This window comes from Dinoroseobacter shibae DFL 12 = DSM 16493 (genome assembly GCF_000018145.1).
Taxonomy (GTDB): Bacteria; Pseudomonadota; Alphaproteobacteria; order Rhodobacterales; family Rhodobacteraceae; genus Dinoroseobacter; species Dinoroseobacter shibae.
In genome coordinates this window covers 54777-110595 of sequence record NC_009952.1, presented here as the reverse complement: position 1 = coordinate 110595, position 55819 = coordinate 54777, and the positions used below count along the sequence as shown (strand labels likewise).

At 66.3% G+C, this 55819-nt stretch carries 55 protein-coding genes, 1 tRNA gene and 2 pseudogenes (2 of these 58 only partly in view); 34 read left to right on the top strand and 24 right to left on the bottom strand.

The window, feature by feature from the left end; all coding sequences use genetic code 11:
- A protein-coding gene (locus DSHI_RS00550; protein ID WP_012176793.1) for an MFS transporter crosses the window boundary here: on the top strand, positions 1-1018 show its 3' portion. The gene continues 218 nt to the left of window position 1, outside the view; only the last 1018 of its 1236 coding nucleotides appear in the window; its start codon lies beyond the left edge, outside the window; its stop codon occupies positions 1016-1018.
- Between the two features lie 90 nt (positions 1019-1108).
- On the opposite strand, the gene DSHI_RS00545 is transcribed toward DSHI_RS00550, so the two are convergent.
- Positions 1109-1561 (bottom strand): YaiI/YqxD family protein, encoded by a 453-nt coding sequence (locus DSHI_RS00545; protein ID WP_012176792.1) that lies wholly within the window; start codon positions 1559-1561, stop codon positions 1109-1111.
- On the bottom strand, positions 1561-2496 hold the full coding sequence (locus DSHI_RS00540) for an AEC family transporter (protein WP_012176791.1): 936 nt from the start codon (positions 2494-2496) through the stop codon (positions 1561-1563). The genes DSHI_RS00545 and DSHI_RS00540 overlap by 1 nt, the downstream gene beginning before the upstream one ends.
- A 190-nt stretch (positions 2497-2686) precedes the next feature.
- On the opposite strand from DSHI_RS00540, the gene DSHI_RS00535 reads away from it, so the two are divergent.
- Positions 2687-3628 carry a GT-D fold domain-containing protein gene (locus DSHI_RS00535; protein ID WP_012176790.1) on the top strand — a complete coding sequence of 314 codons (942 nt, stop codon included), beginning with the start codon at positions 2687-2689 and terminating at the stop codon, positions 3626-3628.
- Positions 3629-3635: 7 nt separating this feature from the next.
- Here the strand turns inward: DSHI_RS00535 and mbfA are convergent, their stop codons facing one another.
- Positions 3636-4607, bottom strand: coding sequence for an iron exporter MbfA (gene mbfA, locus DSHI_RS00530; RefSeq protein WP_012176789.1), 972 nt, complete (start codon positions 4605-4607; stop codon positions 3636-3638).
- Positions 4608-4726: 119 nt separating this feature from the next.
- Between mbfA and DSHI_RS00525 the strand changes: the two genes are divergently transcribed.
- Entirely contained in the window at positions 4727-5350 is a 624-nt protein-coding gene (locus DSHI_RS00525; RefSeq protein ID WP_012176788.1) for a TetR/AcrR family transcriptional regulator, read from the top strand.
- Here the strand turns inward: DSHI_RS00525 and DSHI_RS00520 are convergent.
- From DSHI_RS00520 to DSHI_RS00500, 5 genes are all read right to left on the bottom strand, one after another.
- Positions 5347-6057: an NYN domain-containing protein gene (locus tag DSHI_RS00520; protein WP_012176787.1), complete on the bottom strand. Its 711-nt coding sequence runs from the start codon at positions 6055-6057 to the stop codon at positions 5347-5349. The genes DSHI_RS00525 and DSHI_RS00520 overlap by 4 nt on opposite strands.
- Positions 6058-6068: 11 nt before the next feature.
- Entirely contained in the window at positions 6069-6557 is a 489-nt protein-coding gene (locus DSHI_RS00515; protein ID WP_012176786.1) for a GNAT family N-acetyltransferase, read from the bottom strand.
- A complete protein-coding gene (locus DSHI_RS00510; RefSeq protein WP_012176785.1) occupies positions 6554-7666 on the bottom strand; it encodes an S-(hydroxymethyl)glutathione dehydrogenase/class III alcohol dehydrogenase in 1113 nt (370 codons plus the stop codon). The genes DSHI_RS00515 and DSHI_RS00510 overlap by 4 nt, the downstream gene beginning before the upstream one ends.
- Positions 7667-7771: 105 nt before the next feature.
- Entirely contained in the window at positions 7772-10756 is a 2985-nt protein-coding gene (locus tag DSHI_RS00505; RefSeq protein WP_012176784.1) for an error-prone DNA polymerase, read from the bottom strand.
- A gap of 301 nt (positions 10757-11057) precedes the next feature.
- Positions 11058-11534, bottom strand: a complete 477-nt coding sequence (locus DSHI_RS00500) for a helix-turn-helix domain-containing protein (RefSeq protein WP_044027566.1) — start codon at positions 11532-11534, stop codon at positions 11058-11060.
- A gap of 170 nt (positions 11535-11704) precedes the next feature.
- Here DSHI_RS00500 and DSHI_RS00495 point away from each other — a divergent pair, with 170 nt between their 5' ends.
- From DSHI_RS00495 to DSHI_RS00455, 9 genes are all read left to right on the top strand, one after another.
- Complete coding sequence (locus tag DSHI_RS00495; RefSeq protein WP_157865174.1) at positions 11705-13597, top strand: transposase domain-containing protein; 1893 nt, start codon at positions 11705-11707, stop codon at positions 13595-13597.
- A 67-nt stretch (positions 13598-13664) separates the two neighbouring features.
- The gene (locus tag DSHI_RS00490; protein WP_012176781.1) at positions 13665-14435 is read left to right on the top strand and encodes an AAA family ATPase; all 771 of its coding nucleotides are present in this window, start codon (positions 13665-13667) and stop codon (positions 14433-14435) included.
- A gap of 20 nt (positions 14436-14455) precedes the next feature.
- A complete protein-coding gene (locus tag DSHI_RS00485) occupies positions 14456-14755 on the top strand; it encodes a hypothetical protein (RefSeq protein WP_157865172.1) in 300 nt (99 codons plus the stop codon).
- Positions 14748-15032 (top strand): hypothetical protein, encoded by a 285-nt coding sequence (locus DSHI_RS00480; RefSeq protein WP_044027563.1) that lies wholly within the window; start codon positions 14748-14750, stop codon positions 15030-15032. Before DSHI_RS00485 ends, DSHI_RS00480 begins: the two co-directional genes overlap by 8 nt.
- Positions 15032-15442 (top strand): regulatory protein GemA, encoded by a 411-nt coding sequence (locus DSHI_RS00475; RefSeq protein ID WP_157865170.1) that lies wholly within the window; start codon positions 15032-15034, stop codon positions 15440-15442. Before DSHI_RS00480 ends, DSHI_RS00475 begins: the two co-directional genes overlap by 1 nt.
- Before the next feature lie 469 nt (positions 15443-15911).
- On the top strand, positions 15912-16352 hold the full coding sequence (locus DSHI_RS00470) for a helix-turn-helix domain-containing protein (protein WP_044027562.1): 441 nt from the start codon (positions 15912-15914) through the stop codon (positions 16350-16352).
- Complete coding sequence (locus DSHI_RS00465; RefSeq protein WP_012176777.1) at positions 16349-17248, top strand: Mu-like prophage major head subunit gpT family protein; 900 nt, start codon at positions 16349-16351, stop codon at positions 17246-17248. Before DSHI_RS00470 ends, DSHI_RS00465 begins: the two co-directional genes overlap by 4 nt.
- 4 nt (positions 17249-17252) lie before the next feature.
- Entirely contained in the window at positions 17253-18185 is a 933-nt protein-coding gene (locus tag DSHI_RS21205; RefSeq protein WP_012176776.1) for a phage protease, read from the top strand.
- 146 nt (positions 18186-18331) lie between these two features.
- The gene (locus DSHI_RS00455) at positions 18332-18700 is read left to right on the top strand and encodes a hypothetical protein (RefSeq protein ID WP_012176775.1); all 369 of its coding nucleotides are present in this window, start codon (positions 18332-18334) and stop codon (positions 18698-18700) included.
- 291 nt (positions 18701-18991) lie between these two features.
- Here the strand turns inward: DSHI_RS00455 and DSHI_RS00450 are convergent, their stop codons facing one another.
- From DSHI_RS00450 to DSHI_RS00420, 7 genes are all read right to left on the bottom strand, one after another.
- Entirely contained in the window at positions 18992-19474 is a 483-nt protein-coding gene (locus DSHI_RS00450; protein ID WP_012176774.1) for an RNA pyrophosphohydrolase, read from the bottom strand.
- Position 19475: 1 nt separating this feature from the next.
- The gene (locus DSHI_RS00445; RefSeq protein ID WP_012176773.1) at positions 19476-20813 is read right to left on the bottom strand and encodes a S41 family peptidase; all 1338 of its coding nucleotides are present in this window, start codon (positions 20811-20813) and stop codon (positions 19476-19478) included.
- Positions 20814-20820: 7 nt separating this feature from the next.
- Complete coding sequence (locus DSHI_RS00440; protein ID WP_012176772.1) at positions 20821-21924, bottom strand: murein hydrolase activator EnvC family protein; 1104 nt, start codon at positions 21922-21924, stop codon at positions 20821-20823.
- The gene (gene gpmI / locus DSHI_RS00435) at positions 21921-23438 is read right to left on the bottom strand and encodes a 2,3-bisphosphoglycerate-independent phosphoglycerate mutase (RefSeq protein ID WP_012176771.1); all 1518 of its coding nucleotides are present in this window, start codon (positions 23436-23438) and stop codon (positions 21921-21923) included. Before gpmI ends, DSHI_RS00440 begins: the two co-directional genes overlap by 4 nt.
- A gap of 123 nt (positions 23439-23561) precedes the next feature.
- Positions 23562-24032 carry a 23S rRNA (pseudouridine(1915)-N(3))-methyltransferase RlmH gene (gene rlmH, locus DSHI_RS00430; RefSeq protein WP_012176770.1) on the bottom strand — a complete coding sequence of 157 codons (471 nt, stop codon included), beginning with the start codon at positions 24030-24032 and terminating at the stop codon, positions 23562-23564.
- A gap of 18 nt (positions 24033-24050) precedes the next feature.
- A complete protein-coding gene (gene rsfS / locus DSHI_RS00425) occupies positions 24051-24434 on the bottom strand; it encodes a ribosome silencing factor (protein WP_425358964.1) in 384 nt (127 codons plus the stop codon).
- A 147-nt stretch (positions 24435-24581) separates the two neighbouring features.
- Complete coding sequence (locus DSHI_RS00420) at positions 24582-25148, bottom strand: SOUL family heme-binding protein (RefSeq protein ID WP_162017697.1); 567 nt, start codon at positions 25146-25148, stop codon at positions 24582-24584.
- A gap of 347 nt (positions 25149-25495) precedes the next feature.
- Between DSHI_RS00420 and leuC the strand changes: the two genes are divergently transcribed.
- The 6 genes from leuC (at position 25496) to DSHI_RS00390 (ending at position 31627) form a co-directional block, all read left to right on the top strand.
- The gene (gene leuC / locus DSHI_RS00415; RefSeq protein ID WP_012176767.1) at positions 25496-26899 is read left to right on the top strand and encodes a 3-isopropylmalate dehydratase large subunit; all 1404 of its coding nucleotides are present in this window, start codon (positions 25496-25498) and stop codon (positions 26897-26899) included.
- Between the two features lie 22 nt (positions 26900-26921).
- Positions 26922-27461, top strand: coding sequence for an HdeD family acid-resistance protein (locus tag DSHI_RS00410; RefSeq protein ID WP_157865168.1), 540 nt, complete (start codon positions 26922-26924; stop codon positions 27459-27461).
- 37 nt (positions 27462-27498) lie between these two features.
- A complete protein-coding gene (gene leuD, locus DSHI_RS00405; RefSeq protein ID WP_012176765.1) occupies positions 27499-28104 on the top strand; it encodes a 3-isopropylmalate dehydratase small subunit in 606 nt (201 codons plus the stop codon).
- A gap of 105 nt (positions 28105-28209) precedes the next feature.
- Positions 28210-29334: an endonuclease/exonuclease/phosphatase family protein gene (locus tag DSHI_RS00400; RefSeq protein ID WP_012176764.1), complete on the top strand. Its 1125-nt coding sequence runs from the start codon at positions 28210-28212 to the stop codon at positions 29332-29334.
- A 75-nt stretch (positions 29335-29409) separates the two neighbouring features.
- On the top strand, positions 29410-30516 hold the full coding sequence (gene leuB, locus DSHI_RS00395) for a 3-isopropylmalate dehydrogenase (RefSeq protein WP_012176763.1): 1107 nt from the start codon (positions 29410-29412) through the stop codon (positions 30514-30516).
- Positions 30517-30646: 130 nt separating this feature from the next.
- Positions 30647-31627 carry a DMT family transporter gene (locus DSHI_RS00390; protein ID WP_044028161.1) on the top strand — a complete coding sequence of 327 codons (981 nt, stop codon included), beginning with the start codon at positions 30647-30649 and terminating at the stop codon, positions 31625-31627.
- Here DSHI_RS00390 and DSHI_RS00385 read toward each other — a convergent pair.
- A complete protein-coding gene (locus DSHI_RS00385; RefSeq protein ID WP_012176761.1) occupies positions 31624-32505 on the bottom strand; it encodes a lysophospholipid acyltransferase family protein in 882 nt (293 codons plus the stop codon). The two genes, DSHI_RS00390 and DSHI_RS00385, sit on opposite strands and share 4 nt — an antisense overlap.
- 147 nt (positions 32506-32652) lie before the next feature.
- Here DSHI_RS00385 and DSHI_RS00380 point away from each other — a divergent pair.
- Positions 32653-32729, top strand: a tRNA-Pro gene (locus DSHI_RS00380).
- 329 nt (positions 32730-33058) lie between these two features.
- On the opposite strand, the gene DSHI_RS00375 is transcribed toward DSHI_RS00380, so the two are convergent.
- The 3 genes and pseudogenes from DSHI_RS00375 to DSHI_RS22675 form a co-directional block, all read right to left on the bottom strand.
- Complete coding sequence (locus tag DSHI_RS00375) at positions 33059-33643, bottom strand: hypothetical protein (protein ID WP_012176760.1); 585 nt, start codon at positions 33641-33643, stop codon at positions 33059-33061.
- Positions 33644-33685: 42 nt separating this feature from the next.
- The gene (locus DSHI_RS00370; RefSeq protein WP_044027560.1) at positions 33686-34585 is read right to left on the bottom strand and encodes a hypothetical protein; all 900 of its coding nucleotides are present in this window, start codon (positions 34583-34585) and stop codon (positions 33686-33688) included.
- 90 nt (positions 34586-34675) lie between these two features.
- Positions 34676-34828, bottom strand: a pseudogene (locus tag DSHI_RS22675) (IS21 family transposase); the annotation flags it as partial.
- 389 nt (positions 34829-35217) lie between these two features.
- Between DSHI_RS22675 and DSHI_RS00360 the strand changes: the two are divergent.
- Both DSHI_RS00360 and DSHI_RS22170 read left to right on the top strand, forming a co-directional pair.
- Positions 35218-35460, top strand: coding sequence for an EF-hand domain-containing protein (locus DSHI_RS00360; RefSeq protein ID WP_012176757.1), 243 nt, complete (start codon positions 35218-35220; stop codon positions 35458-35460).
- Positions 35461-35507: 47 nt separating this feature from the next.
- Positions 35508-35666: a hypothetical protein gene (locus DSHI_RS22170; protein WP_157865166.1), complete on the top strand. Its 159-nt coding sequence runs from the start codon at positions 35508-35510 to the stop codon at positions 35664-35666.
- 57 nt (positions 35667-35723) lie between these two features.
- Here the strand turns inward: DSHI_RS22170 and DSHI_RS00355 are convergent, their stop codons facing one another.
- Entirely contained in the window at positions 35724-36902 is a 1179-nt protein-coding gene (locus DSHI_RS00355) for an acetyl-CoA C-acyltransferase (RefSeq protein ID WP_012176756.1), read from the bottom strand.
- Positions 36903-37001: 99 nt separating this feature from the next.
- Here DSHI_RS00355 and DSHI_RS00350 point away from each other — a divergent pair, with 99 nt between their 5' ends.
- The 3 genes from DSHI_RS00350 to DSHI_RS00340 all read left to right on the top strand — a co-directional run bounded on the left by DSHI_RS00350 (position 37002) and on the right by DSHI_RS00340 (position 39503).
- The gene (locus DSHI_RS00350; protein WP_012176755.1) at positions 37002-37334 is read left to right on the top strand and encodes an STAS domain-containing protein; all 333 of its coding nucleotides are present in this window, start codon (positions 37002-37004) and stop codon (positions 37332-37334) included.
- A gap of 86 nt (positions 37335-37420) precedes the next feature.
- Positions 37421-37858, top strand: coding sequence for an ATP-binding protein (locus DSHI_RS00345; protein WP_050757764.1), 438 nt, complete (start codon positions 37421-37423; stop codon positions 37856-37858).
- Between the two features lie 61 nt (positions 37859-37919).
- Positions 37920-39503: a gamma-glutamyltransferase family protein gene (locus DSHI_RS00340; RefSeq protein WP_012176753.1), complete on the top strand. Its 1584-nt coding sequence runs from the start codon at positions 37920-37922 to the stop codon at positions 39501-39503.
- A 47-nt stretch (positions 39504-39550) separates the two neighbouring features.
- Here the strand turns inward: DSHI_RS00340 and hspQ are convergent, their stop codons facing one another.
- The gene (gene hspQ, locus DSHI_RS00335) at positions 39551-39877 is read right to left on the bottom strand and encodes a heat shock protein HspQ (protein WP_012176752.1); all 327 of its coding nucleotides are present in this window, start codon (positions 39875-39877) and stop codon (positions 39551-39553) included.
- An 86-nt stretch (positions 39878-39963) separates the two neighbouring features.
- On the opposite strand from hspQ, the gene DSHI_RS00330 reads away from it, so the two are divergent.
- Both DSHI_RS00330 and DSHI_RS00325 read left to right on the top strand, forming a co-directional pair.
- Positions 39964-40845 carry an AEC family transporter gene (locus tag DSHI_RS00330; protein WP_012176751.1) on the top strand — a complete coding sequence of 294 codons (882 nt, stop codon included), beginning with the start codon at positions 39964-39966 and terminating at the stop codon, positions 40843-40845.
- 76 nt (positions 40846-40921) lie between these two features.
- Positions 40922-41506: a transglycosylase SLT domain-containing protein gene (locus tag DSHI_RS00325; RefSeq protein ID WP_012176750.1), complete on the top strand. Its 585-nt coding sequence runs from the start codon at positions 40922-40924 to the stop codon at positions 41504-41506.
- 142 nt (positions 41507-41648) lie between these two features.
- Here DSHI_RS00325 and DSHI_RS00320 read toward each other — a convergent pair.
- Positions 41649-42257, bottom strand: a pseudogene (locus tag DSHI_RS00320) (enoyl-CoA hydratase/isomerase family protein); the annotation flags it as partial.
- A complete protein-coding gene (locus DSHI_RS00315; protein ID WP_012176748.1) occupies positions 42254-43012 on the bottom strand; it encodes an SDR family oxidoreductase in 759 nt (252 codons plus the stop codon). The pseudogene DSHI_RS00320 and the gene DSHI_RS00315, both read right to left, overlap by 4 nt.
- Positions 43013-43127: 115 nt before the next feature.
- Between DSHI_RS00315 and DSHI_RS00310 the strand changes: the two genes are divergently transcribed.
- From DSHI_RS00310 to DSHI_RS00300, 3 genes are all read left to right on the top strand, one after another.
- Positions 43128-44618 (top strand): hypothetical protein, encoded by a 1491-nt coding sequence (locus DSHI_RS00310; protein WP_012176747.1) that lies wholly within the window; start codon positions 43128-43130, stop codon positions 44616-44618.
- Between the two features lie 77 nt (positions 44619-44695).
- Positions 44696-46042: a TldD/PmbA family protein gene (locus DSHI_RS00305; protein WP_012176746.1), complete on the top strand. Its 1347-nt coding sequence runs from the start codon at positions 44696-44698 to the stop codon at positions 46040-46042.
- A complete protein-coding gene (locus tag DSHI_RS00300) occupies positions 46029-46823 on the top strand; it encodes an inositol monophosphatase family protein (RefSeq protein ID WP_012176745.1) in 795 nt (264 codons plus the stop codon). Before DSHI_RS00305 ends, DSHI_RS00300 begins: the two co-directional genes overlap by 14 nt.
- Before the next feature lie 122 nt (positions 46824-46945).
- Here DSHI_RS00300 and DSHI_RS00295 read toward each other — a convergent pair whose 3' ends face one another.
- Positions 46946-48211, bottom strand: coding sequence for an FAD-dependent monooxygenase (locus tag DSHI_RS00295; RefSeq protein ID WP_012176744.1), 1266 nt, complete (start codon positions 48209-48211; stop codon positions 46946-46948).
- A 61-nt stretch (positions 48212-48272) separates the two neighbouring features.
- Here DSHI_RS00295 and DSHI_RS00290 point away from each other — a divergent pair, with 61 nt between their 5' ends.
- From DSHI_RS00290 to leuS, 5 genes are all read left to right on the top strand, one after another.
- A complete protein-coding gene (locus tag DSHI_RS00290) occupies positions 48273-49604 on the top strand; it encodes an amidase (protein WP_012176743.1) in 1332 nt (443 codons plus the stop codon).
- A gap of 123 nt (positions 49605-49727) precedes the next feature.
- Entirely contained in the window at positions 49728-50909 is a 1182-nt protein-coding gene (locus tag DSHI_RS00285) for an aminotransferase class I/II-fold pyridoxal phosphate-dependent enzyme (RefSeq protein ID WP_012176742.1), read from the top strand.
- Between the two features lie 13 nt (positions 50910-50922).
- Positions 50923-53910, top strand: a complete 2988-nt coding sequence (locus DSHI_RS00280) for a DNA translocase FtsK (RefSeq protein ID WP_012176741.1) — start codon at positions 50923-50925, stop codon at positions 53908-53910.
- A gap of 139 nt (positions 53911-54049) precedes the next feature.
- Positions 54050-54655, top strand: a complete 606-nt coding sequence (locus DSHI_RS00275; RefSeq protein WP_044027558.1) for a LolA family protein — start codon at positions 54050-54052, stop codon at positions 54653-54655.
- Between the two features lie 81 nt (positions 54656-54736).
- Positions 54737-55819, top strand: partial view of a leucine--tRNA ligase gene (gene leuS, locus DSHI_RS00270; RefSeq protein WP_012176739.1) — the start only. The gene runs 1527 nt beyond the window's last position; only the first 1083 of its 2610 coding nucleotides appear in the window; it begins with the start codon at positions 54737-54739; the stop codon falls past the right edge of the window.

Below are 55819 nucleotides of genomic sequence, written 5' to 3'. Positions count from 1 at the left end.
CGACCGCAAGGCCATCATGCTGGGCATCGCGCTTTACACTGTCGGGCTCCTGCTGAGCGCGGTGGCGACCACACCGATGCAGCACAACCTGCTGGAGATGCTTGTAGGCTTCGGCATCGCGGGGACCGGGATGGGGCTGATCCTGGCTATCGTCGGGCGGGCAAGCTCGGACGAGAATCGGTCCATGGCGCTCGCCATCGCGACCGCGGCGGCCTCCGGCGGGCAGATCTTCGGCCCCCCCGTGGCCGAGGCGCTCCTAAGCATCGTATCGCTGCAAGCGGTGTTCGTGATCTTCGCGCTCGCGGTGCTCTCGACGCTGTTGGTCCTGCCGGCCTTGAAGGCGAGACCCGGCGCGACGCCGACCCTGTCCGAATCCATGGGCCCCGCCGTCGCCCGCGCCTTGAAGGACCCGAATTTCACCCTGATCTTTCTTGGATTCTTTTCATGCGGCTATCAGCTCGGCTTCATCACCGCGCATTTCCCGGCCTTCGTGACCGAGCTTTGCGGGCCGATCTCCCCCGGCGGCATGCTTGCCGGGCTTGGGATCACCACGAATTCGGCCCTTGGCGCCATCGCTATCTCGCTGATCGGTGTCGCCAATATCGCGGGCGTTCTCGCGGCGGGCTGGGCGGGCAAGCGGTACCGCAAGAAATCCCTCTTGGCGGGCATCTACCTTGCGCGCACCCTGGTGGCTGCGGCGTTCATCATGGTGCCCATCACGCCCGAAACCGTGATCCTGTTCTCCCTCGGCATGGGCGCGCTGTGGCTTGCCACGGTGCCGCTGACCTCCGGGCTGGTCGCCCATCTCTACGGGGTCAGATACATGGGCACGCTTTACGGGGTCGTGTTCCTGAGCCACCAGATCGGCAGCTTCACGGGCGTCTGGCTGGGCGGCAGGCTCCATGACCTTTACGGCGACTATACGCTGGTCTGGTGGGTTGGTGTCGGCGTCGGGCTGTTCTCGGCGCTCGTCCATTTGCCAATCAAGGAACGGCCCGCGAGCCCGCTGCCCGCCTGACGCCTTTTCCTCAAGGACCTTATAGCCTGGTGGTCAACGCGCGTAGCGCCCGAGGCGCGCACGCTCCGTGACGCAAGAGGTCCACTGCCCTCATCCAGCAGTCTTCGCTGCGCGGATCGCGCGCTCCAGCGCATCGAGAAACCGCGAGCGGTCGGCCTTGGAAAAGGCGCGTCCACCGCCCTGCCGAAACGGGTCAGCCGCCCGCAGATCGGACATCAGATCCCGGGTCGCCAGCACATTGCCGATATTGGCCCGGGTCAGGCGCTCGCCATTATGCTTGAGCACCTCTGCCCCGGCCTCCACGCATTTCGCGGCCAAGGGAATGTCGCCGGTCACCACCACATCGCCAGGCTCCGCACGCTCGGCGATCCACATATCCGCAAGGTCCGGCCCGTCCGGCACGAAGACCATCTCGACCAGCGGGTTCTGCGACGGGCGCAACCCCCCATTGGAGACCACGAACATCTTCACCCCGTGCCGGGTGGCAACCCTTTCCGCCTCGACCTTCACCGGGCAGGCATCCGCGTCGATATAGAGCGCCATCAGCCCATAGGCCCCACCCAGGCAATCACCGCCGACAGGGTCAGGATGCTCAGGGCCGTGGACACGAGGATCGTCGCCGACACCCGGGCTGGCGCGACCCCGTAATGCTGGGCCAGGATATAGACATTCCCGGCGGTGGGCAGGGCAGCAGCGGCAATCATCACCCCGGCGGCATAGGCATCCTCTACCGGGAAGATCACCAGCGCGGCCAGGGCAACCGCCGCCGGATGTAGCACCAGCTTGCAGAAAGACAGCCAACCCGCGACCTCCAGCCTCTCGGCGGATTTCGTGGCCAGCGATGCGCCGATCGCGAACAGCGCCCCGGGCGTGGCGGCCGACCCGATGATGTCGAGAAACGCGTTCATCGGCCCGGGGATCGGCAGGCGCAATGCCGACCAGGCCAGGCCAAGCGAGATCGACACGATCATCGGGTTCTTCAGCAGGCCGAGCCCCACCGATTGCAGCACACCGAGAGAGACCCGCCCGTCCCGCGATCCCGTGATCAGGATCACGATCAGGCTGCCGAACACGATCAGGTCCACGGTCAGCACCAACATCACCGGCCCCACCGCCGCCTCGCCCAGAAGCAGCACCAGCATCGGAATGCCGAGGAATCCCACATTGCCGATCACCGCGCATTGCGCCTCCACCGCGGCCTCCGAAACATTGAGCTTGCGGATCAGCGCCACCGCCGTGGCGAGCAGATAGATCACGCCCGTGGCCCAGAGATAGGCCCAGACGAACTGCCAATCGAGAATGTCCGACAACGTGAGGTTCGCCGCAAACCGGAACAGCATCGCCGAGAGCGCGAAATAGAACACGAACTTGGTCAGATAGGCCGTCGCCTCCGGCGAGAAGAAATTGGTCCGTCCCGCCCCATAGCCCAACGCGATGATGGCAAAGAACGGCAGGGTCTGAAGAAAAATCGCCACCATGGCGTCACCTTACAGAAGCCCGGGTCGGGGCCAAGGGGCAAGCGAACCGCCATGGGGAATGCGGCGCGTGCGTGGGCGGCAGGCCACGGCTCGGGGCTTGCAGTCAGGGGTGGGGTGACGCGCAATTGACCGCAACGTAACCGCGGCCTAGCGTCCGGGTTCGAGTAATCCGGTACAAGGAGAGGGCGCGATGGCCCTTCCGATCGAACTCTCGGACGCTCTGACCGGGCCCGAGGTGGAAAAGCGCCTTTCCCATGCCCTCGATGAAAGGTTGCCGTTCTCCTTTGTTCGGATCGGCGATGGCGAAGGCATGGCGTTGGCGCGGCAAGGAGGGCGGCACGATCCCCTGCGCCCCTCCATCCTCCAGGCTTTCGGAACCGCATACGATCAGCCAAGAGCCGATGCCTTGGGCGAACATCTCGACCGAGCTGTCGGCCATGCCAGCATCCTCGGCCTGCGCGCGGAGGTACTTTACCTGTCCCTGACCGCCGACGATTTCAAAGCGCCTAAGGACGCTTTTCTGTTGCGGTACAAGCGGTCCACCGAGGGTCACGAACCTGCCGAAAAGAAACACGATTATCAATCCGCCTTGCGACTGGCCCACATGGTGTTCGCCCTCGAAAGGCTCGGGGTGTCCAACGCGCGCCCCGTTTCCAGCGCGTGGGTCCATTACGACCTTCTCGCAAGCGGCTATCTTGCGCGCCTCGTTCTCAAGGCACCTCGGATCGGGCTTATTTCATGCCGCAGGTCCGTTGCGCGAAAGATCACGACGGCGCGGACCGGCCCCACCCTTTTCTTCCCGGTTCTCGAACATTTCGGCCGCGAGAAAACCCTGGGCGTCACGCCGGAACACTGGTGGCAAAGCATGGAGACAGTCTCCAGAAGTCTGACGGATGTCCGTCCCGGGGATGTTTTTCTTATCGGCGCCGGGATCTGGGGCAAAGCCTACTGCGAACAGGTGCGCGCACAGGGTGGGATCGCAATCGACATGGGCTCTGCGCTGGACATCTGGGCAGGGATCAACACCCGACCCAGTGTGATGCCCCTGTGGTTTGAAGCCTTCCCCGACACACCGCCCGGCGAAGTCCCCAGGGAACTCCGCCTCGAAAGCCAACTCGCCGCGCTGGCCTAGGCGGCACTCAACCCGACCCGATCAGAATACCGGCGGCCAACACGAGCGCACCGCCCACCACGACCTGGAGAGCCGCGCGGAAGAACGGCGTTTCCATATAGGTTTTCTGAATCCAGGCAATCGCCCAAAGCTCGAAGAACACCACGATCACGGCGATGGTCGTTGCGGTCCAGAAATCCGGGATGAGATAGGGCAGGGCGTGACCCAAGCCGCCCAGTGTGGTCATCACCCCGGAGGCCAACCCCCTTTTCCACGGCGCACCGCGTCCCGACAAGGCCCCGTCATCCGAAGCCGCCTCGGTGAATCCCATGGAGATCCCGGCGCCGACGCTGGCAGCAAGCCCGACGAGGAAAGTCGACCAGGTGTCTCCGGTTGCGAAGGCGGCGGCAAAGATCGGGGCAAGCGTAGAGACCGACCCGTCCATCAGCCCCGCGAGGCCGGGCTGTACCCAGGTCAGGACGAATTGGCGTTTCGCGACTGCCTCTTCCTGCTCCGCGGCCTCGGAACTGACCTTGCCGGTCAGGGTCTCCGCCTTGCGGGCATGGGCATCCTCCGCCGCGGCGAGCCAGCCGAGCAGTTTGCGCGTCCCTGCATCCTGTGAGCGCTGCGCGGCGGCGTGGTAAAACGCGCCTGCGTCGCGCTCCATGATCGCGGCTTCCTCGCGGATCCGCTCCAGACCGAGGTTTTCCGTCAGCCAGACAGGGCGGCGGGCATAGAATCCCGCCACATGCTCGCGCCGGATCAGCGGAATGGTCTCGCCGAAGCGCTGGCGAAAGAGCTCGATCAGGCGGGCGCGATGGGTGTCTTCCTCGTCCGCCATGCCGAGGAAGACGGCCGCGGTGTCGGGGAACTCCGTGCCCAGACGTTGCGCATAAGAGCGATAGATCCGCGCGTCATCCTCTTCCGAGGAAATGGCGAGGGCGAGGATTTCCTCTTCGGTCAGGTCGGAGAACCTTTTGCGGGACAAAAGCGGGAGCATGACGAGGCCTCAAATTTAGAACGATTCTAAGTTAGGCATGTCCCCGAGGAATGCAACCACCTGCTTGAGCCGAGGCGGGTCTCCGCGATAGGATCAGTGCAAAGCATGGGACGCGCCGGATGAACCTGACATCACCCGTCAAACGGGGCCGGAAATACGATGAAGTGCTCTCTGGCGCACGGCACGTGTTTCTGCGCGACGGGTTCGACGGGGCCAGCGTGGACGACATCGCCCGCGCCGCAGGGGTCTCGAAAGCCACGGTTTACAGCTATTTTTCGGACAAACGGCTACTTTTTCTCGAAATCGCGCGGGCCGAGATCGCGACTCTGACCGACCGGGCGATGACCGATATCGACCGGACCGCACCGCCCGCACAGGTGCTGACACAAGCCGGGCAAACCATCATCGGGTTCAGCCTGTCGGTGGTCGGGTTGGGGATATTCCGTCTCTGCATCGCCGAGGGCGAGCGATTTCCCGAACTGGCCCAAGCGTTCTTCGAGGCAGGTCCGATGGCGACCCAGGCCGCGCTTTGCGACTATTTCGCCGAAGCCCAGGCGCGCGGCGAGCTGCGCATCGAAGATCCGGAATTGGCCGCCGACCAGTTCGTCGAACTGTGCCGCGCGGACCTGCAGATGCGTCTCTTGATGCGCGTGCCGCCACCGCCGTCCCCCAGGGACGTTGAGCGTGTTCTGACCGGCGCGGTGGAAATGTTTCTGGCGCGTTACGCCACCGGCCCTGTCTAGTCGAGGCGCCGGACCATCAACTGGTTGCCCACCTTCTTGGTCTCGAAGCGCTTGAGCTCTCCGATCAGGCTGCTGAGTTTGCGGTGACCGTAACTGCGCGTGTCGAAATCGGGGTTCACCGCGACGATATACTGGCCGAGCTGACCCAGCGGATACCATTCGTCGTCCTGGTTGATCTCGTCCATGGCGTTCAGGATCAGCGGCACCGCGTCGGTGATCTGCTCCTGCGGGGCGGCCTTGCCAGACCCGGCCGCATCCGGCCCGGCCTGCACGATATTCTCTATGAATATGAACCGATTGCAGACATTGCGCAGGCTTTCGGGGGCTTTCTTCTCGCCGATGCCGATCACCTCCTTGCCATCTTCGCGCAGCCGGTTGGCGAGGCTGGTGAAATCGCTGTCGGAGCTGACCAGAACGAAGCCGTCGAACCGCCCGCCGTGCAGGATATCCATGGCGTCGATCACCAACCCGATGTCGGAGGCATTCTTGCCCGTGGTATTGGCAGTGTCCTGATGGGCCACCAGCCCCAGGCTCAGGACCTTGTCCGCCCAGTTGCGCAGACGCCCGCTGGACCAGTCGCCATAGACCCGGCGCAACGCAGGCTCGCCGATCGAGGCGACCTCTTTCAGGATCGCTTCGGCGAATTTGGCGGGCACGTTGTCGGCGTCGATCAGAACGGCAAGCAGGGGACGGTCGCGATTTGGCACGGGGCCTCCGGTCAAAGTTGTTTCCACATGACATAGGCATCCACGAGCCCGTCGGCAGGGTGACGGAACGCCTCGGGCAGGGTTGCGATAATCCGAAACCCGCCGGACTTCCACAGGGCAATCGCGCTCAGGTTGTTGGACACCACGCAATTATACTGCATCGCGCGGAAACCTGCCTCTCGCGCGGCCTCCAGCGAATGGGCGAGCATCCTGCGCGCCACGCCCCGACCCCGCGCTGCCGCGGCCGTGACATAGCCGCAATTGCAGATGTGGTCCGCATTCCCGTCGAAATTCGCGGCCAGGTAGTAGGTGCCGACAACCGCCCCCTCGTCCTCGGCCACGAAGGTTCTGCGCGACGGCGCCAGCCAGTAGTTCCGCGCATCGTGTTCCGAGATATCAGGGGCAACCGCATAGGTTTCCCCGGAGCGGAAGACCGGGCGCAGCATCTCCCAGACCGCGGGCCAGTCAGAGACCTCGGCCGTCCGAACCGTGACGTTCAATAGATGACAACGGACCGGATCGACTCGCCCGCATGCATCAGGTCGAAGCCGGTGTTGATGTCCGAAAGAGGCATGGTGTGGGTGATCATCGGGTCAATCTCGATCTTGCCCTCCATGTACCAGTCCACGATCTTCGGCACATCCGTCCGACCCCGCGCGCCGCCAAAAGCAGTGCCGCGCCAGACCCGGCCCGTGACCAGCTGGAAGGGCCGCGTCGCGATCTCGGCACCAGCCGGGGCCACGCCGATGATGATGCTCTCGCCCCAGCCCTTATGAGCGGATTCGAGGGCCGCGCGCATCACCTGCACATTGCCGGTGGCGTCGAAGGTATAGTCCGCGCCGCCCTTGGTCAGGTCCACGAGATAGGGTACGAGATCGCCTTCGACCTCCGCCGGGTTGACGAAATCGGTCATGCCGAACCGCTCCGCCATGGGGATCTTGTCGGGGTTCAGATCCACGCCGACGATCTGGTCGGCGCCGGCAAGCCGCAGCCCCTGGATCACGTTCAGCCCGATACCCCCCAGCCCGAAGACGATTGCACGGCTGCCGATCTCGACCTTGGCGGTGTTGATCACTGCACCGATGCCGGTGGTCACGCCGCAGCCGATATAGCAGATCTTGTCAAAGGGCGCGTCGGGCCGCACCTTGGCCAGCGCGATCTCGGGCAGGACCGTGTGGTTCGCGAAGGTCGAACAGCCCATGTAATGCAGGATCGGGTCGCCATCGAGGGTGGAGAACCGCGAGGTGCCGTCTGGCATCAGCCCCGCCCCTTGCGTGGTTCGGATCGACTGGCAAAGGTTGGTCTTGGGGTTCAGGCAGTATTCGCACTCCCGGCATTCCGGGGTGTAGAGCGGGATCACGTGATCCCCGGGCTTGAGGCTGGTCACGCCCGGCCCGACCTCCATCACGACCCCGGCACCCTCATGGCCCAGGATCGCAGGAAAGAGCCCCTCCGGATCCGCGCCCGACAGGGTGAACTCGTCGGTGTGACAAATCCCCGTTGCCTTGATCTCGACCAGAACCTCGCCCGCCTTGGGGCCTTCCAGGTTCACCTCCATCACTTCCAGCGGTTTGCCCGCGGCAATGGCGACGGCTGCTTTCGTGCGCATGACTGTCCCTTTCCCTTTTTCGTGCAAGATGAGGGATTTCACTGTCGACAGCAATGGCAGAAGGGGCTTGCGACCGGGCAGATCCGGAGCCTTCAACTCAAGTCGTCAAATATCCCGGGGAGCGCGAGGGGCTGGCCCCTCGCTCCGCCCTGCACCACGCGGCCCCTGCACTCGACCGGCAAGCTCCGGATCGCCCATGCCCGGGGTCAGAACATGCCGGAGCAGGGCCACGGGATGGGCCCGCAGGCTCAGGCGCATGGCCACGAAATCCTCCACCACCTCTTCGCCCAGGCTCATCGGCGGCAACACCACGGGCGGCTCGGCCCCGCCCTCTCCGTCCATGTCGCCGGAAAACAACGGCAGAGGTGCGTCCCCCCGGATCGCGCGTGCCTGCCAGAGCGCGTCGCGGCGGCCAAGCCCCAGTTCGGCGAAGGCATCCGCCTCGGCCAAGCGGGTCAGTACGGCCTGGCCCAACCCCGCCCGGCGCCACAGGTCCGCCACCGTGCCGTAGCCATTGCCGCGCGCGCTGACGAGCCACTCGGCATCCTCCTGCGCCAGCCCCTTTACCTGGCGAAAGCCGAGGCGCAGGGCCAGCCCGCCTTGCCCGTCCGGCTCCATCGTGTTGTCCCAGAAGCTTGCATTGACGCAGACCGGGCGCACGGTCACGCCATGCTCACGGGCGTCGCGCATGATCTGCGCGGGCGCATAGAACCCCATGGGCTGCGCGTTCAGCAGTGCACAGGCGAAGATGCCCGGGTGGTGGCACTTGATCCAGGCCGAGGCATAAACCAGCAGCGCGAAGCTCGCCGCATGGCTTTCGGGAAAACCATAGCTGCCGAAACCCTCGATCTGGGAAAAGCACCGCTCCGCAAACGCCGTGTCATAACCGTTTTGCGCCATGCCCTTGAGAAACCGGGTGCGAAATTCCGATACGTTTCCGTGTTTCTTGAAGGTGGCCAGCGCCCGGCGCAGGCGGTCGGCCTCGGACGGGTCGAACCCCGCACCGACGATGGCGATCTGCATTGCCTGCTCCTGGAAGAGCGGCACGCCGAGGGTCTTGCTCAGCACCTCGCCCAAGGCGTCGGAGGGAAATTCCACCTGCTCCTCGCCGTTGCGGCGGCGGATGAAGGGATGAACCATGTCCCCCTGGATCGGCCCCGGGCGAACAATGGCGACCTGGATCACCAGGTCGTAGAAGCAGCGCGGGCGCATCCGCGGCAGGAAGTTCATCTGGGCCCGGCTTTCCACCTGGAAAACACCGATGCTGTCCGCCCGGCAGAGCATGTCGTAGACCGCAGGATCCTCGACCGGCAGGGTGGCAAGGCTGAATTTGGCCCCGTGATGATGGGCGATCAGGTCGAATGCCTTGCGCACGCAAGACAGCATGCCGAGCGCGAGGATATCGATTTTCAGGATGCCAAGACTGTCGAGATCGTCCTTGTCCCAGCACACCACCGTGCGGTCCACCATGGTGGCGTTCTCCACCGGCACCAGCTCGTCGAGCCGGCCTTCGGTAATGATGAAACCACCCACATGCTGGCTGAGATGCCGCGGGAAGCCCTGGATTCGGTAAATCAGGTCGATGGTCTGGCGCAGACGGCGATCCGTGGGGTCGAGCCCGATCTCGCGCAAGCGCGTCTCTTCGATGCCGCGCACGGACCCGAAGCCCCAGATCTGCGAGCTGAGCGCCGAGAGCGTGTCGCTGCTCAGCCCCATGGCGCGACCCACCTCGCGCACCGCTCGCTTGCCCCGGTAATGGATCACCGTGGCACAAAGCCCGGCGCGGTGACGACCGTAGCGTTCATAGATATGCTGGATCACCTCCTCGCGGCGCTCATGCTCGAAATCCACGTCGATATCCGGTGGCTCGTCGCGGGCCTCGGAGACGAAGCGCTCGAACACCATGGTGCCGACCTCGGGCGAGACCGACGTGATGCCGAGGCAGTAGCAGACCACCGAATTGGCCGCCGAGCCGCGCCCCTGGCAAAGGATATCGCGCGAGCGGGCGAAGGCGACGATGTCGTTGACCGTCAGGAAATAGGGCGCATAGCCGAGCTTGCCGATCAGGCGCAGCTCATGGTCGAGCATCTTCCGGACCTTGGGCGGCGCGCCGTTGCGGTAGCGCCAGCGCAAGCCTTCATGGGCCAATCGGGAAAGGCGGTCCTGGGCGGTCTCGCCGCCGCGGGTTTCGGAAGGATATTCATAGCGCAACTGGCTGAGGCAGAAGCTGCAGCGCGCGGCGATCTCGGCGGTCCGGTGCACCGCGTCCTCGTGCCCGCGAAACAGGCGCAGCATCTCGGCCTCGGAACGCAGACGCTGTTCTGCATGGGCCTGCGCGGTGCGACCAAGGTCCTCGACACGGCAGCCATTGCGAATGGCGGTCAACACATCCGCAAGGCGTCGATGGGTCGCGCAATGAAAGAGCGGCGCCGCGGAAGCGACCGTGGGCAGGCCCAAGGTGTCGGCCAGCGCCGCCCACCGATCGAAACGCACGCGGTCCTGGCCGTCATAAGCCGGGGTCATCAGCAGGCTGACCTTGCCGGGAAAGCGGCGCGTCAACGCCTCCGCCTGTGGCCATGTTCGGCCCGCGCCGAGCTGCACCGGCGGTGCCTCTGGCAGCCCGTGGAGGAGCAATTGCATCCCATCCGCCTCATCCAGCACATCCGCCAGGTCGAGATGGCAGCGCCCCTTGGGCGCGCGACGTTGGCCGAGGGTCAAGAGCCGGCTGAGCCGACCCCAGGCTGCGCGATCCTCGGGCAGGGCGGTGATCTCGGTCCCCTCGCGCAAGCGCAATCGAGCCGCAGGCAGAAGCCGCGGCAGGTTGCGAACCGCGGCGCTATCCTCGGATCGCGGGCCGGGCCAGGGCGGCCCGATGGGACCATCCCGCGCCTCGGCCGTCGCGCACAAGTCGATTTGCCGGGCGATTTCCTTCAGTTCCGTATGGGCCCGCACAATTCCGGCCACGGAATTCACATCGGCGATGGCAAAGGCGGGTAGGCCCAGAAGGGCGGCCTTCTGCGCATAGTCTTCGGGATGGGAGGCGCCGGTCAGAAAGGTGAAATTGGACAAGGCGCAGAGTTCGACGAACATGGGCGACTCGCTTGTTCACTTTTTGTTCCTGCCCGAAGATGCCGGGCATGAAGACTTGGGTCAAGGTTCGGAATGTCGGGGGCGCTGCCCTGACGGCTTTCAACAGGTTTGAACCCTCTGAAAAATCGGGCGCAATGATTTCAAGGGGTTAGGAGGGGGCGTTTTCACTGGGTTTGAGCCGTTTCGGCGAATTCAGCCGGGTTTGCGCACGGGCTCGAAGAAATTGTTCAATGATTTCAAACGTTTTTGTTCGGGGTTGTAGGCTGATTTGCCCTTGATCGTTACCAGATCTGGTAACGGTTCACGGTTCCCGAGACTGCGAAACGTCTATCGGCTCGCCCACGACAACACCGGCCTTTGCGCGCGCATCCACATAGTCCTTATAGGCGCGCTTTGCGACCCGGTAAGCGAAGTCGTTGTTTAACTCTCTACGCCAAATTTCGGAGCCTGGCTCCTCTTCAGTGAGTATGCGGAGAAGAGCATGATCAGCACTCAGTCGCGGCAAGTGTTGCGCAAGCGTGTCGCGAACGGAGATTGTGAACTGAATAGCTTCAGCCACCTCGTCGTGCTCCTGAACTCCGAACAGAAGCCAAGAGGGGCTTAGCTCGTAAGCCGCGCACAAGTTGGCAATTGCCGTTGCTCTTGGTGAACTCGGCCCTGCCAAGTACTTCTCCATCGAACTCTTTGACACTCCAGCGGCGTTTGCGAGATCGCTGACTGTCAAGTTTCGATCAAGCATCACTTCTTTGAGCCGCTTCGAGAGGTCGATGGATTTCATTTGCTCAACAGACAAAAAGCTGGCTTTCTGTATTCAGATGTTGATAACCGTATTTATTTACGGTATCCCTCAAATGAAACGATACTAGAAGGCTTGCTCGGTTGCAATCAAAGATGCGCATACGCGACTTGCTCGGCATAGGGCCTGTACCCTCTAGCAAGAAGGGGGCTTTGCAATGGTTGCGTCGGGAAGACATTCCGTTGGAGCCCTATAAAAATTCGTATCTGGTAGCGGTTCAGGACCTTCCCGACTGTCTCCGTTTTAGCCTTTTGAATGCTGAGCTGGAGCACTTGCATCTTTCCCCTGGCACTTACGACGCGGCGGCGCATGAGGCGTTTTTTGAGGCGTCGCCGTCGCGGCGGGACCGGGCGGAGCGGCGGGCGGCGGTGGCGCGGGTGCTGGTGGCGTTGGGGCCGGGCGTGCGCTGGTCGGACCGGCTGCGGATCGTGCATGAGAAGTTCGGCGCGAAAGGGCTCTCAAAGCCCTGTTTGAGGGAGATTTTACGCCGCGTCGAAGGGATCGATCCGATCAACTTCGCGCCCGCGCTGCTGGACGAGTACAAGGGGACGACCAAACGGGCCGAGTTCACTGATGAAGCCTGGCGGTTCTTCCTGACACAGATCCGGGACGCGGCTCCGGAATGGCCGCTTGCAGAAGCCTGGCGGCGCACGCGCGACGCGGGCCGCGAGCTGGGCTGGAAAGTGCCTCCCTACATCACCGTCTACAGGCGGTGGATGGAGCTGAGCGAGGTGCAGAAACTGCACGCCCGCCAAGGGACCGCAGAGACCGCGAAAAACCTGTCCATCCCGGTTCAGCGAGACAAGACAAGCCTGTTGGCGCTGGACGTGGTGTCGCTCGACGGTCGCGAAATCGATGTGTTCGTGGACTGGGGCGACGGAAAAGCCGTGCGCCCGGTCATGCTGGTGCTGGTCGATGTCAGCTCAAACGCGGTTCTCGACTTCGAGCTTGCCCCGTCGGAGAACGCAACAGCCACCGTGCGGCTGATCAAGCGAGCCTGCGCAAACCATGGAATATTCGACAAGCTCTATACCGATAACGGTTCGGCCTTTGCCGGGCACAAGGTGGCGGGCGGGACGCCGCATCGCTTTCGCAATGGCGTCGCGAAGGGCGTCCAGCCGATGGGAATTTGCGAGGTCCTGGGGATCGATGTGCAGTTTGCCCTGCCGGGTAATGCGCAGGCGAAGATCGCCGAGCGTCTCTACGCGATCATGTCGCGCTCGGACGACGACGGGCCAGACTTCAAGGGTGCGCATACCGGTCACAAACCGGGTGCCCGACCCAATTCGGAGACCAATCCTATCCCGGTCGATGAATGCAAGGCACTGCTGGCCCGTGGCGTCAGACGTCTCAATCGCGAGGAAGGACGTCGGAACCAGGGCGCGCAAGGCCGCTCATACGATCAGGTGCTGCGCGACGGGCTCACGAAGCGCGCGGAGCTTGGGCGTCCGGTACGGTATCCGACTAAGGACCAGCTCTATCGCGCCGGTTTGATCTGGACGCCTGCGACGGTCGATAGAAACACGCAGATCAAGGTCGATCACTGGACCTATGGCGGGCCGGAAACGCAAGAGGCCTTGGCACCCTACCGGCGCGGCGGCGCGAAGAACCTCAAGGGCGGAACGAAGATCCTCCTGGCCCGTGACCCAGACGATCTGAGCGCACCGGCAATCGCTTATGATGCGGAGCGAAATTTCATCTGCGACCAGATCGAGCCGGTCAGGCGTGGGGATTACAACAGCTCCGATGGCATTCGGGAGGCAGCGCGCAACCGGAAGGCCGCAAGGGATGCGGCGCGCAAGGCCGAGGAGGCAAACGCCTACCTGGAGGATGCGGAATATCTCCGAGCCAAGGCCGCCCTGGACGCCGCCTCACGGGAGGACGACATGCCGCCGCCCGCGCCGGGGAAGGTGGTGGGCGCGCGTTTCGGCGGGCCGCTCAAAGCCGCCAAGCCGAAGCCTGAAACCGATAACGAAGCTGAAGTTTTGAAGCAATTCGACCGCGTCACCGGGTTCGATCCGGTGCGGGTCCTAAGGGGCCAGTGAGGCGCTGGAACACCTCACTGGCCATTCACCAGCAGGCGAAAGCCCGCAAAGCTAAACGGAGAGCAAAATGGCAGAGCATCTGCAACTGATCAACCCCGGATCAGTCCCGCCACCGGCGGGCATGGTCATGACGGAGACGGCCAGCAATATCCTTCGATCCCTTCGGCTGGTCGCGGATGAGCCCGGCACCCTTACCATGGTGGCGGGCGTTCCCGGCGTCGGAAAGTCCGAGACGCTGCGCCGCTACACGCACGAAAGCAAGAACGCTCAGATGTTCACAATGGTCGCGGGAGAGGGCCGTATCTGGGACCTGGCCAATGTGATGATGGAACGGCTCGAACTTGGCGCGCCGAACAGTCGGAGACTGCGCGAAGACCGCTATCGGATCATGGACGCGATTGGCGCTGAACAAGTCGTCATCTTCGATGAAGCGCAGTACCTCGCGAACTACAACCCGCGCGGCGGCTTCAACTTCGACGCCTATGAATGGGTGCGCGCGATGGCGGAAGAAGCTTGCTTTTCGGTGGTCTTCTGCGGCGATCTTTCCTTGGCCGACACGATCAGCTCCGTGCCGCAGCTGCGGCGTCGGATGGTGCGGCCCGTCGTGATCCGCTCGGTGCCCAAGCCCGATGTTTTGGCTGTCGTCCGGTCGCGCGGCATTACCGATCCGGCAATCTGCGATGCTCTTTCGGTGATGGCGCGACGGTACGGAGGCCTTGCCGATGTGCAGCGCACTCTGGCCCAGGCGGCAAAACACGCCAGCTCTGACAAGATCGCCGCGTCGGACGTGAAGGCAGCAATGCTCTATCTGGGCCTTTCCGGCCAAGGAGGCTTTTGATGGGTGGGAGAGAAGTAAGCATGTCTGAGCAGGCACAAGAGTTCCCTTATCTCTTCTGCATTCCGATGCGCGCCTGGGAGAAAGATGGCCTCCAGCCGGTTCTCGAAATTCAGTGCGCCTACCCGTTGGGGGTGCTGGACCATGGCAAACGGATGCTGGAGGCCTTGCGCGCCGAACTGGCGAGCGACCACCCTGTCCTCAAGGACTTCGAGGCGCTTATCCGGGTTGCCGAGCAGGCCCATCTCCAGGCGGACGCGTTGCACCGTGTCATCGCGCGCGGCACCTTCGTGCGGCAACCGGAAGGGGGCGCAGATGACTGACATCGACCTGACCGAATGGGAGAGCTTTCATCTGAGGGCGCACCGGGCCAAGGCCGTGGCCGATGCTGCGGCGGAGGTCGAATACACGCTCGGCGAGTTCGCCGGAGCGTTGAAGTTGCTCAAGCTCATGGTGACGGACATGGACACCCACGATCCCGGAACGCTTATCTTCCTGCTGGACCTGCTGTCCAACTACGCCGAACGACGCGCCGCGACCGAAGGCGCGGTTCTGTCGGAAGTCGCCTCCTACATGCGCAGCACGATGAGGAACCCATGATGACCATCACGAAAAACCAGCTAAAGCTGATCTGGGTTGCGAAGTCCAAGCTCGGCATGAGCGACGAGGGGTTCCGCGCCGCCCTGGTCCAGATCGCGGGCGTGACCAGCACCAAGGAGCTGGACCAGGACGGCCTCAACGCGATGATGGGCTTCTTCGAGTTCTGCGGCTTCGCACCCCTGCGGACCAAGGGGCCGAGCTATGGCACCCGGCCCGGCATGGCGAGCTTCGCGCAGATCGAGCTGATCCGCGTGCTCTGGCAGGAGTATACCCTGGGCAAGGCCGGGGAGGCGGAGCTGAACCTCTGGCTTGAGCGGTACTGGAAGCTCTCCAGCCTGCGGTTCCTCTCGGCCGCGACTGCGCCGAAGATCATCACCGCGCTCAAGGCGATGAAGGCGCGCGCCGCCTGAACGCCCCCAAAACCGAACCAGAGGGGCCGTGCCGCCGGGCGCGGCCCTTTTGCATGGGAGCGGCTGAGCGGCCCGCTGACGGGCTTCTGCCTCGGTTGGCCCCATACCCACAAGAAAAACAGAGGCACCCCTTAAACACCCCTTAAATCGAAGTCTCAGACATGGTTCCGGCAGCACCCAAGCCCGGGATTGCGACGCGCGGGCGATTTGGGTACGGTTTGAGTGCCTGAGTCAAGTATCCCGTCTACCCAGCCGTCCGAGCTGCGGGGGAAGTGACGTCCCCCCAGGCACCCGCTCCACCGGCCCGCTTCCACCGGGCGGCGCGGTCTGGTATCACTGCCACGCAGCCAAGCCACACCCTTCGGAGAGCCGGTCGTATGTGCCGTGGTGGGGTTCCGACCACCTGGCTGCGCCTCCCGCCAAGTGTCGGGGGCGACAGGTTGCAGGTCGCGCTGGCATCACCGGGCGCATGATCGCATCACCTGCAGAGCTTCTTTATCCCACCGCCGCAGAGTGCCGCCGCATCGGCCTCTACATGCCGCCGATGATCGCCGACATGGAACGGGCGGTCGGTGCGCAAACGACGCGCGCCTTCCTTATCCAACATGGTGGCAAGGACCTTCTCATCCCGGTGAAGGTGAAGCCGGGGCACGCCCACAATGCCGCCCTGACCTGGCTTCTGAAGACCTACGGGGCCGGGCGGCTTAGCATCCCCTTCGGTCCTGCCTCCCGCACCGCGCGGATGCGCTGGACCGCCTATCGGCACTTCGAGGCCGGGCGCAGCGTGCGCGTCATCGCCCAGGCGCTCGACACCACCGAACGATCTGTCACACGCCACCGGCGAAGGCTTGTTGAAGCCGGTGCGCTCGCACCCCGACCCTTTCAAACCTCAGAGGAAACCGACCCATGATCCTGAACGACGCAAATGTCGATCTGGCCTTCCAGGGCTTCAAGACGATCTACACCGATGCCTACACCAACGCGCCCGCGCATTACTCCAAGGTCGCGATGACCGTGGCCAGCGGCAACCGGCAGGAGACCTATGGCTGGCTCGGGCAGTTCCCGCAGCTGCGCGAATGGCTGGATGGCGAGCGCGTCATCAAGGATCTGGAAGCCCACAGCTTCACGATCCTGAACCGAAAGTTCGAGAGCACCGTGGACATTCGCCGCGAGGACTTCGAGGACGACAGGCTCGGGCTCTTAAAGCCGATGTTTGCCGAGATGGGCCACCTGGCACGTCAACATCCCGACGAGCTGATCTTCGGGTTGCTGAAGGACGGCTTCACCACACCCTGCTTCGATGGGCAGAATTATTTCGACACCGAACACCAGACGCCCGATGCAGATGGCAACATGGTGCCGGTGAGCAATATGGCAGATGGGACCGACGCACCTTGGTTCCTTCTCGATACGTCGCGCGCGATCCGGCCTCTGATCTGGCAGGCGCGCGTCGATTACACCTTCGACATGGTAAACCGCCCGAACGACGAGCGCGTCTTCATGACCGACAAGTATCTTTACGGGGTGCGCGCGCGGGTGAATGCGGGGTTCGGGCTCTGGCAGATGGCCTATGCCAGCAAGCAGCCGCTGAACCTGGAAACCTACTCCTCCGCCCGCGCCGCGATGATGGAGCTGCGGGGCGACAAGGGGCGCATCCTCGGGATCACACCGACGACGCTGGTGGTTCCGCCTAGCCTGGAACACCAGGCGCGCCTGGTCCTGAACACCGAGACGAGCGATGGCGGCGGCTCGAACCCGTGGAAGAACACCGCCGAGCTGATCGTGACCCCCTATGTGACGGTCTGAGCCCATGGCGTTGGAAACCTCCCTCTGCGCGGCGGTGGACCTGCCCGAAGGCCGCGCGCCTGGCAAGGTCCACCTGCTGCCCCTGGGCCGCATCCGGGGCCGCGATGGCCGCGTGTTCGAGCTGAGCGACCCCGACGAGCTGGTCGCGCTCTTTCACCAGGGCGGGATCGACCTGCCCATCGACTACGAACACCAGGGCGACGACCCGGCCCGGCAGAAGAACGGCCCCGTGCCCGCCGCCGGTTGGATCAAGGGGCTCGAAGTGCGCCCCGATGGCATCTGGGGCGATGTGAGCTGGACCGCGAAGGCGCGCGAGATGTTGGAGGCGCGCGAGTACCGCTTCCTGAGCCCGGTCCTGATGCACACCAAGACGGGCGGCAGGATCACGCGGCTCAAGGGCGCGAGCCTGGTGCACCGCCCCAATCTCGACCTGACTGCCCTTGCCAGCGAAGGAGACGACATGACCGACCCCGAAGACACCTCCGCCCTGGCTGCGATTGCCGAGGCATTGGAGCTGGAACCCGCCGCCGACGCGGATGCGATCATGGCGGCAATTGCCGAGCTGCGCAGCAAGGCCGAAACGGCGGAACCGGATCCGGCGAAGTATGTCCCCATCGCCGCCCTGAAGGAGCTGATGCAGGACCGGGGGGCCACCAAGGCGACCCTCTCCGAGTACCTGGTCGAAGCGCGCGTCACCGAGGCTCTGCATGCGGGCTATATCACGCCCGCCATGCGGAGCTGGGCAACGGCGCTATGTGCGCAGGACCCCGACAGCTTCGAGGACTTCATTGCATCTACGACCCCGGCCTATGGCCATCTCTTCAAGCGGGCAGCAATCCCCGGCCTGCCAGCCGACGCGTCGGCCCCGCCTGAGACGGTCGTCCAGTCCCTCTGCGACCAGCTCGGTCTGAAGCCCTCGGACTTCGATATCCGCTGACGAGACACCCGCCGAACACACGTCCGGCGGGCCGAAACCTGCGGGGAGCGCACGCAATCTCCGCTTCGCGAGGGTCGGAAGGCGGCGCGAGCCGTCTGAGCGAAGTTCCCGCGCTGCCCGCAGGTGCCTCAAGACCAGGAGAAACCATGGCCAATACCAAAGACGCGCTTCTCGCAATCGCCCTTGCCGACCTACAGGCCGCCCAGGCGAAAACCGATGCCGCGCAGATCGCTCAAAAACGCGCCTTAAACAGCCTTTCAAAGGTGCTTCACTCGCACGAGTTGGACGCAGCCACACCGCGCGGCAACGCACATCTTGCGAACCATCGAACCGGCGTGCCTGCGAAGATAGACAGCGACCCGGAACTGGAAGCCTTCCTTATGGACCGCATCCACAACACAGGCTTTGTCCAACTTGCCGCAGAGGTGGCCGAGCACTTTCCCCCCGAACGCCGCGTCGGAAAGAGCGCGATCAACACCTGGTGGAACCGAAAACTCCGCCCCGATCTGGTCTGACCCACCCCCATCCCCATCCGGGAACTCCCGATGTCTTGGGGTTTCTTCCGGGTACAAACCCAGTGAAAAGGGGGGTACAAACCAGATGAAAGCATACATGCCCCCGGCGCTGCGCGCCTCCCCCGGAGTATTTTCGCACAGATGAAGACGCGGACGAGGCCTGCCGACTGAAGTCTCCAAATATCCCGAGAAGCGCGCGAGAGGGGCTGGCCCCTCTCGCCCCCCGGCGGCGCGCGCAGCGCGGCGCAACACCTTGCGTCACAACCCCGGAAACAGAGCGGGGCACGTACCTCAAAGCCAGTCTGAGAAGGCGTCGAAGACCTGCTCATAGACGTCGCGTTTGAACGGCACGATGCTGTCGAGGACCGAGGCAGGCTCCAGCCAACGCCATTCGGAGAACTCGGGATGCTTGGTTTCGATGTTGATATCCGCGTCGGAGCCGAGAAATTTCATCAGCACCCAGCGCTGGGCCTGGCCCTTGTAGCGCCCTTTCCAGATGCGCGGCACGATCTCCGGCGGCAGGTCGTATTTGATCCAGTCGGGGGTTTCCGCCAGCACCTCGACCTTCTCCACCGCCACGCCGGTTTCCTCGACCAACTCCCGGAGGGCCGCCGTGCGCGCATCCTCGCCGTCTTCGATGCCGCCCTGGGGCATTTGCCAGGCGGGCAGTTCGCTGTCATAGCGCTGGCCGGTAAACACCCGGCCAGCGCCATCCCAGAGCACGACCCCCACGCATTTGCGATAGGGCAATGCCGCAATATCGTCCGGTGTCATGTCAGTCGGTCGGCCCCAGCGCGTTCAGCCCCTTGAGGATGTCGATGGCGTAGGCAAGCTGGTAATCCTCTTCGCGCAACTCGGCGGCATCTTCGGCCTTTTGCCGCTCCTTGAGAAGCTGCTCACGCTCGGCCTCCGAGATCGAATCGTTGTCCAGAGCGCCGCGCAGATCCGCTTCGGACCGGCGCGGGCGGTTGTTCGCCTCCTCGTCCTCCTCAGCCTCCACGCGCCGGGGCGGTTGCGCGACCACAATATCCGGTGACACGCCGAGCGACTGGATCGACCGGCCAGAGGGCGTGTAGTAGCGCGCCGTCGTCAGACGCATGGCACCATCCCCCCGCAGCGGCACGACCGACTGCACCGACCCCTTGCCGAAGCTCTTGGTGCCGACGACGATGGCGCGGCGATGATCCTGCAGCGCGCCTGCCACGATTTCCGAGGCCGAGGCCGAGCCGCCATTGATCAGCACGACGATCGGCTTGCCTTCGGCGAGGTCACCCGGGGTTGCATTGAACCGCTCCCCGTCCTGAGGATCGCGGCCGCGGGTGGAGACGATTTCCCCCTTGTCGAGAAACGCGTCGGAGACCTTGATCGCCTGGGTCAACAAGCCACCGGGGTTGTTGCGCAGATCGATCACGAAACCGCTGACAGCTTCCATCCCGCCCAATTCGGCCACCTCTTCGGCCATCTTCTCTTCGAGGTTCGGGAAGGTCTGGTCGTTGAAGGTGGTGATCCGCATGACCACCGTGTCGCGGACGACCCGGCTGCGCACGGCGGTGAGCTTGATGGTGTCGCGGGTGATGGTGACGTCGAAGGGCTCGTCGAAGCCCTCGCGCACCACGGTGATCACAATTTCGGAGCCCACCGGGCCCCGCATCATGGTGACCGCAGCGTCCAGGGTCAGGCCAAGTACGCTCTCGCCGTCCACATGGGTGATGAAATCGCCCGCCTCGATCCCTGCCTCGGCCGCCGGCGTGTCATCGATGGGCGAGACGACCTTCACGAACCCGTCTTCCTGGGTGACCTCGATCCCCAGTCCGCCGAACTCGCCTCTGGTCTGCACCTGCATGTCGCCGAAATCCTTCGGCGCGAGATAGCTGGAATGGGGGTCGAGCGAGGTGAGCATCCCGTTGATCGCAGCCTCGATCAACTCGCCTTCATCCACCTGTTCGACATATTGCGCGCGGATGCGCTCGAAGATGTCCCCGAACAGGTCAAGCTGCTCGTAGACCGAGGTGTTGCGCGCGTTGTCCTGTGCCAGCAGTGGCCCTGCGACTTGGGTTGTCAGCAGGGCGCCTGCCACTGTGCCGCCCAGTGCGGCCATCACGAATTTCTTCATCTGCGTCTCAATCCTTGTCTGTCACGAACCAGTCCTCCGGATCGACCGGGGCACCGCTCTCTCTCAGTTCCAAGTAAAGCGTCTCCTGCCGGGTTTGACCACTGGCAAAACCGGTCTGCTGCGCGGGGTCTCCCCCCATCAGGCCGAGCGGGGCGCCGGGGGCCAGCACATCTCCCCCATCAACGTAGAGCGCATCCAGCCCCGCGAGAATAAGCAAAACACCGGTTTGGGGCTCAAGCACGATCACGTTTCCGTAGTCCAGAAGCGTCCCGGTATAGCGCACCGTGGCCGCAAAGGGCGCCGTCACGAGCGCTTGGGCCGGCGCGGCCAGCACGAGACCGGGTCGCGCGATGCCTGCAAGATCCGCCTCGCCAAAGCGGCGCAACACGCGGGCCGCGACCGGCAGGGGCAGGGCCCCGCGGAGGCTGGCGAAGTCGGTCAGGGGCGCAGGAGGCGCGGGGATATCCGCAAGCCCCGCAGCGAAATCCTCCAGCGTCCGGCTGGAGGCCGACAGCACGCCCAGAAGCACCGGATCGGGCGCCGCCCCCTCGGGCAGCCGCACACGCTCGGCCATGGTTTCGGCCAAGGCCACCCTAGCCGCCTGGATATCGCGCAATGCGCCTTCGAGCTGCGCGCTCGCACTGGTCCGGATCATGCGGACGGTGGACAGCTCCTGCAGCGTGGCGCGCAGGGCCGCGGCCTCCGCGGCGACGGCGGGGGTCACGTCGGAAACCATCATCTCCGCCCTGGCAAGGCTGAGTGGGCCGTCCGGATGCAGCAGCAGCGCCGGGGGCGGGGTCTGGTCGAGGGTCTGCAGCACGCCCAGCAACGCGCCCAGCCGCGCCTGTTCCGCGGCCAGCCTTGCGGTGATCGCCTCTTCGCGGATCACGGCCTGCCGCGCGCTTTCACGCACCGCCTCCAACCCGGCCTCGAACCCGCGCACCGCATCGGTCAGCGCCGCGATCCGGTCCGGGGCGGAGCCGGCACCGGCCAGGGCCGTTTCGGCCTCGGCCAAGAGCGCCGCGGCCTGAGACGCCCGCGCCACGGGATCGGTCTGCGCCGCAACCGGCGCCGCCAGCAGCGCGCAGAGAAGGACCGCCGCCCGCCTCACCGGATCAGACTTCGGCCGGTCATTTCCACCGGCTGCGGCAAGTGCATCAGGTGCAGGATCGTCGGCGCAAGATCGGCTAGCCGCCCCGGTGCAAGCGTCGCCCCCTCCGGCCCGCCCACGAGGATCACCGGCACCGGGTTCAGGGTATGGGCGGTATGCGTACCGCCGGTCTCCGGGTCGATCATCGTTTCGCAATTGCCGTGATCGGCGGTGACGATCATCGCACCGCCCGCGACCTCCAGGGCCGCAAGCGCGCGCCCGAGCCCTGTATCCACTGCCGTACAAGCGGCCTTCGCCGCCTCCAGATCGCCGGTATGCCCGACCATATCCGGGTTGGCGTAGTTCACCACGATCAAGTCGTAGCCCGCCTCGATCGCCGCCACGAAACTGTCAGACACTTCCTCGGCGCTCATCTCGGGCTGCAGGTCATAGGTCGCCACCTTGGGCGAGTCGGGCATGAAACGGTCCTCCCCGGTCTCGGGCGTCTCCTGCCCGCCATTCAGAAAGAAAGTGACATGCGGGTATTTTTCGGTCTCGGCGAGGCGGAACTGCCGCAATCCCTGCTTGGCGACCCAGGCGCCGAGGGTATTGACGATTTCGCGCTTGGGAAAAACGATATCGAACCAGCCATCATGCTCGTCGGAATAGGACACCATGCCCAGCTTGGCGGCGAAGTCTGGCAGGCCCGCGGGATCGAAGGCGTCGAAATCCGGCTGGGCCATGGCGCGCAGGATCTCGCGCGCCCGATCGGCCCGGAAGTTCAGACAGAAGATCCCGTCGCCATCCCGCATGCCTGCATACCCCCCGATCACCGTGGGGGCGATGAATTCGTCCGTCTCGCCCCTCCCGTAAGCGGCGGCCACGGCTGCCTGGGCGCTCTCGGCGGTCTCACCCTGGGCGCGGACCATGGCGACGAAGGCGCGCGCGACCCGGTCCCAGCGGTTGTCCCGATCCATTGCGTAATAGCGCCCGATCACAGTGCCGATCCGCGCGCCCTCGGGCAACGCAGCCTCAAGTGCGGGCATGAAACGATCAGCGGATTTCGGCGCGACGTCGCGCCCATCGGTGATCGCATGGAGCACAACCGGAACCCCGGCCCCGGCCACCGCCTTGGCCGCTGCGATAATGTGATCCGTGTGGCCATGCACGCCACCGTCCGATGCCACACCCATCAGATGCGCGGTCCCCCCGCTGGATTTCAGCCGGTCGATGAAACCCGTGAGCGCCGGGTTGCGCGCAAAGCTGCCATCCTCGATCGCCAGATCGATCTGCCCGAGGTCCATCGCCACCACCCGGCCCGCCCCGATATTGGTATGCCCAACCTCGGAATTGCCCATCTGGCCGGAGGGCAGGCCCACATCCGGGCCGAAGGTCGTCAGCGTCGCATTCGGGCAGGTCGCCATGAGCCGATCCATGACAGGCGTGTCGGCCAGCAACGGCGCGTTCGCTGGCCCGTCCGGGTCCAGCCCCCAGCCATCGAGAATACACAACACCACTGGTTTCGGCGCAGTCATCGGATCGTCCTTCGTTGTCTCCCGCGCCTTCTAACGAAGCGGCTGGGGATCGGAAACCTCCTGTGCGCGGTGCTCGGCGTCATGGATCCACAAACACTCGAAAAACCGCCCATACCGCCCGCGTTACACGCGGTGATACGGCGTCCCTGCCAGGATCGCGGCCGCGCGATACAACTGTTCGGCAAGCATCACACGGGCGAGCATGTGCGGCCATACCATCGCCCCGAAGGACAAGCGCGCCTCCGCCTGCGCGCGCAAGGCCTTGTCGAGCCCGTCCGCCCCGCCGATCAGGAACGCCAGATCGCTGCGCCCCGCATCGCGCCAGCCTGCAAGACTGTCGGCGAATTGCGGCGAACTCATGGTCTTGCCGCGCTCGTCCAGCGCGCAGATCACGGCACCACGCGGCACCGCCTTGCGCAACAGGTCAGCCTCCGCCGCCTTCCCGCCGCCCTTGCGGTCCTCAACCTCGACGACGCTCGCCGGACCGAGGCCAAGACCCCGCCCGGTGCGGTCGAAGCGTTGCAGGTAGTCATTGATCAGGTCGCGTTCCGGTCCCGCCCGCAGGCGGCCGACCACGCACAGCGTCACTTTCATGAACCGTCCGGCCCGGACTCAGGCCTGGGCCGCCGGGGTCATCCACATCTTTTCGAGCTGGTAGAACTCGCGCACTTCGGGGCGGAACACATGCACCACCACGTCGCCGGTATCGATCAACACCCAGTCGCCCTGGCCCTTGCCCTCGACCTTGCAGGCCACGCCTAGCTCGGCCTTCAGCCGTTCGACCAGCTTTTCCGAAATCGCGGCCACCTGACGCGTGGAGCGCCCCGAACAGACGACCATATGGTCCGCCATGCTCGATTTGCCCCGCAAATTGATGGAGACGACATCCTCGGCCTTGTCCTGATCAAGAGAGGTGAGGGTGAGCGCCAGTATCCGGTCGCTCATGCTGCCGGATGTGGGCACGGCGGCCAGTCCAGCCTGAGGGGTTTCAGTCACAGCGGAGACCCCAACCGCATTGGAAATGTGAGACAGATTTCTGTCCTCCTGGGCAACACGTCAGATACGCCCCGACGCCGGGCTACTAGCAACATAGCATTGAACGACATTTCGCTCAACGGCCCGCACTTGGGGCGGCCATGCGCATCAATTCAAAACGAGCGCAACCTCGTTGCGGCGAGTCCACGGCAGGGTGAACGGCCCATCATAAAAATAGAACCGCGGCGCACCGGACGCGTCCAACCCGTGCGCTGCTGCAAAAGCCCGCAATTCCAGCTCTTTCTGGGTGAGCTGTGCTTCGCTCCAGCGGCCGGTGAACTGCACCACCAATTGGTCCTCCGCCGGTGTCTCGGTCAGACGGATCGCCGCCGATTGCGGCTTCGGCAGGTTTTCCAGTGTGTAACCCCGGGGCATCCCGAATCGCACGACCCAGAGACCGGCGTCATCATCGTCGGCGGCCTGCTGACTGACCGGTGTGGTCATCGCGACCTTGGCCTCATCCACGTTGCCGCCGAAGATGTAGTCGGCCAGCACGCGGAAGCCGCGCGAGACGGCCTCTTCCCGGTCGCCTTGCACATAGACCTCCGCGACGACCTGCGGCGCATAGCTGCGACGCTCGAAATCGCCTTTTTTCACGGTGACTTCATAGCTGGGGGTCTCATATCCACGATAAAGCTGCGCTTCTGCGCCCACCGACACCGCGGCGACCATCATACCGAGCATCAAGGCTATATGTGTGGTGCGTATCATGACGCCGTGTCCTTCGACTTTGGTGGTATTGTGCAGGGGGTACGGTGCCATATCGGGCCCGGATCATTTTTTTCCACACCCCACGGGTGCGACACATGGACAGCGGCCCCTGCCGGGCGGCGACAAGCATCTCTTGCGGCACAGGGTCGGGGGCTGTATCTGCTGCTCATGGACAGAGTTTTCGACATGTCAGACCGGTCGCGGTTGCCCTGGCGGTTCCACGGCGCCCTTCGAACGGTGCGCGTGGGGCTTTGACGCCCCTGCCCCTGCCAGACCCATTGCAATGACACCCTCCACCTGGGGAGAGATCCATGACTGCCCGCACGCTTTACGACAAGATCTGGGATGCGCACCTGGCCCATGAGGCCGAGGATGGCACCTGCCTGCTCTATATCGACCGCCATCTGGTCCACGAGGTAACCAGCCCGCAAGCCTTCGAAGGTCTGCGCATGGCGGGCCGCACCGTCCGCGCGCCGGACAAGACCATCGCCGTGCCGGACCACAACGTGCCCACGACGCTTGGCCGCGAGAACCCCGACCAGATGACCGAGGACAGCCGCATTCAGGTCGAAGCCCTCGACAAGAACGCCAAGGATTTCGGGATCCATTACTACCCGGTTTCCGACATCCGCCAGGGCATCGTCCATATCGTGGGGCCCGAGCAAGGTTGGACCCTGCCGGGCATGACCGTGGTCTGCGGTGACAGCCACACCGCCACCCACGGCGCGTTCGGCGCGCTGGCGCACGGTATCGGCACGTCGGAGGTCGAGCATGTGCTGGCCACCCAGACCCTGATCCAGAAGAAATCCAAGAACATGAAGGTGGAGATCACGGGCAAGCTGCGCCCCGGCGTGACCGCCAAGGATATCACCCTCTCGGTGATCGGCGCCACGGGCACCGCGGGCGGCACCGGCTACGTGATCGAGTATTGCGGCGAGGCCATTCGCGACCTGTCCATGGAAGGCCGCATGACCGTCTGCAACATGGCAATCGAAGGGGGTGCACGTGCGGGCCTGATCGCGCCGGACGAGAAGACCTATGAATACGTGCAGGGCCGCCCCCATGCGCCGAAGGGCGCACAGTGGGAGGCCGCGCTGGCCTGGTGGAAGACCCTCTATTCCGACGACGACGCCCATTGGGACAAGGTCGTCACCATCAAGGGCGAGGATATCGCCCCCGTGGTCACCTGGGGCACCTCCCCCGAAGACGTGCTACCGATCAGTGCCATGGTGCCCGCGCCGGAGGATTTCACCGGCGGCAAGGTCGACGCGGCCCGGCGCTCGCTCGACTACATGGGCCTGACCCCGGGCACGCCGCTGAGCGAGATCGAGATCGACACGGTCTTCATCGGCTCCTGCACCAATGGCCGGATCGAAGACCTGCGCGCCGCCGCGGAAATCCTGAAGGGCAAGAAGATCGCCGTGAAGCGGGCGATGGTGGTGCCAGGCTCCGGTCTTGTCCGCGCCCAGGCCGAGGAAGAAGGCCTTGCCGACATCTTCAAGCAGGCCGGGTTCGAATGGCGCATGGCGGGCTGTTCCATGTGCCTGGCCATGAACCCCGACCAGCTGAGCGAAGGCGAGCGCTGTGCCTCTACCTCGAACCGCAATTTCGAGGGGCGGCAGGGCTACAAGGGGCGGACGCATCTCGTCTCGCCCGCCATGGCCGCCGCCGCCGCGGTCACCGGCAAGCTCACGGACGTGCGGGACCTGATGTAACCCAGAAAGCAGGAGACTTGTCGTGAAACAATGGATGAAATGGGCCCTGCTTGGGCTGCTCTCGCTGGTCTGCGGCGTGATCGTACTGGGCAACACCGTGCTTGCCTCGATCGCGGTCACCGGCCTGACCGGGGCGCTTTTCCTGATCGCAGGGGGCGCGCAGATCGTCGGCGGTCTCGGCGAAGAGGGCTTCGGCAGCAAGGCGTTCTCGATCGGCATGGGGGTGCTCGCGGCGTTCCTGGGCCTCTCCTTCCTGTTCAACCCGCTTCAGGGCGCGATTTCCCTCGCCCTGCTGATCACCATCCTGCTGGCGGTCAGCGGCGGCGCGCGGATCGTCTTTGCCTGGACCATGAAGCAGACCCAGTTCTTCTGGCCGATGCTGATCTCCGGCGCTCTGTCGATCCTGCTGGCGGCTTACATCATGGCCAATTTCGCCACCGCCTCAGTGCAATTGCTGGGCGTGCTGCTGGGGGTCGAGTTGCTGTTCAATGGCATGGGCTTCGTGGTGCTGGGCTTCTTCCTGCGCAGCCATCCCGAGCTGGCCAAACCGAAAAAAGACTAACGGCGCCTGCCTCGGCACGACGCCTCGGAGACTTCTGATGGAAAAATTCACCAAGCTGACCGGGATCGCGGCGCCCATGCCGCTGGTCAATATCGACACCGACATGATCATCCCCAAGCAGTTCCTCAAAACGATCAAGCGCTCCGGCCTGGGCGTGAACCTGTTCGACGAGATGCGCTATGACCGGCAGGGCAACGAGAACCCGGATTTCGTGCTGAACAAGCCGCAATACCGCGACGCCCAGATCCTCGTGACCGGCGAGAATTTCGGCTGCGGCTCGTCGCGGGAACACGCCCCCTGGGCGCTGCTGGATTTCGGCATCCGCTGCGTGATCGCGCCGAGCTTTGCCGATATCTTCTACAACAACTGCTTCAAGAACGGCATCCTGCCCATCGCCCTGCCCCAGGAAGAGGTGGACAAGCTGATGGACGATGCGGCGCGGGGGGCAAACGCGACCGTCACCGTCGATCTGGAGAACCAGACGATCTCCGGCCCCGACGGCGGCACGATCTCCTTCGAGGTGGACGCCTTCAAGAAGCACTGCCTGCTCAATGGGCTCGACGATATCGGGCTGAGCCTTGAGAAGGTCGCGTCCATCGATGCGTTCGAGGCTCAGGCCAGCGCGGCACGGCCTTGGGTCTGACCCCATCGGCCGGACGCCGGTAAGGATACCTTAACCAATATTGACGAAACATGGCGGGGCTTTCGATCAACGGATCGGAGGCCCTTTTCACGTTCGGACCCGTCCATGCGCCTTGCCCGCCTGTTCCGATTTTGCCTTGTGCTGGCCCTGCTGGTCGGCCCGCTGCGTTTGACCGCCGAGACCGTGCGCGTGGCCTATTTCCATACCGAGCTCTCGGCGCGCGGGCCGGGGCTGCTTCTGCGCGACCTGCGGCGGGATGAGGCGCCGGACCAACTCGCCGCGGTGCTGGATATATTGGTGGAGACCGCACCGGACATCGTCCTGCTGGCCGATATCGATTACGACGCGGGGCAAGCCACTTTGGCCGCGCTGCAAACGGCCCTGGCCCAGCGCGGCCTGCCCCTTCCCCACGGATTTACCGCCGCACCGAACACCGGCGTGCCCACCGGCCTCGACCTCGACCGCGACGGGAAATGGGACGAACCCGAAGACACCCAGGCCTTTGGCGAGTTTCGCGGCGCGGGCGGGCTGGTGCTGCTGTCACGCTACCCGATTCTGCGCGACGAGATCACCGACCTGTCGGGCCTGCTCTGGGCCGAGTTTCCCGCCGCCAGCCTGCCCGAAACTTACGGTCCCGAAGAACAGGCCGTGATCCGGTTGTCGGCCACGGGGCATTGGGACGTGCCCGTGCGCCTGCCCTCGGGCGACGTGCTGCGGCTTCTGACCCTGCACGCCACGCCGCCCGTGTTCGACGGTCCGGAGGATCGCAACGGGCGGCGCAACGCGGACCAGATGCGGCTCTGGGCCGACTACCTCAACGGCTGGCGCCCGGAAGGCACCGCCCCCCCGCTCGGGAAGGCCGTGGTTCTGGGTACGCTCAACGCCGACCCGCAGGATGGGGAGGCCCGCCCCGGCGCCCTCGCCCGCCTGCGCGCCCACCCACGCCTTCAGGACCCTGCCCCACAAGCGACGGGGGCGGCTGCGGCCACTCGGGCGCAGGGCGGCGTGAACGCCCGGCACGGCGGCGATCCCGCGCACGATACGGTGGACTGGCCCGACACGCGCCCAACCGATCCCGGCAACCTGCGGGTTGATTACATCCTGCCCACGCGGGACCTGACCGTGACCGGCGCCGGTCTGCACTGGCCCGACCCGGAGGACGCCGCGGCGCTGGCACGAACCGAGACCGCATCCCGCCACCGGCTGATCTGGGTCGACCTGCGCCCTTGAGCGCACGCCCACGCCTTGACCCTCCGCGGTCAACGGGATACCGCACGCGGCAAAACGCAGCCGGAGAAACACGACATGAGCACCGCTTCCCTTCTGATCCTTGCCGGGGACGGCATCGGCCCCGAGGTCATGGCCGAGGTGCGCAAGATCATCGACTGGTACGGCGCCAAGCGCGACCTGGCGTTCGACGTGTCGGAAGATCTCGTGGGCGGGGCGGCCTACGACGTGCACGGTGTGCCGCTTGCGGACGAGACCATGGCCAAGGCCCAAGCGGTCGACGCCGTCCTGCTCGGCGCCGTGGGCGGGCCGAAATACGACACGCTCGACTTCTCGCTGAAGCCCGAGCGCGGCCTGCTGCGCCTGCGCAAGGAGATGGACCTCTTTGCCAACCTGCGCCCGGCCCAGTGCTTCGACGCGCTGGCGGATTTCTCGTCGCTCAAGAAGGATATCGTCGCCGGGCTGGACATCATGATCGTGCGCGAGCTGACCTCCGGCGTCTATTTCGGCGAGCCGCGCGGCATCCACAAGGAAGGCAACGAGCGGGTCGGCATCAATACACAGCGCTATACCGAGAGCGAGATCGCCCGCGTCGCGCGTTCGGCCTTCGAGCTGGCCAAGAAGCGCGGCAACAAGGTCTGCTCGATGGAGAAAGCCAATGTCATGGAGTCGGGCATCCTGTGGCGCGACGTGGTGACCGAGATCCATGCCGCCGAATACGCGGATGTGGAGCTGAGCCACATGTATGCCGATGCAGGCGCCATGCAGCTCGTGCGCGCGCCCAAGCAGTTCGACGTCATCGTCACCGACAACCTGTTCGGCGACCTGCTGTCCGATGCGGCGGCGATGCTCACCGGCTCGCTCGGCATGCTGCCCTCGGCCTCCCTCGGGCTGCCGATGGAAAACGGACGGCCCAAGGCGCTCTACGAGCCGGTCCACGGCTCCGCCCCGGACATCGCAGGCCAGGGCAAGGCCAACCCCTGCGCCTGCATCCTGAGCTTTGCTATGGCGCTGCGCTACTCCTTTGACCAGGGGGCAGAGGCCGACCGGCTGGAAGCCGCGGTCAACCAAGTGCTCGCCCAGGGCATCCGCACCGCGGACCTGATGCAGGCAGGCGACACCGCGCCGGCCAGCACATCGCAAATGGGCGATGCGGTGATCGCGGCCCTCGACGCCAGCCTCTGAGCCCCGCAACCTTCGCAGACCCGGACTGCATCCACCCGGATGCAGTCCTTTTTTCTTGGCAACATGGCGAAACCGACGCACAGTCGACCGCGTTTGCGGTAAAACCGCCCGGAAAGCCCGATCCATGACGCTGTCATCCAACCTCAAGGGAGCCCTGCTGGGCCTTGCGGCCTTCGCCGTCTTCGCGGTCCATGACGTGGTCGTGAAAACGCTCGGGGGCAGTTACACACCGTTCCAGATCGTGTTCTTCGGCGTGCTGTTCAGCTTCCCGCTGACCACCGTGATGATGATGCGCGAGAAAGCTCATGGCAATCTGCGGCCCCGGCATCCTTGGTGGATCGCCCTGCGCACCGGCGCGGCGGTGATCACCGGCCTGACCGCGTTCTACGCCTTCACGGTCCTGCCGCTGGCACAGGTCTACGCGATCCTCTTCGCCTCGCCATTGCTGATCACGGTGCTGTCGATCCCGATCCTGGGCGAAACCGTGCGCCTGCGTCGCTGGCTGGCGGTCATCGTGGGCCTGATCGGGGTGGTGGTGGTGCTGCGCCCCGGCGCGGTGGATCTGACCCTGGGCCATGTCGCCGCCCTGACCGCGGCGGTCGGTGGCGCGCTCGCCTCGGTGGTGGTGCGCAAGGTGGGGCGGGAGGAGCGCTCGGTCGTGCTGCTCCTCTATCCGATGGTGGCGAATTTTGTGCTGATGGCCTGCCTGATGCCGTTCTTCTATCGCCCGATGCCCGTGGGGGACCTGGCCGCGGTGGGGCTGATGGCCGCCCTCGGCTTCGGGGCGAGCCTGCTGCTCATCGCCGCCTACCGCGCCGGGGAGGCCGCGATCATCGCGCCGATGCAGTATTCCCAGATCCTCTGGGCGTCGCTCTTCGGCTTCGTGCTCTTCGGCGAGGGGATCGACCTGAACACCGCCCTCGGGGCCGCCATCGTGATCGCCTCCGGCCTCTATATCGTCGCGCGAGAAAGCCGCTCCAGCGTATCGGACAACATGCCCGTCCTGCGCACCCGGTCCCGGCCCGAAACCGGGACCATGCCGCGGGTCGGCCCGCTGCTGCCGGACACGGCCAAACCCGACCTGCCCGGCGACAAGCCCGACGCGGATTAGCCGCCCTCCATCCCCTTCCACCGCCGATGCGGCCAGAGCCACTGGTCCGGGTCGGCCTCGATCCGCGCGGTGGCCCGGTCGTTGAAAGCGCGCATCATCTCTTCGGGCGTCTCGCCCTCGATCGGCGCCTCGAACACCACGTCGATCCGCCCCTCCGCGTCGCGCCGAATACCAAAGCACGGCACCAGCGGCGCCTTGTAGCGCAGGGCCAACTCCGCTGGGGTCAGGGCGGTGCGCGCGTCCGCCCCCATGAAGGGCAGCACAGCGCCGGTAAAATGATACTGATCCGCCATGATCGCAAAGGCACCACCCCCCTTGAGGTGCCGCAGGAGCATGCGAAACCCGTCATTGCCCTTGGGCACGAGCGGTGTTCCGGACGCGGCTGCCCCCTCGGCCAGGTAAGGCTCGTAATAGGGGTTGTTGTTGGGCCGGTAGAGCGCGCCGACCTCGATCCCGAGAGTATCCCGCAAATAGATGCGCGCCGCGTCCCACTGCCCGAAATGCGCACTGACCAGCAGGATCGGCTTGCCCGCGGCATGGGCGGCCCGGATCGCCTCCAGCCCCGGGCCAGAGACAGTGAATGGCAAATGCTTTGTCTGATGTTCGGTCCCGAACAGGATCTCGGTCAGGGTCCGCCCCAATTGCCGCCCGATGGCGCGACACCGGGCGCGCGCGGCTTCCGGCGCCATATCGGGATAGATCCGCGCGAGATTGGCCATCACCCGTTTGCGCGCCGGGGGGAAGTGACGCAAGGCCAGCCCGGCCAGCGCCCCGCCCAGCGCCACCCGACGCCGGAACGGCACCAGCCGGGCCAGCTTCAGGAACACATAGATCGGTGCGAAACTGATCAGGTAGGAGAGGCGCGCGCGGCGGGTCATGACGCGCCTGTTTTAGCCGTGCCGCGCGCCCGGGACCAGCGCTTCCGCATGCAGGGCGGCGCGTGGCTTTTGCGCAGGTTTTGCCCGGCCGCGACCGATGACCGCTTGCATCCGGAGCGCGAAGCGAGTACCCCCGCGCCATTCGGTCGGGCTGTAGCGCAGCCTGGTAGCGCACCTGCTTCGGGAGCAGGGGGTCGGAGGTTCGAATCCTCTCAGCCCGACCAAATGGTTCCCCCGGTTCTGATGTTTGCCACTGTATCTTTCCTTTTTGGGACACTGCTTTGCCATTTTGCCGGCGGCGTCGCTCGAGCGGGGTTCGGGGAGCGCGGCCCAGTTGTGCCATGCCGGACCCAACGCGTTGAGTTCGGTTCGAGAATGCGAAGGGCCGGTATTAACTGATTTTGGAGCTGGTCGCGCTGAATCGTGCCGCGCTCAGGTCACGGCAGTGAGGGGCAAGGCTTTCAGTTCCGCGTCAGCACCGCCGCTCAGGTCAATTTCCCGAGCAGTGCTGTCGTTTTTTTTGGCGCAACCGGGATGGCCATGCCGCTACGGTCTACTCCTGTGACAGAGCACCCTTTTGCGGTGTCTTGAACCGCGCAGTGCGGGCCTGGGCCTTTGCGACCTCCTCGGCCAGGCGGATCGCGGGGGGCAGATCGGCAATGGCGTAGAGGCGGGTGTGGCCCTTCTCGGCGATCAACGGACGCACGCCGAGCCGGGCGAGCAGCGGCGCCATCAGGTGCGGGCTGCAGCCATGCGCCGCGGCCAGATCGCTGAGGGTGCGATGGTGCGCGAAGAGCTGTTCGACGGCGGCCACCGGATAGCCCTCCATCCGCCGCCCGTCCACCTTGTGGCGATCCGCTGGCGGAAGCAGGGTCAACTCCACAAGACGGGTAATCGTGACATAGCGCAGCCCGTAGCTCGCGGCGAGCGCTTCGGTCGTCAGCTGTCCATCCGCGTGTCGCAGCGAGCGCGCGAGCGGCTTTCGGTGGCGGTTTATCTGTGTCTCGAGCACCCGGATCGCCTCCCATCCATGGTCGTCGGGACAGCGGACCGCCGGGGCCAGCGCGCCGTCCAAGAGCAAGCGCGCCGTGGCAGCAGGTCCCTGCCGGGAGGTCCGCGCGAATGCCGACAAGGACACCCAGCCCGATCCTAGGTCTTCGGTCGCGCGCGGCGCCGCCGCCTAGAACGCGTCCCGCAGCGCCACAACCTCGTGCCGCCAGGGCCTCGATTTGCGCTGCGGCCAGGAGGACGCCCGCCCGAGGACCCGCGCGGGCCAGACCTTCTCGAAGGTGAACCGACGCATCCCAAGCAGCTGCCGTGCTTCGTCGAAGGACACGGTATCCTGCACCCGGGCAATCGCGCGCTCGGCCGCCGACCGATCGTAGACGCGATAGGTTTTCCCGAACGCAGACACGTGACCCACCGTGGGGACCTTGTCCGCCGCCAGGGCGAAGCGCACGGACCCACGGGAGACACCATGGCTTTGGGACAGCGTCTCTACCGTCGCGTGATCGAAGGCCGGGATCACCCGGTTCAGGAAGGAATAGGCCCAATGCCGCTGCATGTGGCGCGTTGCGGCCCCGTGCACAGCGTCCAGAAGCGGACGGTACGCCGGTACGTCCCGGAAGTGCCGCAACGTTCCGTTCAGGCACCCGAGGACGTCTTCCGGGGACCGCGCTCCCTCGGCGAGCCGCTTGCGAATGCGCCACCCCACCGCGTCTTTGAGAGCCCCCGGGCCGTCGCGGAGCAGTGAGAAGCCGGTCTCCGTGCAGCGCTGAAGATCGGCTTCGCCCAGTTCCTTCAGTTTGACCGGCCCGATCTCGACGAAACACCCCAGGAGCGGCGCGGTCGCAAGCGCCTCCGCAAGCGACCACCCCCCGACCCGGTCGGTACCGTCGGCGAGGAAGGTCTGAACCGCGAGATCCAGTTCATGGCTGGCGACCGGACGGGGGTCGGGCAGATGGCGATCGGGCCAGAGGCCCAGGCAAAGGTGTAGATCCTTGGCGCCACGGTAGCCGGGCGGACGCGGAAGCGGCTCCAGAAGCACCGCATGCTCCGGGCAAGCCCCCATCGCGGGCATGGTTCACTGGGTGCGCAGGTATTCCTGCCCGTCGCCCCGCGATCGGTCTTCCGCAATGCAAACCGGACAGACGCGGGGACTGAGCGGAATGGCCGGATAAGGCGCGCACATGCGCGGACTGAAGCCGTGATGTTTGGCAAACTCGCGGAAACCCGCATGAAAACGGTGCTGGCCAGGGCCATAAGCATTCCGGTCGATCAACACCGTCTTCATATTGTCAAAGAGGATCGTGTGCGGCACGCCATCATGGCGCGGGGCGGTCCGAGGCACACTTTCTGTCTTCTTTGGCGATGGCAACTTGTGCCAACGCAAACATGCTCCAACGCTTCAAATCCGGCGAAAAGGAACGGTAGCTGTCAAACATTTTGCGCCTAAGCAATTGTTTTGAAGGGTATTTGCTGGAAAAAAGGAAAGATGTAGTGGCAAACCTCACTCACGATGCCAACCCCCCGCAAACCCGGGCCATTGACCCTGGTGATGCGCCGCTTTCCGCACCGGAAACCTCACCCGTTCCAACCGTCGAAAAAATTTCGTGGGCGGGTCTTCGACCATCTTGAATCCGCTCCGGCCCCTTCCGATTTCCGCTGCGGGAGGGCAGACCTCCCGGTTCTTTCAAATGGAGGAAGACGAAAATGAGTCGTGTAGCAGTTTGTGCCATGGTGGCCGCCCTCTGCGCGGCGCCGGCGATCGCATCCGTGTCCGAACTCGACACCGATGGTGATAACCTGGCCTCTTACGAGGAGATGACGCCGATCTACCCCGATCTGACCGAAGATCTGTTCGGCGAGATCGACACGAGCGGCGACGGCTTCGTGGACGATGCGGAACTGACCGCCGCCCTCGATGCCGAGAAACTGACGCCAGCCGCGGAATAACGCGATCGGGCAAGGGTTTTGTTCAGCTCTGACAGAGGACACAGAAGATGGCCTTTCACTTTCCGACCATGAAACGCCCGACCTGGTGGATCTGGGGCGGGGCTGCGGCCCTGGTTGTTGCTGCTGCGGTGGCAATCTGGGGCTTTGACCTGTTCAGCGGTGGAACCGAAACGGCACCTGCCGTGGCAATCGAACAGGCCGAATAACGACAAGGAGAGGCCGCGCCGGGACCCCTGGCGCGGCGTTCCTTCGGGGCGGGCGCCTTAGTCGCGCTCCAGCGCGATGGCAGTGCCTTCCCCGCCCCCGATGCAGATCGCGGCCACGCCCCGTTTCAGGTCCCGCGCCTCCATGGCGTTGAGCAACGTCACCAGGATCCGCGCGCCGGAGGCCCCGATCGGGTGACCCAAGGCACAGGCCCCGCCGTTTACGTTCATCTTCTCCCGCGGCACGCCCATCTCGTGCATGAAGGCCATGGGCACGACCGCGAAGGCCTCGTTGACCTCCCACAGATCCACGTCCGCCACGCACCAGCCGAGCCGGTCGAGCAGTTTGCGCGCCGCCGGCACCGGGGCCGTCGGGAAAAGCGCGGGCTTCTGGGCATGGCTCGCATGCCCGAGCACCCGGGCCCGCACCGGCAGGCCATGGGCCTCGGCCTGTCCGGCGTCGGCCAGAACCAGCGCCGCCGCCCCGTCCGAGATCGACGAGGAATTCGCCGCCGTGACGGTCCCGTCCTTGCGGAAGGCGGGCTTGAGATGGGGGATCTTCTCGGGCCGGGCCGCGGCGGGTTGTTCATCCCGTATCACCACGGTCTCGCCTTTGCGCCCGGAAACGGTCACCGGCACCAGTTCCATCGCGAAAGCCTCGGACGCCTCCGCCGCCAGCGCATTTTCCAGCGAGCCCAGCGCATAGGTGTCCTGGGCCGCACGCGTGAACTGGAACGCCTCGGCGCAGTCCTCGGCAAAGGTGCCCATCAGGCGGCCCTTGTCATAGGCATCCTCCAGCCCATCGAGAAACATGTGATCGATCACCTGCCCATGGCCGATCCGCGCCCCGCCCCGCATCTTGTCCAGCAGGTAGGGCGCGTTGGTCATGCTCTCCATGCCGCCGGCGACCACCAGGTCGGACTGGCCGAGCGCGATCTGGTCGCAGGCGATCATCGCCGCCTTCATGCCAGAGCCGCACATCTTGTTGAGCGTCGTGGCAGGCACCGCGTCGCCCAGTCCCGCCGCATATCCGGCCTGCCGCGCCGGGGCTTGCCCCTGTCCCGCCGGCAGCACGCAGCCCATCAGCAGCTCATTCACCTGCGCCGGGGCCACGCCAGCATCCGCCAGCGCCCCGGCGATGGCTGCACCGCCCAGTTGCGCCGCGCTGACATCGGAAAACACGCCCTGAAAGCCCCCCATGGGCGTCCGGGCCGCCCCACAAATCGCGACAGTCCTCATCATTTTCCTCCAAAATGTCCCAATCCGTCAGATTCGCTCATTTTCTGGTAACCCATCGGTCCTAGGCTCGGCGCATGCAAGTCTAGATGAGGACCAGAGATGCAGGTAACGACCACTGCCCATGGGAATACCATAGTTGCCGTCGTGCACGAGGACCGGATCGATGCCTCCTCGGCGGTTCAGTTCAAGGATACGATGCAGGCGATCGGGCGTACCGCGCATGGGCGCGTGATTCTCGACCTTGCGCAGGTCCAGTTTCTCGACAGTTCCGGCCTTGGCGCCGTTGTGGCCGTGATGAAGGCCTATGCACCAGGCAAGCGCCTCGAACTCGCAGGTCTCAATCCCGTGGTGCAGAAGGTCTTCCGCCTGACCCGGATGGACAAGGTTTTCAAGGTCTATGAAAGCTCCGCTCAGGCTTTGGAAGCTGCCTGAGGGCTGCCGTCGTCATGGCCTGCAAAACCCGTTGCGCCGCGCGCCCCGACACCGCACAGCCATCCGCCACGAGGAGGAGCCTCTGGGTGAAGGAATTTGAGAAAACCTACGAATTCCCGAGCCGATATGCTCAGGTGCGAGAAACCCTGGCGGAGCTTCTGGCCGCGCTGCGGGATGCCGGGGTCGAGAGCGAGGATGCGGGGATCGTCGAGGTCGTTCTGGCCGAAGCCATGAACAATGTCGTCGAACATGCATACCGTGAGTCCCCGGATGAAGTTGTGCGTCTCCGCTGTGCTCTGGAAGAAACCGGTTTGCGCGTCGTGCTCCATGACAGTGGTGTGGCCATGCCGGGCCTGAACCTGCCCGAAGGCAGGTGCCCGACTTCGGACACCCCGCTTCAGGACCTGCCCGAGGGCGGGTTCGGCTGGCACCTGATCCATACACTCACCGAAGAGTTGATCTATACCCGCGCCGCGGAGCGGAACGAGACGCGGTTTATCATCCCCTTCGCCGCCGGCGGTTAGCCTCTCGCCTTGCACCCGCGCGCGGGCTGCCTAATGTGACGGCCGCAGCGAGGAGCCCATCATGCGAGATTTTCACTTACCCGGACGGTCCGCCGTCTTTGCCAGCAACGCCATGTGCGCGACGTCCCACCCGCTCGCCGCCAAGGTCGCTCTCGACATCCTGCGCGACGGCGGCAACGCGCTCGACGCCGCCATCGCCGGCGCGGTTCTGCTGGGCCTGTGCGAACCCCAGATGACCGGGATCGGCGGCGACTGCTTTGCCCTGATCAAACCCGCGGGCAGCGAAGACGTCTTGGGCCTCAACGGCTCCGGCAAGGCCCCTGCGGCCCTGGACCCGGCGGCCCTGCGCGCCGCGGGCCACACCACCATGCCGCCCGCGGCGGCGGCCTCGGTCACGGTGCCGGGGGCTGTCGACGCCTTTTGCCACATGTCAGAGCGCTGGGGCCGCGCCGGACTCGACGCGATCCTTGCGCCCGCCATCCACTATGCCGAACAGGGTATTCCAGTCGCGCCCCGCGTTGCCTTCGACTGGGCCACCGATTCCGCCCGCCTGAACGGCACCGCCCGCGACCATTACCTTATAGCCGGCAAACCGCCCGTGGCCGGGGCCATGTTCCGTGCCCCGCGGCAAGCGGAGGTGCTGCGCAAGATCGCCCGCGAGGGCCGTGACGGCTTCTACACCGGCGCGGTGGCCGAGGACATGGTCGCCAGCCTGCGCGCCGCGGGGGGTACCCACACACGCGACGACTTCGCCGCAACCGCCTGCATGGACGCCACGCCCATCCGCGGCGACTACAAGGGCTCCGAACTGGTGGAACTGCCGCCCAACAGCCACGGCGCGACCGCGATCCTGATGGCCAATATCCTCGCCCGGTTCGACCTGCCCGCACTCGATCCCTTCGGCGCCGCCCGCGCGCACCTGGAGGCCGAAGCCGCCAAGCTCGCCTATGACGCGCGCAACCGCTTCGTCGCAGACCCGGACCACACCACGCGGCTCGACCACATGTTGCGCCCCGAGACCGCCGATGCGCTCGCCGCCCTGATCGATCCCAAGCGGGCCATGGCCGATCCCGCCGCCCTGTCGGAACACGTCCACCGCGAGACGATCTTCATCACCGTGGTCGACGCGGACCGCATGGCCGTGTCGCTGATCTACTCGATCTTCGACGGGTTCGGCTCCGGCATCGCCAGCGACCGCTACGGCATCCTGTTCCACAACCGCGGCGCAGGGTTCAACCTCACGCCCGGCCACCCGAACGAGGCAGGCGGCGGCAAGCGCCCCATGCACACCATCATCCCCGCCATGCTGCGCCGGAACGACCGGCTGGTCATGCCCTTCGGTGTCATGGGCGGCCCCTACCAGGCCAACGGCCATGCGCGCGTCCTGACCAATCTCGTCGATTACGGGCTGCACCCGCAGGCCAATCTCGACGCCCCGCGCAGCTTCCATGACCCGCGCTATGGCCTTCAGGTGGAGCGGGGCTATTCCGACGCGGTCCGCGCCGAGCTGTCGGCCATGGGCCATGAGGTCATTGTGCCGGACACGCCCATCGGCGGCGCCCAGGCGATCTGGATCGACCCGGAAACCGGCGTTCTGCAAGGCGCCTCCGACCCCCGCAAGGACGGCTGTGCCCTCGGCTACTGAGCGTGCGCCCGCAACCCCGGCTCCATCCCGGAGCCGGGATCACCGGATCAGTTCATCTGGAAATGCAGCGGGTATTGCCGCCCGTCGAAATCCCCGAACAGGTCCGGGACATCCGGGTGATCGACCGGACCGCCGGCGGCATCCACCACCAGGTTCTGCTCCGACACATAAGCCACGTAATAGCTCTGGTCGTTCTCGGCGAGCAGGTGATAGAAGGGCTGGTCCTTCCGCGGACGGCTGTCTTCGGGGATGGCGTCGTACCATTCCTCGGTATTGGAAAATTCGGGGTCTATATCAAAGACCACGCCCCGGAAGGGATGCTTCCGGTGCCGAACCACCTGTCCGAGATTGTATTTTGCCTGTGCCTTGAGCATCACATCACAACCTTTTCTTGCCTTCCAAAATAGGGTGCCATCGGCCAGATGTCCATCGAACAAACCGTCGCTCCGGGAAACAGACTGTGAACTTGCTCCTGACAGTTCTGAACATCGTCGCACCTGTTTTCCTGCTCGCGGGGCTCGGGTTTGGCTGGGTGCGCCTGGGCTGGGACTACCCCTTGGAATTCGTCACGCGCATGGGCATGACCCTCGCGGTGCCCTGCCTGATCTTCACCGCCCTGATGCAGACCGAGATCGACCCGGCAGCCCTGAGCACCGTGTCCCTGGCGACCCTGTCGGCCTATATCGCGATCACCGTGGTCTTCTCGATCTACATCCGGGCGGTGGGGGATCGGCAGCGCGACTATCTCGCCCCCCTGACCTTCGGCAACACCGGCAATCTCGGCCTGCCGCTGGCGCTCTTCGCCTTCGGCGAGACCGGGCTGAGCTACGGCGTCGTCGTCTTCGCGGCCATGGCGATCTATTCCTTCACTTTCGGCACCTGGGTGGTCGCGGGCGGCGGCTCCCTGCGCAAGGTCATTCAGGAACCCATGGTTGCCGCCACCCTGCTCGGCGCGCTGTTTCTCTGGCAGGGCTGGCAGACACCGGTGTTCCTGACCAACGCACTGGAGCTGATCGGCCAGCTTGCGATCCCGCTGATGCTGATCACTCTGGGCGTCGCCATCGCCGGGCTACGGCCCGGACGCATCGGCAAGGCACTGTGGCTGTCGGTGTTCAAGCTGGTGGTCTGCGTCGGCATAAGCTGGACCATCGGCCGCGCCTTCGCGCTGGAGCCCGTGGCCTTCGGGGTGCTCGTGCTGCAGGTCAGCACCCCGGTCGCGGTTACAAGCTACCTGATGGCACAGAAATACCGCGCCGATGCCGACGCCGTGGCGGGCCTTGTGGTGGTCTCCACCCTCGTTTCGGTGGTGGCTTTGCCACTCCTGCTCGCCTTTGTGATCTGAAACCACTCTTTAACCATTTTCCGAGAGCCTGTTTTTGGCTAAGCTTGTGGGAATAACAAAAGACTGAGAGAGCAGGATGAGCAGTAAACTTCGCCTCTCGATGGTGTTCCTTTTGCTGGCCGCATGCGGCGGGTCCGGATCGAATCCGCCCTCGCGGCTGGATGATGCCTGCGCGATCGTCGCCCAGCGCCCGGCCTATCTCAAGGCGATGGAGCGGACGGAACGCAAATGGGACGTGCCTGTCCCCGTGCAGATGGCCACCATCTACCAGGAGAGCCGCTTCAAGAGCGATGCGCGCACCCCCTACCGTTTCGCGCTGGGGGTGATTCCCATGGGGCGGGTCAGCTCGGCCTACGGGTATTCCCAAGCGCTCGACGGCACCTGGGACGAGTATCTCGCCGAAGAGGGCCGGTGGCGCGCCAAGCGCAACAACATCCGCGATGCCACGGATTTCATGGGCTGGTACATGACCAAGACCGAGCAGCGCAATGGCATCCCCAAGACGGACGCACGGCGGCAGTACCTGGCCTATCACGAGGGCCATACCGGCTATGCCCGGGGCAGCTACAACCAGAAAGCCTGGCTGATGCGGGTGGCCAACAACGTGGCGGCACGGGCGGCGATGTACGACCGCCAGTTGAAGTCCTGCAACAAGCGCTGAGTCCCTAGCGCCCCGTGTCCTGCTCCGCGGACGGGGCCGAGGCGGTGAACACCGCCTCTGTGCCCAGCGGCTGCGGGTGCCGCTGCATCGCCGGTGCCGGGCTGGGGCCGGGCCGGTCGCGGCCGGGTTGATCGCCATGGCACAGGGCCTTGATCTGTGCCAGCAAGCCGGGCGATGCGCCCTTGGCATCGACGGTGAAGCCGTCCACCGCCTCCATCAACTCCTCCGGCGCGGCGATCCGGTCGAACAGGCCCCAGGACAGGGCGGTCTCCGCCGCCACCTTGGCCCCGCCCAGCAGGATCATCTTCGCCCGGCTCACCCCGCACAGCGCCGCCAACCGCGGCGGGTCCGAAGGTTGCGGCAGGAACCCGTTCTTCAGCACGGGGTAGAACACCTTGGCCGTCGGCACCGCGACCCGCAGGTCGCAAGCCAACATCATGCCCAGCGCGCCCCCCGCGCAAGTCCCGTTGAGCGCCGCCACGGTCAGCCCCGGATAGCCTGCGATGCGCGACGACACCCGCTCCCAGACCGGGTGGGTGGTCAGCCCACCATTGCGCGCCGCCTCCAGGTCGGCCCCGGCGCTGAACACCTTGCCCGCCCCGGTCAGCACGACAACGCGCAGTCCGGCGGCCTCCGCCTCGATCAGGGCGCGCTCCAGCGCTTCGAGCATGGGCGCGGTCAGGGCATTGGCCTTGTCCGGCCGGTTCAGGGTGATCACGCACTGCCCGTCACCATGGGTGGTCTCGATCATGGGGATGTCAGTCCGATCTTCTGTCGCAGGTCTTCGTCCCGCAGGGAGATCTCCGTGCCGATATAGGCATCCGCCTCCGGGCCGCACATCCAGACCAGGGCGCGGGCGGGCCAGTCGGCAGGGATATGCACCGACCAGTCGAGCTGGCTGACGGGGTTCACGCCGGAGCCCTTGATCACGCTCTGCATCTCCGTGGCCACGGTGCCCGGGCTCAGCCCCATGATCCGCAGCCCGCTGCCACCCGCCTCGTGATGGGCGCAGCGGGTCAGCATCGCCGCCCCGGCCTTGGAGGCACAATAGGCGCTCCACCCCTCCAACGGGTTATGGGCCGCACCCGAACTGATGGTGATGATCGTGCCTGCCCCGCGCGCCTTCATCACCGGCAGCGCCGCGCGCATCCCGTAAAAGACCCCCTTGAGGTTGATATCGATCAGCGCGCTCCAGGCGGTGGCATCGACCGTCTCCAGCGGGGCGATCGGCGTGATCACCCCCGCGTTGTTGATCAGGATGTCGAGCTTGCCGTAGGTGGCACAGACCTGCGACACCGCCGCAGGCAGGGTGGCAGGGTCGCTGACATCACCGGGTATGGCGAGCGCACCGCCGCCGATCTCCTTGGCGATCCGGGTGCAAGCCTCCCCGTTCCGGGCCAGCAACGTCACATGGGCGCCAGCCGCCGCAAAGGCCCGCGCCGCGGCTTCGCCGATGCCGGTGCTGGCGCCGGTGATCAGAACCGATTTTCCGGAAACTTGGCTCATGGACCGGGTAATCCCTTCTTGTTTTTGCCCGCTCTCACCCCTCGGGGCTTGACCGTATACGGAGAGGCAGGAACAAAGAAAGTGTTTTCTCGACACATCGACCAGAGAGGTCTCTATGCGCTTTCCCCTTCTCCGCCGCGCGGGTTTTTCGGCGCTTTCGCTGCTCGTGCTGGGCCTGCCCGCGCCGGCCCTGGCCCTCACCGCGGCACAGGTCTGGGAAGAGATGCAGCAGATCTCGGAGCGCGGCGGATTGCGCCAGCGCGCCGCGGTTGCCACCCCCGGCGCCGGTACCCTGACGCTGGAGGGAGTGACGCTGATCTCCGAAGAGGACGCGCCCCGCGTCACCACCCTGATCGACCGGCTCACCTTGCGTGAACTGGACACGGGCGGGGTCGAGATCGTCTATCCGCCGCAACTCCGGATCCTGCTCGAAGATGACAGCGGCGTCGGCATAGACCGGGCCGAGCTGCTGCTCGAGACCACCGACCTCGTCACCCTGGCCAGCGGTGCACCGGGCGACATGTCCTTCGACACGACCACCCCGGCGGCGGTCCTGCGGCTGAGCGCGTTCGAGGATGATGGCACGGCGGAGGTGTCGGAATTCACCTGGACCTTCACCGATCTCGCCCTGTCGTCGGCCTATGGCGCAGAAATCGCCGACAGCGCCTTCAGCGTCGCCCAGATGTCCGGCGCCGTCGCGCTCAGCGCGCCCGAGGACGACAGCGCGCTGCGGCTGCAGATCGCGCTGACGGATTACGCCTTCTCGGACCGGGGCAGTGCGCTGCTGATGTCGCCCACGGCGGACACCGCGGCCCTCCTGACCGGGCAGACGCCCTACAGCTTCGAAAGCCGCCATGCCCGGCTGAGCCTCGCGGTCGGTGGGCAGATCGACGGGGTGGCCGGCGGGGCCGCCCTGTCCACGACCGGCGGCGGCAGCGCGGTCTCCTTCGCCGATGGACAGGTCTCGGTGGCGTCCCGGGCCCAGGGGCTCGACATCCAGGCGCTGGTGCCCTCGCTGGCCTCGCCCCTCGATGCCGCCGCCGCGAACATGGCGTTGCAGATCACCCTGCCCGCCACCCCCACCGAGGACGTGCGCCCGATCGGGCTGGGCCTGAAGCTACAGGAGCTGACCGTGGACGAAGAGGTCTGGGCGATGTTCGATCCCGTCGGCCTCCTGCCGCGCAGTCCCGCCACGCTGGAGGTGGACCTGACCGGCGAAGGGCGCGCCTCCGACGACCTGCTGGACCCGCGCGCAGGCGCCCGGACCATGCTCGACCTCGACAGCCTCTCGATCAACCGGCTCGTCCTGGATGCCGCAGGCGCCCGGATCACCGCGGAAGGCGGCTTCGATGTGGACTTGTCTCGCGGCGGCACCATGCCCGGCCTGCCCGCGCTGAGCGGCCGCATCGGCATGACATCGCGCGGTCTGAACGGCCTTCTGGACAACCTGGCCGAGCTTGGCCTCCTGCGGCCGTCGGACGTCATGGGCGCGCGCATGGTGATCGCCATGCTGACCACGCCCAGCAACGATCCCGACACGCTCTCGGCAGAGATCGAGCTGAAACCCGATGGCGGGCTGGTGGCCAACGGGATGCGCCTGCGCTGAGCGAAGCCGGACAACCGCTTGCACCCGGGGGCGGCGCGACCTAGGTCAGAGCGAGTGTTTCCCGGAGAACCTGTGCCATGCCGCAAGACCTGTCTGCCCTGACCGATGCCCTCCTGAGTGCTGCCAAGGCCGCGGGGGCCGAGGCCGCCGATGCCATGGCGGTGAAGGGCACCTCGGTGTCCATCGACGTGCGCGCCGGTGCCCTCGAACAGGCCGAGCGCTCCGAAGGGATCGATCTCGGCTTGCGGGTCCTGCTGGGCCAGAAACAGGCGCTGGTCTCGGCCTCCGATACCTCGGGCGACACGATCCGCGAGATGGCCGAACGCGCCGTGGCCATGGCCGCCGAGGCACCGGACGACCCCTATATCGGGCTCGCGGACCCGGACGCGCTCGCCACCTCCTGGGACATCGACGCGCTGGAGTTGCAAGACCCCAGCCCGGAGCCGGACCCCGCCGCGCTCGAGGACGACGCGCGACGTGCGGAGGCCGCGGCCCTCGCCCTGCCGGGCATCAGCCAGGTCCAGTCCGCCAGCGCGGGCTATGGCCGCCGCGCCGTGCACCTGGCCACCAGCGACGGGTTTTCGGGCGGCTACGCACGTACCGACCGTGGGCTCTCTGCCGTGGCCATCACCGGCACGGGCACCGGGATGGAGCGTGACTACGCAGGCGAGAGCCGGATCTTCCAGGCCGACCTGCCCAGCCCCGAAGAAGTCGGCAAACGCGCCGCCGAACGCACCCTCGCCCGGGCCGGGGCGCGCAAACCGCCCACCGGCGCCTTCCCGGTGCTCTACGACGAACGGATTTCCAGCGCCCTGATCGGACACCTGCTGGCCGCGATCAGCGGCAGCGCCATCGCCCGCGGCTCCAGCTGGTTGCGCGACGCGCTCGGCACGCAGGTGCTGCCCGCGGGCCTGAGCCTCGTCGAGGATCCCCACCGCCCGCGGGCCACGGGATCACGTCCCTTCGATGCCGAGGGCCTGCCGACCGCGCGTCGACTCATTGTCGACAACGGGGTGCTGCAGGGCTGGACGCTCGATCTGGCCACGGGCCGCAAGCTGGGCCTGCCGAGCACGGCCAATGCCGCCCGCGGCACCTCCAGCCCGCCATCGCCCTCGGTGACCAACGTGGCCCTGACCCAGGGCGACAAGCCCGCCGAAGCACTCGCACGGGACATGGGCACCGGGCTCTGGGTGACCTCGATGATCGGCGCCTCGATCAATCCCACGACCGGGGATTACTCCCGCGGGGCCAGCGGCTTCTGGGTCGAGAAGGGCGAGATCGCCTACCCGGTGAACGAATGCACCATCGCGGGTAACCTGCGCGACATGCTCAAGACCCTGGTGCCCGGCAACGACGCCCGGCCCCATCTGAGCCGCGTGATCCCCAGCCTGCTGGTCGAAGGACTGACGATTGCCGGCGCCTGACCTCGCGCTCCTGATCGACGCGGCGCAGGCGGCCGGCCGGATCGCCGAGAAGCACTGGCGTCAGGACCCCGAAGCCTGGGACAAGGCCGGCGGTGCAGGCCCCGTGACCGAGGCCGATCTCGAAGTGGACCGGATGCTCCGCACGGAGCTTCTGGCCGCGCGCCCGGATTACGGCTGGCTGTCGGAGGAAACCGAGGACACGCCGGACCGGCTGGACCGCGAGCGGGTGTTCGTCGTCGATCCCATCGACGGGACACGGTCCTTCATGGCCGGGCAACGCACCTTTGCCCACGCCCTCGCCGTGGTCGAGAACGGCATACCCGTGGCCGGGGTCGTCTACCTGCCCCTGCGCGACAAGCTCTACACCGCCGCACGCGGCGCGGGCGCGGCCCTGAACGGCACCGTTTTGCGCATCTCGACCCGATCGGAGGTCGCAGGCGCCACCGTGCTGGCCGCGCGGCCGAACCTGGAGGGCCACCACTGGGGCGGCACGCCACCCGCCCTGGACCGGCATTTCCGCAGCTCGCTGGCCTACCGGCTGGCGCTGACCGGCGAAGGGCGGTTCGATGCCATGCTGACCCTGCGCAACAGCTGGGAATGGGACATCGCCGCGGGCTGCCTGATCGTGGAGGAAGCCGGGGGGCAAACGACTGACCGCCACGGCGCAGGGTTGCGGTTCAACAACCCGTCGGCACAGACCAAGGGCGTGGTGGCGGCCAATCCCCGGCTTCACGCCGAGCTCAGCGCAAAGCTCACCTCCATGTCCGAGCGGTCCAGCTAGCGCCAAGCGCCTTCGAAGGCGCTTGTTGGCCCTTCGCACTCCCCGCTGCGCCAAAGGATCACCTGAAGACAAAGCGTCGGACCCGGGTCCAACGCGTTTCGAAGCGCGTTGCCCGCGCAGGCTCAGACCGGCCGCCCCTGCAGCAGCCGTGGCACATCCCCGGTCAGACCAGCCGCCTCGCGGATGAAGGTCCGGCGCGCGCCGGGCAGGGCATTGACCAGCCCCATGCCCAGGTCCCGTCCCAGCCGCAGTAGCGGGTTGTCGTTGGAAAAGAGCCGGTTCACCGCATCGGTCGCCACCGCCAGCGTCGCCGTATCGAACCGCCGCCAGCGCGCATAGCGGTCCAGCACATCCCGCGCCGCGATATCCTCGCCCCGCCGCGCCGCATCCGCCAGCACCTCGGCCAGCGCGCCCACATCCCGGAACCCGAGGTTCAGACCCTGCCCGGCAATCGGATGCACGCCATGGGCCGCGTCTCCGACCAGCGCCAGCCGATCCGCCACCATCGCGTTGGCCAGCGTCAGGCTCAGCGGATAGGTGAAGCGCGCGCCGACCAGAGCGATCTCGCCCAGGAAATCCCCGAACCGCGGCCGCAGCGCCTCCAGAAACGCGGCATCGTCCAGAGCGGCGAAGCGTTCGGCCTGCGCCGTCCGCTCGGACCACACGATCGAGCTGCGGTTGCCCGGCAGCGGCAGGATCGCCAGCGGCCCTCCGGGCATGAAGAACTGATGCGCGGTCCCCTCATGGGGCAATTCGTGGGACACGGCGCAAACCAACGCCGTCTGGTCATAGCCCCAGCCCGTGCGCCCGATCCCGGCCCGCCGCGCGGTCCCGCTGGCGCGTCCGTCACAGCCCACCAGCAGCCGGCCGCGCCGGCTCGTGCCATCCGCGAGGGTCACGATCACGCCGTCCGCATCGACCTGCTGGCCGATCACGATCGTCTCGCTCAGATGAGCAATCTCGGCGCACTCCTCCATCGCGGCCAGAAGCGCGCGACGCAGGTAGCGGTCCTCGACCATGAACCCCATGGGACCCTCTTCGATCTCGGCATGGTCGAACTGCATCCACCAGGGCGCGGCCCCCTCGCCGGGCCGCCCGTCCGACACCTTGATCCGCAGCATCGGCTGCGCGCGCTCCTCCAACCCGTCCCAAAGGCCCAGCGCCGCCAGCATCCGCTGCGACGCCAGCGCCAGGGCATAGCTGCGCCCGTCGAAGGCCGGGTCCGCGCGCCGATCCACGCTATGCGCATCGATCACGGTGCTGCGCAAACCCGCCTGCGCCAGGGCCAGGGCCAGGGTCGGGCCGTTCAGCCCGCCGCCCACGATCAGGATATCACTGTCAAAATCCGCCATACTCTTGGATATGCCCTGCGTGAGGGCGTTGTCCATCGCAGCCGGCCCCTGTAGCTTCGCGGCGAAATGTCTCTCAACGGCGAAAACGGGGTGCGGAATGGACAAAAGCTGGCTGACGGCAAGCGCGGCGGCGCAGGGGCGCGCGATCGCGGAGGGCACCCTCGACCCCGTGGCCCTGACCGAGGCCTATCTTGACAAGATCGCCTCGCGCGCCGAAAGCCCGCGCATCTATGCCCGCACCACGCCCGACCGTGCCCTGTCCGAGGCGATGGCCGCCCATGATCGCGCCAGGTCGCAGACCCGGCACGGGCCGCTGGACGGGGTGCCGATCTCGTGGAAGGACCTGTTCGACACCGCTGGCGTGGCCACGGAGTCCGGCACGGCGCTCCTGAAGGGCCGCACCCCCGACCGCGACGCGGAGGTGCTGGCCAACGCCACCGCGGCGGGGCTCGTCTGCCTCGGCAAGACGCATCTGTCGGAGCTGGCCTTCTCGGGGCTTGGCCTCAACCCGATCACCGCCACCCCGCCCAACATCAACGACCCCGGTGCGGTGCCCGGCGGTTCGTCCTCGGGCGCCGCGGCGTCGGTGGCCTTCGGGCTGGCCGCCGCCGGGATCGGCTCGGACACTGGCGGGTCCGTGCGCATCCCCTCGGCCTGGAACGATCTCGTGGGGCTGAAGACAACCTCCGGCCTGTTGTCGCTCGAAGGCGCCGTGCCGCTCGCCAGCGCCTTCGACACGGTCGGCCCCCTCACCCGCACGGTGGAGGACGCGGCGCTCCTGCTCGGCGCCCTCGGGGGCACGAAAGCCCCCGACCTGCGCGGCGCAACCCTCACAGGCACCCACCTCGCCGTCCTGCGCACCGGAGCGTTCGAAGACATCCGGCCCGAGCCCGAGCAGGCCTTCGCGGCCGCCGTGGCGCGTCTGGCCGAGGCGGGCGCGCAGATCACCGAGTTGCACGCCCCCGAAGTGGACGAGGCGCTTGCACTCTCCGGCGTGCTCTTTGCCACCGAAGCCTACGGCATCTGGAAGGACGTGATCGAGGCCGCCCCGGAAAAGATGTTCCCCCCCATCCTCGACCGCTTCCGCGGCGGGCGGGACTACGATGCCCCGGCCTATGTGGCGGGCTGGCGCAAGCTGGTCGAATTGCGCGCGGTCTGGGCGGACCGCACCCGGGCCTTCGACGGCGTGCTGCTGCCCACCGCCCCGACCCTGCCGCCCAATGTGGACCGGCTCCTGTCGGAAAAGGCCTATTTTGTCGAGGAAAACCTGCTCGCCCTGCGCAACACGCGCATCGGCAACCTGATGGGGGTCTGCGCGCTGAACCTGCCCACGGGCACCCCCTCCTGCGGGCTGTCGATCATGGGCCAACCCTTCGGCGAGGCCGCCCTCCTGCGGCTCGGGGCGGCGGCGGAGGCCGCGCTGACCTGACGCGATCCGGGCAATCGGGCAACAGGCGCACCCCCGTGCGCCTGTTTTTCGTAGACCGCGCAAGGCTCTGCCGGTATTCTGACCGCCAACAAGGGGCGTCAGACCCCGGATACTGAGGCAGTCATGGATTTTCCCGAGCGGTTTTCTGCGCTTCCGGAATATGCGTTCCCGCGTCTGCGGGCCCTTTTGGACGGCCACCCGCCCGGTGGCTCGACCCTTGCCATGTCCATTGGCGAGCCGCAGCACCCGTTCCCGCAGATCGCTACCGACGCGCTGGCCGAGGCCCTGCCGCTCTTCAACAAATACCCGCCCAATGATGGCGCGCCCGAACTCTGCGCCGCCATCGCCGACTGGGTGCAGGGACGCTACGGCGTCAAGCTCGACCCCGCGCGGCAGGTGCTGGCGCTCAACGGCACCCGCGAGGGGCTGTTCGCGGCCTGCCTCGCACTCTGCCCCGACACCAAGGCGGGCGGGCAGCCCCTGGTGGCGATGCCCAACCCGTTCTACCAGGTCTATGCCGTGGGCGCGCAGGCCGCCGGGGCCCGGCCGCTCTTCGTCAATGCCACCGCCGAGACTGGGTTTCTGCCCAATCTCACCACCCTGCCGCCCGAGACGCTGGACCGGATCGCCATCGCCTATGTCTGCTCGCCTTCGAACCCGCAAGGCGCCGTGGCGGATGCGGGCTACTGGCGCGCCCTGATCGGGCTTGCGGAAAAGCACGATTTCTACGTCTTCGCGGACGAATGCTATGCCGAGATCTACCGCGAAACGCCGCCCTGCGGCGCGCTCGAAATCGCAACCGCCATGGGCGCCGACCCCGAGCGCGTGGTGATCTTCCATTCCCTGTCCAAACGCTCCAACCTGCCGGGGCTGCGCTCCGGTTTCGCCGCGGGCGGGCCGCGCGCCATGGCCGAGATGAAGAAGCTGCGCGCCTATGCCGGCGCCCCCCTGCCCGGCCCCTTGCACCCCGTGGCCACCGCCGTCTGGCGCGACGAGGCCCATGTGGTCGAGAACCGCGCCCTTTACGCGGCCAAGTTCGACACAGCCGACACCATTCTGGGCGCCGTGCCCGGCTATACCAGCCCGGCGGCCGGCTTCTTCCTGTGGCTGCCGGTTGAAGACGGCGAGGCCGCGGCGCTGAAGCTCTGGACCGAGACCGGCGTGCGGGTCCTGCCCGGCGCCTATCTCAGCCGTGACACCGAGACCGGCAACCCCGGCGCAGGCTTCATTCGGGTGGCCCTCGTGGCCGACGCCCCGGATGTGGCCCGCGGTCTGACCCTTATTCGCGACAGTTTGTATTCCTGAGGAGAGCGCGTCGATGGCTTACCACCCCGCCCGACAGAGAGACCCCCTGCTGGACACCTCCACCCAGGCCGCGCTGGAAAAACGCGGGCGGGAGTTGCTCGGCCTCGGGCTGCTGGCGCTGGCGGCGATGCTGGGCCTCGCGCTGGCCAGCTACGTGCCCGACGATCCCGGCTGGATGAGCACCAGCCAGGCCCCGGCCGAGAACTGGATGGGCCGTCCGGGCGCGACCGTCGCGGCGCCGCTCAACATCATCATCGGGCACGGCGCCTGGGCGCTGGTGGCGATCCTCGCGGTCTGGGGCGGGCGGTTCCTGCTCCACCGCGGGTCGGAGCGGTTCGTGGGCCGGATGATCTTCGCCCCCATCGCCGTGGCCTGCGCCGCGGTATATGCAGCCACCCTCGTGCCCGGGTCGGACTGGACCCATTCCTTCGGCCTCGGCGGGCTCTTCGGCGACACGGTGCTGGGCGCGCTGCTCGGCGTCTCGCCCCTCGGGGCGGCTGCGGGGCTGAAGCTCGCCTCCCTGACGCTGGCGGTCGGGATGATCGCCCTCCTGCTCTATGTCGCGGGCTTCGTGCGCAGCGAACTGGCCCGCATCGGGGTGTTCCTGCTGGTCGGTCTGGTCAATGTCTACGAGGCCACTCTCGCCGGGCTGGGCAAGGCCAGCTCCCGCGCCGTGGCCGCCGGCACCGCCGGGTGGGAGGCCCGCAAGACCCGCGCCGCCGAACAGGCCGGGGCCCAGGACGCCTACAAGGCCGCCGCCATCGCCGCCGTGCGCCGCGACCCGGTCGTGTCGGGACATGCGCCTGCCCGCGTGCTGCGCGCCGAGCCGGTCCTGACCGAAAACACCCCTGCCAATGCCACCGAACCGCAGGATCCCGCGGCCCTCGCAGCCGAGTTTGCCCCCGAGGTCGCGCTGCCCGCGAAGCCGAGCCTGCTGGCCCGGGTCAAGGCCCGCGCCCTGGCCCGCCCTTCCCCGACAGCGGAGGCCACGGCCGACACCCCCGAAGGCGAGACGCAGGAACCCGATCGCATCTCTGCCGCGATTACCGACGCCATCACCCGGCGCCGCAACCGGGTAACCGGACGCGCGCTGATCCTGCCCAAGGATGCGCCCGCCGCCGAGGCCGCCCTGCCGCCGGAGCCGCCCCTGCGCCGCGCCACCATCCCGCCGATGGCGGCAACCCTCGGCAAGGCCCCTCTCGCTCCGGAGGAGTGGTCCCCGGAGCCACAAGACCCCCCAGCATCCTACATGGACACCGACGTGCTCGATGACCTCGACGCACCTTTTGACGACGCATCTGACGACGACCTCCCGCCCCCTGCACCAACACCGCAGGTCCTCGACCGCACCGCACCGACCTTCCAGCGCCCCCGCGCGCCGGAGCCGAAATCCGTGGTCCAGCACCCGCCGCGCAAGGCAACTCCGCCCTCCCGCGCGGCCCAGGACGAGGCCCAGCCCGCCCTGCAATTCGACCCGGCCCCGGCACCCGATTACGAGGCCCCGCCCCTGTCTCTGCTGACCAATCCGGTCAGTATCGAGCGCCTGCATCTCAGCGACGAGGCCTTGGAAGAAAACGCCCGCATGCTCGAATCCGTGCTCGACGATTACGGCGTGAAGGGCGAAATCGTCAGCGTCCGCCCCGGCCCCGTCGTCACCATGTACGAACTCGAACCGGCACCGGGCCTCAAGGCGTCGCGCGTGATCGGTCTGGCGGACGATATCGCGCGCTCGATGTCGGCCCTGTCCGCGCGGGTCTCCACCGTGCCGGGCCGCTCGGTGATCGGGATCGAACTGCCCAACGCCCAGCGCGAAAAGGTCGTGCTGCGCGAGATCCTGGCGGGTCGCGACTTCGGCGACAGCAACCTGCGCCTGCCGCTCGCCCTCGGCAAGGACATCGGCGGCGAGCCCGTGGTCGCAAACCTCGCCAAGATGCCCCATTTGCTGATCGCCGGGACCACCGGCTCGGGCAAATCCGTGGCGATCAACACCATGATCCTGAGCCTGCTCTACAAGCTCAGCCCCGAGGAATGCCGCCTGATCATGATCGACCCCAAGATGCTGGAACTCAGCGTCTATGACGGCATCCCGCACCTGCTCAGCCCGGTGGTGACCGACCCCAAAAAGGCCGTCGTCGCCCTGAAATGGGTCGTGGCCGAGATGGAGGAACGCTATCGCAAGATGTCCAAGATGGGCGTGCGCAACATCGAAGGCTACAACGGCCGGGTGAAGGACGCGCTGTCCAAGGGCGAGATGTTCACCCGCACCGTCCAGACCGGCTTCGACGACGAAACCGGTGAGCCCGTGTTCGAGACCGAGCACAGCCAACCCGTCGCCCTGCCCTATATCGTCGTCATCGTCGACGAGATGGCCGACCTGATGATGGTCGCGGGCAAAGAGATCGAAGCCTGCATCCAGCGCCTGGCCCAAATGGCGCGCGCCTCGGGCATCCACCTCATCATGGCAACCCAGCGCCCCTCGGTCGATGTGATCACCGGCACGATCAAGGCCAACTTCCCGACCCGGATCTCCTTCCAGGTCACCTCGAAGATCGACAGCCGCACGATCCTGGGCGAGATGGGCGCCGAGCAGCTCCTGGGCATGGGCGACATGCTCTACATGGCGGGCGGCTCGCGCATCACCCGCGTCCACGGGCCGTTCGTGTCCGACGAGGAAGTCGAGGAAGTCGTCACCCACCTCAAATCCTTCGGCCCCCCCGAATACATGAGCGGCGTGGTCGAAGGCGTGGACGAGGACAAGGAGGGCGATATCGACCTCGTGCTCGGCCTCGGCGGCAACACCGACGGCGAAGACGCGCTCTACGACCAAGCGGTGGCCGTGGTCATCAAGGACCGCAAATGCTCCACCTCCTACATTCAGCGCAAGCTGGCCATCGGCTACAACAAGGCCGCGCGCCTTGTGGAACAGATGGAGGAAGAAGGCCTCGTCAGCCCGGCCAACCACGTCGGGAAACGCGAAATCCTCGTGCCCGAGCAAGGCTGACACCGGGGCGCGCGGCGGTGACACGCGCCGCCGCCGGGCAATGCCCCGGCACCTGCGCACCCCGCCCCATGGGCGAAATCGCGCAGAGGTGAGCCGCCCGCTATGGCATAGCAGCCCCGCCCCGCTTACCTCTGGGTGCATGAACAGACGCCAGTTTACCGCCCTCACCCTCGCCGGTCTCGCAACCCCCGGTCTCGCCCGGGCCGCGAGCCTGATCCCGCTGCCCGAGATCGCCGCCTATCTGCGCGGCCTCGACCTTGTCCAGGCTCGCTTCACCCAGCGCAATGCCGATGGCTCGACCTCCACCGGCACGCTCTACCTGCGCCGCCCCGGCCGCGCACGGTTCGAATACGACCCACCTGCGGAGGTGCTGGTCATGGTCGGCGGCGGCACGGTCGCGATCTTCGACGCCAAGGGCGATCCCACCCCCGAAAGCTACCCGCTGCGGCGCACCCCGCTGAACGTGATCCTGTCGCGCGAGGTGGATCTCGAAGGCTCCGACGCGATCTTCGGCCACCAACTGGACGGCGATCTGACCACCGTGCTCGCCCATGACCCCGCGCATCCGGAATACGGCCGCATCGCCCTGCAATTCGCCGCCGATCCCGTGCGGCTGGCCCGCTGGGTCATCGTCGGCGAGACCGGCGAGCAGACAGTGATCGAGCTTGGCCCGCTGACCCGCCCGGCACAGCTGTCCTCCAACCTGTTCAACATTCCCGGCGAAACCAACCGCCGCCGCAACTGACCGGCGGCGCGCGCCCCTAGACCTCGCCCGCACAGGGGGCTAGACCTTCCCGCGACCACGCCACAGGAAAGTCCCACGCCCATGCCCGCCGACACGCCCGCCGGTTCCGCCCCCGCCCGCTTCGACCCCGCCCAGATCGAGCCGAAATGGCGCGCCGCCTGGGATCTGGCCGGCACCTTCACCGCGACCCCGGACCCAGCGAAGCAGAAATACTACGTGCTCGAGATGTTCCCGTATCCCTCGGGCCGCATCCACATGGGCCATGTGCGCAACTACACGATGGGCGACGTGATCGCGCGCTACAAGGCCTCCTGCGGCTTCTCGGTCCTGCATCCCATGGGCTGGGACGCCTTCGGCATGCCCGCCGAAAACGCCGCCATGGCCACGGGCGGCCACCCCAAGGACTGGACCTACGCCAACATCGCCGAGATGCGGGCGCAGATGAAACCGCTGGGCCTCAGCATCGACTGGTCGCGCGAATTCGCCACCTGCGACGAGGCCTATTACGGCCAGCAACAATCCATGTTTCTCGACTTCCTGGAAAAGGGCCTGGTCTATCGCAAGAACGCCGTGGTCAACTGGGATCCCGTGGACATGACCGTGCTCGCCAACGAGCAGGTGATCGACGGCAAGGGCTGGCGCTCCGGCGCCGAGGTCGAGCGTCGCGAGCTGACCCAATGGTTCTTCAAGATCTCCGACTTCGCCGACGACCTGCTGAGCGCGCTGGACGGGCTGGAGAACTGGCCCGAAAAGGTCCGCCTGATGCAGGCCAACTGGATCGGTAAGAGCCGCGGGCTGGAGTTTGCCTTCGCGCGCACCGATGGCGGCGACCCGATCCCGGTCTACACCACCCGGCCCGACACCCTGATGGGCGCCAGCTTCGTGGGCATCTCGCCGGGCCATCCCATCGCCAAGGCGCTCGCAGCCCAGCGCCCCGAGGTCGCCGATTTCCTGGCCGAGGTCGCGCGCGGCGGCACCACCGAGGCAGCACTTGAGACCGCGCCGAAACTCGGCTTCGACACCGGGATCACGGTGCGCCATCCGCTGGACCCGAACTGGGAGCTCCCAGTCTGGATCGCCAATTTCATCCTGATGGATTACGGCACCGGCGCGATCTTCGCTTGCCCGGCCCATGACCAGCGCGACCTGGATTTCTGCCGCAAA

What these genes read in the sequence shown, in the direction of transcription:
- DSHI_RS00545 (WP_012176792.1), bottom strand. Translation starts at nt 1,561, where the DNA reads ATGGCGCTCTATATCGACGCGGATGCCTGCCCGGTGAAGGTCGAGGCG.
- DSHI_RS00540 (WP_012176791.1), bottom strand. Translation starts at nt 2,496, where the DNA reads ATGGTGGCGATTTTTCTTCAGACCCTGCCGTTCTTTGCCATCATCGCG.
- DSHI_RS00535 (WP_012176790.1), top strand. Translation starts at nt 2,687, where the DNA reads ATGGCCCTTCCGATCGAACTCTCGGACGCTCTGACCGGGCCCGAGGTG.
- mbfA (WP_012176789.1), bottom strand. Translation starts at nt 4,607, where the DNA reads ATGCTCCCGCTTTTGTCCCGCAAAAGGTTCTCCGACCTGACCGAAGAG.
- DSHI_RS00525 (WP_012176788.1), top strand. Translation starts at nt 4,727, where the DNA reads ATGAACCTGACATCACCCGTCAAACGGGGCCGGAAATACGATGAAGTG.
- DSHI_RS00510 (WP_012176785.1), bottom strand. Translation starts at nt 7,666, where the DNA reads ATGCGCACGAAAGCAGCCGTCGCCATTGCCGCGGGCAAACCGCTGGAA.
- DSHI_RS00505 (WP_012176784.1), bottom strand. Translation starts at nt 10,756, where the DNA reads ATGTTCGTCGAACTCTGCGCCTTGTCCAATTTCACCTTTCTGACCGGC.
- DSHI_RS00500 (WP_044027566.1), bottom strand. Translation starts at nt 11,534, where the DNA reads ATGAAATCCATCGACCTCTCGAAGCGGCTCAAAGAAGTGATGCTTGAT.
- DSHI_RS00490 (WP_012176781.1), top strand. Translation starts at nt 13,665, where the DNA reads ATGGCAGAGCATCTGCAACTGATCAACCCCGGATCAGTCCCGCCACCG.
- DSHI_RS00485 (WP_157865172.1), top strand. Translation starts at nt 14,456, where the DNA reads ATGTCTGAGCAGGCACAAGAGTTCCCTTATCTCTTCTGCATTCCGATG.
- DSHI_RS00480 (WP_044027563.1), top strand. Translation starts at nt 14,748, where the DNA reads ATGACTGACATCGACCTGACCGAATGGGAGAGCTTTCATCTGAGGGCG.
- DSHI_RS00475 (WP_157865170.1), top strand. Translation starts at nt 15,032, where the DNA reads ATGACCATCACGAAAAACCAGCTAAAGCTGATCTGGGTTGCGAAGTCC.
- DSHI_RS00470 (WP_044027562.1), top strand. Translation starts at nt 15,912, where the DNA reads ATGATCGCATCACCTGCAGAGCTTCTTTATCCCACCGCCGCAGAGTGC.
- DSHI_RS00465 (WP_012176777.1), top strand. Translation starts at nt 16,349, where the DNA reads ATGATCCTGAACGACGCAAATGTCGATCTGGCCTTCCAGGGCTTCAAG.
- DSHI_RS21205 (WP_012176776.1), top strand. Translation starts at nt 17,253, where the DNA reads ATGGCGTTGGAAACCTCCCTCTGCGCGGCGGTGGACCTGCCCGAAGGC.
- DSHI_RS00455 (WP_012176775.1), top strand. Translation starts at nt 18,332, where the DNA reads ATGGCCAATACCAAAGACGCGCTTCTCGCAATCGCCCTTGCCGACCTA.
- DSHI_RS00450 (WP_012176774.1), bottom strand. Translation starts at nt 19,474, where the DNA reads ATGACACCGGACGATATTGCGGCATTGCCCTATCGCAAATGCGTGGGG.
- DSHI_RS00445 (WP_012176773.1), bottom strand. Translation starts at nt 20,813, where the DNA reads ATGAAGAAATTCGTGATGGCCGCACTGGGCGGCACAGTGGCAGGCGCC.
- gpmI (WP_012176771.1), bottom strand. Translation starts at nt 23,438, where the DNA reads ATGACTGCGCCGAAACCAGTGGTGTTGTGTATTCTCGATGGCTGGGGG.
- rlmH (WP_012176770.1), bottom strand. Translation starts at nt 24,032, where the DNA reads ATGAAAGTGACGCTGTGCGTGGTCGGCCGCCTGCGGGCGGGACCGGAA.
- DSHI_RS00420 (WP_162017697.1), bottom strand. Translation starts at nt 25,148, where the DNA reads ATGATGGTCGCCGCGGTGTCGGTGGGCGCAGAAGCGCAGCTTTATCGT.
- leuC (WP_012176767.1), top strand. Translation starts at nt 25,496, where the DNA reads ATGACTGCCCGCACGCTTTACGACAAGATCTGGGATGCGCACCTGGCC.
- leuD (WP_012176765.1), top strand. Translation starts at nt 27,499, where the DNA reads ATGGAAAAATTCACCAAGCTGACCGGGATCGCGGCGCCCATGCCGCTG.
- DSHI_RS00400 (WP_012176764.1), top strand. Translation starts at nt 28,210, where the DNA reads ATGCGCCTTGCCCGCCTGTTCCGATTTTGCCTTGTGCTGGCCCTGCTG.
- leuB (WP_012176763.1), top strand. Translation starts at nt 29,410, where the DNA reads ATGAGCACCGCTTCCCTTCTGATCCTTGCCGGGGACGGCATCGGCCCC.
- DSHI_RS00385 (WP_012176761.1), bottom strand. Translation starts at nt 32,505, where the DNA reads ATGACCCGCCGCGCGCGCCTCTCCTACCTGATCAGTTTCGCACCGATC.
- DSHI_RS00370 (WP_044027560.1), bottom strand. Translation starts at nt 34,585, where the DNA reads ATGCCCGCGATGGGGGCTTGCCCGGAGCATGCGGTGCTTCTGGAGCCG.
- DSHI_RS00360 (WP_012176757.1), top strand. Translation starts at nt 35,218, where the DNA reads ATGAGTCGTGTAGCAGTTTGTGCCATGGTGGCCGCCCTCTGCGCGGCG.
- DSHI_RS22170 (WP_157865166.1), top strand. Translation starts at nt 35,508, where the DNA reads ATGGCCTTTCACTTTCCGACCATGAAACGCCCGACCTGGTGGATCTGG.
- DSHI_RS00355 (WP_012176756.1), bottom strand. Translation starts at nt 36,902, where the DNA reads ATGAGGACTGTCGCGATTTGTGGGGCGGCCCGGACGCCCATGGGGGGC.
- DSHI_RS00350 (WP_012176755.1), top strand. Translation starts at nt 37,002, where the DNA reads ATGCAGGTAACGACCACTGCCCATGGGAATACCATAGTTGCCGTCGTG.
- DSHI_RS00340 (WP_012176753.1), top strand. Translation starts at nt 37,920, where the DNA reads ATGCGAGATTTTCACTTACCCGGACGGTCCGCCGTCTTTGCCAGCAAC.
- hspQ (WP_012176752.1), bottom strand. Translation starts at nt 39,877, where the DNA reads ATGCTCAAGGCACAGGCAAAATACAATCTCGGACAGGTGGTTCGGCAC.
- DSHI_RS00325 (WP_012176750.1), top strand. Translation starts at nt 40,922, where the DNA reads ATGAGCAGTAAACTTCGCCTCTCGATGGTGTTCCTTTTGCTGGCCGCA.
- DSHI_RS00315 (WP_012176748.1), bottom strand. Translation starts at nt 43,012, where the DNA reads ATGAGCCAAGTTTCCGGAAAATCGGTTCTGATCACCGGCGCCAGCACC.
- DSHI_RS00310 (WP_012176747.1), top strand. Translation starts at nt 43,128, where the DNA reads ATGCGCTTTCCCCTTCTCCGCCGCGCGGGTTTTTCGGCGCTTTCGCTG.
- DSHI_RS00305 (WP_012176746.1), top strand. Translation starts at nt 44,696, where the DNA reads ATGCCGCAAGACCTGTCTGCCCTGACCGATGCCCTCCTGAGTGCTGCC.
- DSHI_RS00295 (WP_012176744.1), bottom strand. Translation starts at nt 48,211, where the DNA reads ATGGACAACGCCCTCACGCAGGGCATATCCAAGAGTATGGCGGATTTT.
- DSHI_RS00290 (WP_012176743.1), top strand. Translation starts at nt 48,273, where the DNA reads ATGGACAAAAGCTGGCTGACGGCAAGCGCGGCGGCGCAGGGGCGCGCG.
- DSHI_RS00285 (WP_012176742.1), top strand. Translation starts at nt 49,728, where the DNA reads ATGGATTTTCCCGAGCGGTTTTCTGCGCTTCCGGAATATGCGTTCCCG.
- DSHI_RS00280 (WP_012176741.1), top strand. Translation starts at nt 50,923, where the DNA reads ATGGCTTACCACCCCGCCCGACAGAGAGACCCCCTGCTGGACACCTCC.
- DSHI_RS00275 (WP_044027558.1), top strand. Translation starts at nt 54,050, where the DNA reads ATGAACAGACGCCAGTTTACCGCCCTCACCCTCGCCGGTCTCGCAACC.